The organism is Haliea sp. (assembly GCF_040222615.1).
In the GTDB taxonomy this organism is placed as follows: Bacteria; Pseudomonadota; Gammaproteobacteria; order Pseudomonadales; family Halieaceae; genus Haliea.
Map to the genome: position 1 here is coordinate 1 of NZ_JAVKCQ010000026.1, position 41,267 is coordinate 41,267.

General features: G+C 63.3%; 38 protein-coding genes. 17 read left to right on the forward strand and 21 right to left on the reverse strand.

Annotation, left to right across the window (positions count from 1 at the left end; translation table 11 throughout):
- The 6 genes from RJQ10_RS02630 to RJQ10_RS02655 all read left to right on the forward strand — a co-directional run.
- Nucleotides 1-2,110 (forward strand): bifunctional salicylyl-CoA 5-hydroxylase/oxidoreductase (locus tag RJQ10_RS02630; protein ID WP_350143354.1); only part of this gene is annotated, 2,110 nt, incomplete at its 5' end.
- Nucleotides 2,107-2,859: an SDR family NAD(P)-dependent oxidoreductase gene (locus RJQ10_RS02635; protein ID WP_350143356.1), complete on the forward strand. Its 753-nt coding sequence runs from the start codon at nt 2,107-2,109 to the stop codon at nt 2,857-2,859. The genes RJQ10_RS02630 and RJQ10_RS02635, both read left to right, overlap by 4 nt.
- 33 nt (nt 2,860-2,892) lie before the next feature.
- Nucleotides 2,893-3,705, forward strand: a complete 813-nt coding sequence (locus RJQ10_RS02640; protein ID WP_350143358.1) for an enoyl-CoA hydratase family protein — start codon at nt 2,893-2,895, stop codon at nt 3,703-3,705.
- An 11-nt stretch (nt 3,706-3,716) separates the two neighbouring features.
- Nucleotides 3,717-4,895: an acyl-CoA dehydrogenase family protein gene (locus tag RJQ10_RS02645; protein ID WP_350143360.1), complete on the forward strand. Its 1,179-nt coding sequence runs from the start codon at nt 3,717-3,719 to the stop codon at nt 4,893-4,895.
- Nucleotides 4,896-5,011: 116 nt separating this feature from the next.
- Nucleotides 5,012-5,473 (forward strand): MaoC/PaaZ C-terminal domain-containing protein, encoded by a 462-nt coding sequence (locus tag RJQ10_RS02650; RefSeq protein WP_350143362.1) that lies wholly within the window; start codon nt 5,012-5,014, stop codon nt 5,471-5,473.
- Complete coding sequence (locus RJQ10_RS02655; protein ID WP_350143364.1) at nt 5,463-5,960, forward strand: hotdog family protein; 498 nt, start codon at nt 5,463-5,465, stop codon at nt 5,958-5,960. The genes RJQ10_RS02650 and RJQ10_RS02655 overlap by 11 nt, the downstream gene beginning before the upstream one ends.
- A gap of 3 nt (nt 5,961-5,963) precedes the next feature.
- Here the strand turns inward: RJQ10_RS02655 and RJQ10_RS02660 are convergent, their stop codons facing one another.
- Genes RJQ10_RS02660 through RJQ10_RS02670 form a run of 3 tightly spaced genes read right to left on the reverse strand, consistent with a single transcriptional unit; the run spans nt 5,964 to nt 10,444 of the window.
- A complete protein-coding gene (locus RJQ10_RS02660) occupies nt 5,964-7,463 on the reverse strand; it encodes an indolepyruvate oxidoreductase subunit beta family protein (protein ID WP_350143366.1) in 1,500 nt (499 codons plus the stop codon).
- Nucleotides 7,460-9,646: a thiamine pyrophosphate-dependent enzyme gene (locus RJQ10_RS02665; protein WP_350143368.1), complete on the reverse strand. Its 2,187-nt coding sequence runs from the start codon at nt 9,644-9,646 to the stop codon at nt 7,460-7,462. The genes RJQ10_RS02660 and RJQ10_RS02665 overlap by 4 nt, the downstream gene beginning before the upstream one ends.
- Before the next feature lie 6 nt (nt 9,647-9,652).
- Entirely contained in the window at nt 9,653-10,444 is a 792-nt protein-coding gene (locus tag RJQ10_RS02670; RefSeq protein WP_350143370.1) for a cyclase family protein, read from the reverse strand.
- 127 nt (nt 10,445-10,571) lie between these two features.
- On the opposite strand from RJQ10_RS02670, the gene RJQ10_RS02675 reads away from it, so the two are divergent.
- The 7 genes from RJQ10_RS02675 to RJQ10_RS02705 are packed head-to-tail and all read left to right on the forward strand — an operon-like array spanning nt 10,572 to nt 16,893.
- Nucleotides 10,572-10,964, forward strand: a complete 393-nt coding sequence (locus RJQ10_RS02675; protein WP_350143372.1) for a RidA family protein — start codon at nt 10,572-10,574, stop codon at nt 10,962-10,964.
- 20 nt (nt 10,965-10,984) lie between these two features.
- On the forward strand, nt 10,985-12,607 hold the full coding sequence (locus tag RJQ10_RS02680) for an AMP-binding protein (protein WP_350143374.1): 1,623 nt from the start codon (nt 10,985-10,987) through the stop codon (nt 12,605-12,607).
- Nucleotides 12,604-13,788, forward strand: a complete 1,185-nt coding sequence (locus tag RJQ10_RS02685; protein WP_350143376.1) for a thiolase family protein — start codon at nt 12,604-12,606, stop codon at nt 13,786-13,788. Before RJQ10_RS02680 ends, RJQ10_RS02685 begins: the two co-directional genes overlap by 4 nt.
- Nucleotides 13,785-14,345 carry a Zn-ribbon domain-containing OB-fold protein gene (locus RJQ10_RS02690; protein WP_350143378.1) on the forward strand — a complete coding sequence of 187 codons (561 nt, stop codon included), beginning with the start codon at nt 13,785-13,787 and terminating at the stop codon, nt 14,343-14,345. Before RJQ10_RS02685 ends, RJQ10_RS02690 begins: the two co-directional genes overlap by 4 nt.
- Before the next feature lies 1 nt (nt 14,346).
- Nucleotides 14,347-15,081: an SDR family oxidoreductase gene (locus RJQ10_RS02695; RefSeq protein WP_350143380.1), complete on the forward strand. Its 735-nt coding sequence runs from the start codon at nt 14,347-14,349 to the stop codon at nt 15,079-15,081.
- Nucleotides 15,082-15,094: 13 nt separating this feature from the next.
- Entirely contained in the window at nt 15,095-16,417 is a 1,323-nt protein-coding gene (locus RJQ10_RS02700) for an aromatic ring-hydroxylating dioxygenase subunit alpha (protein WP_350143382.1), read from the forward strand.
- Nucleotides 16,414-16,893, forward strand: coding sequence for an aromatic-ring-hydroxylating dioxygenase subunit beta (locus tag RJQ10_RS02705; RefSeq protein WP_350143384.1), 480 nt, complete (start codon nt 16,414-16,416; stop codon nt 16,891-16,893). The genes RJQ10_RS02700 and RJQ10_RS02705 overlap by 4 nt, the downstream gene beginning before the upstream one ends.
- Before the next feature lie 49 nt (nt 16,894-16,942).
- Here RJQ10_RS02705 and RJQ10_RS02710 read toward each other — a convergent pair whose 3' ends face one another.
- The gene (locus tag RJQ10_RS02710) at nt 16,943-19,228 is read right to left on the reverse strand and encodes a TonB-dependent receptor (RefSeq protein WP_350143386.1); all 2,286 of its coding nucleotides are present in this window, start codon (nt 19,226-19,228) and stop codon (nt 16,943-16,945) included.
- Nucleotides 19,229-19,397: 169 nt separating this feature from the next.
- On the opposite strand from RJQ10_RS02710, the gene RJQ10_RS02715 reads away from it, so the two are divergent.
- Nucleotides 19,398-21,521 carry a PQQ-dependent dehydrogenase, methanol/ethanol family gene (locus RJQ10_RS02715; protein ID WP_350143388.1) on the forward strand — a complete coding sequence of 708 codons (2,124 nt, stop codon included), beginning with the start codon at nt 19,398-19,400 and terminating at the stop codon, nt 21,519-21,521.
- Nucleotides 21,522-21,543: 22 nt separating this feature from the next.
- Here the strand turns inward: RJQ10_RS02715 and RJQ10_RS02720 are convergent, their stop codons facing one another.
- From RJQ10_RS02720 to RJQ10_RS02730, 3 genes are read right to left on the reverse strand one after another with little or no spacing between them, the layout of a single operon-like run.
- Complete coding sequence (locus tag RJQ10_RS02720; RefSeq protein WP_350143390.1) at nt 21,544-22,884, reverse strand: cytochrome P450; 1,341 nt, start codon at nt 22,882-22,884, stop codon at nt 21,544-21,546.
- Entirely contained in the window at nt 22,881-23,351 is a 471-nt protein-coding gene (locus RJQ10_RS02725) for a MarR family winged helix-turn-helix transcriptional regulator (protein WP_350143392.1), read from the reverse strand. The genes RJQ10_RS02720 and RJQ10_RS02725 overlap by 4 nt, the downstream gene beginning before the upstream one ends.
- Nucleotides 23,352-23,374: 23 nt before the next feature.
- Entirely contained in the window at nt 23,375-24,337 is a 963-nt protein-coding gene (locus tag RJQ10_RS02730) for an MBL fold metallo-hydrolase (RefSeq protein WP_350143394.1), read from the reverse strand.
- 210 nt (nt 24,338-24,547) lie between these two features.
- On the opposite strand from RJQ10_RS02730, the gene RJQ10_RS02735 reads away from it, so the two are divergent.
- The 3 genes from RJQ10_RS02735 to hmgA are packed head-to-tail and all read left to right on the forward strand — an operon-like array spanning nt 24,548 to nt 27,751.
- Nucleotides 24,548-26,239: an FAD-dependent oxidoreductase gene (locus RJQ10_RS02735; RefSeq protein ID WP_350143396.1), complete on the forward strand. Its 1,692-nt coding sequence runs from the start codon at nt 24,548-24,550 to the stop codon at nt 26,237-26,239.
- Nucleotides 26,236-26,439 carry a DUF2783 domain-containing protein gene (locus tag RJQ10_RS02740; protein ID WP_350143398.1) on the forward strand — a complete coding sequence of 68 codons (204 nt, stop codon included), beginning with the start codon at nt 26,236-26,238 and terminating at the stop codon, nt 26,437-26,439. The genes RJQ10_RS02735 and RJQ10_RS02740 overlap by 4 nt, the downstream gene beginning before the upstream one ends.
- A 7-nt stretch (nt 26,440-26,446) precedes the next feature.
- Nucleotides 26,447-27,751, forward strand: coding sequence for a homogentisate 1,2-dioxygenase (gene hmgA, locus RJQ10_RS02745; RefSeq protein WP_350143400.1), 1,305 nt, complete (start codon nt 26,447-26,449; stop codon nt 27,749-27,751).
- Here hmgA and RJQ10_RS02750 read toward each other — a convergent pair.
- The 14 genes from RJQ10_RS02750 to RJQ10_RS02815 all read right to left on the reverse strand — a co-directional run.
- The gene (locus RJQ10_RS02750) at nt 27,741-27,923 is read right to left on the reverse strand and encodes a DUF2783 domain-containing protein (RefSeq protein WP_350143402.1); all 183 of its coding nucleotides are present in this window, start codon (nt 27,921-27,923) and stop codon (nt 27,741-27,743) included. The genes hmgA and RJQ10_RS02750 overlap by 11 nt on opposite strands.
- Entirely contained in the window at nt 27,907-29,622 is a 1,716-nt protein-coding gene (locus tag RJQ10_RS02755) for an FAD-dependent monooxygenase (RefSeq protein WP_350143404.1), read from the reverse strand. The genes RJQ10_RS02750 and RJQ10_RS02755 overlap by 17 nt, the downstream gene beginning before the upstream one ends.
- A gap of 19 nt (nt 29,623-29,641) precedes the next feature.
- Nucleotides 29,642-30,013, reverse strand: a complete 372-nt coding sequence (locus tag RJQ10_RS02760; RefSeq protein ID WP_350143406.1) for a nuclear transport factor 2 family protein — start codon at nt 30,011-30,013, stop codon at nt 29,642-29,644.
- A gap of 25 nt (nt 30,014-30,038) precedes the next feature.
- A complete protein-coding gene (locus tag RJQ10_RS02765; RefSeq protein WP_350143408.1) occupies nt 30,039-31,163 on the reverse strand; it encodes a histone deacetylase-like amidohydrolase in 1,125 nt (374 codons plus the stop codon).
- A 4-nt stretch (nt 31,164-31,167) separates the two neighbouring features.
- A complete protein-coding gene (locus RJQ10_RS02770) occupies nt 31,168-32,616 on the reverse strand; it encodes an amidase (protein ID WP_350143410.1) in 1,449 nt (482 codons plus the stop codon).
- A gap of 10 nt (nt 32,617-32,626) precedes the next feature.
- The gene (locus RJQ10_RS02775; protein WP_350143412.1) at nt 32,627-35,074 is read right to left on the reverse strand and encodes a TonB-dependent receptor; all 2,448 of its coding nucleotides are present in this window, start codon (nt 35,072-35,074) and stop codon (nt 32,627-32,629) included.
- A 54-nt stretch (nt 35,075-35,128) separates the two neighbouring features.
- A complete protein-coding gene (locus RJQ10_RS02780) occupies nt 35,129-36,880 on the reverse strand; it encodes an amidohydrolase (RefSeq protein ID WP_350143414.1) in 1,752 nt (583 codons plus the stop codon).
- 117 nt (nt 36,881-36,997) lie between these two features.
- Complete coding sequence (locus RJQ10_RS02785; RefSeq protein ID WP_350143416.1) at nt 36,998-38,071, reverse strand: AraC family transcriptional regulator; 1,074 nt, start codon at nt 38,069-38,071, stop codon at nt 36,998-37,000.
- Nucleotides 38,072-38,099: 28 nt separating this feature from the next.
- A complete protein-coding gene (locus RJQ10_RS02790) occupies nt 38,100-38,660 on the reverse strand; it encodes a c-type cytochrome (protein WP_350143417.1) in 561 nt (186 codons plus the stop codon).
- A 6-nt stretch (nt 38,661-38,666) separates the two neighbouring features.
- Nucleotides 38,667-39,092, reverse strand: coding sequence for a c-type cytochrome (locus RJQ10_RS02795; RefSeq protein ID WP_350143419.1), 426 nt, complete (start codon nt 39,090-39,092; stop codon nt 38,667-38,669).
- Nucleotides 39,092-39,610 (reverse strand): methylamine dehydrogenase light chain, encoded by a 519-nt coding sequence (locus RJQ10_RS02800; RefSeq protein ID WP_350143421.1) that lies wholly within the window; start codon nt 39,608-39,610, stop codon nt 39,092-39,094. Before RJQ10_RS02800 ends, RJQ10_RS02795 begins: the two co-directional genes overlap by 1 nt.
- Nucleotides 39,607-40,227 carry a redoxin domain-containing protein gene (locus RJQ10_RS02805; protein ID WP_350143423.1) on the reverse strand — a complete coding sequence of 207 codons (621 nt, stop codon included), beginning with the start codon at nt 40,225-40,227 and terminating at the stop codon, nt 39,607-39,609. Before RJQ10_RS02805 ends, RJQ10_RS02800 begins: the two co-directional genes overlap by 4 nt.
- Before the next feature lie 4 nt (nt 40,228-40,231).
- On the reverse strand, nt 40,232-40,771 hold the full coding sequence (locus RJQ10_RS02810) for a MauE/DoxX family redox-associated membrane protein (RefSeq protein WP_350143425.1): 540 nt from the start codon (nt 40,769-40,771) through the stop codon (nt 40,232-40,234).
- Between the two features lies 1 nt (nt 40,772).
- A partial coding sequence (locus RJQ10_RS02815) for an amine dehydrogenase large subunit (protein WP_350143427.1) occupies nt 40,773-41,267 on the reverse strand: 495 nt, incomplete at its 5' end.

Sequence of the window (41,267 nt, forward strand, 5' to 3'; positions counted from 1 at the left end):
CATGATCGACTGCTATTTCAAGGGCGAAGTCCAGCGCTCTGACGGCCACGGCTTCATCGGACTGGGCCGCAAGCGCATGCTGCAGATGCTGCACGAGCGCTGCCGTGAGCTCGGGGTGGAGCTGCACTTCGAAGCTGAATTTTCCCCCGAGGACGTCAACACCCGCTTCGCCGATGCAGACGTCATCGTTGCCGCCGACGGCCTGAACTCGAAAATTCGCAACAGTGACCTGGAGACATTCGAGTGCGAGATTGACATGCGCAGCAACAAGTTTGTCTGGCTGGGCACCAAGCAAACCTTCCGCGACGCGTTCACTTTTATTTTTGAAGAGACGGAGCACGGCTGGATCTGGGCCCACGCCTACCAGTTTGACCAGGACACCTCGACCTTTATTGTCGAATGCAACCCGGATGTCTACGACGCCTTTGGCTTCGAGCACATGAGCCATCAGGAGAGCGCAGAAACCTGCCGGCGTATTTTCGCCGCCTACCTGGACGGCCATGAGCTGCTGACCAATTCCGCCCATATTCGGGGCTCGGCGTGGATCAACTTTCCCGCGGTACTGTGCCGCAACTGGGTCAAGGATGACCGGATCGTACTGATCGGGGATGCCGCGCACACTGCCCACTTTTCGATTGGTTCGGGCACCAAGCTGGGGCTGGAGGACGCCATCTCGCTGGCGCAGCACCTGAACTCCGGCGTCTCCGTGCCGGAGGCCCTGCACGCCTATCAGGCGGAGCGCGAGGTCGACGCCCTGCGACTGCAGAGCAGTGCCCGCAATGCCATGGTGTGGTTTGAAAACGTGCCCCGCTACGCCCGCGCTTTCGAGCCCAGGCAGTTCTACTATTCCATGCTCACCCGCAGCCAGCGGGTCAGCCACGAAAACCTGCGCCTGCGTGACAAGGCATGGCTGGAGGGCATGGAAAAACACCTCGCCCGCCAGGTTCTGGGGGAACAGTGCGACGAGGCCGTTCCACCGATGTTCCTGCCCTGGAAGCTGCGCGACATGTCCCTGATCAACCGGGTGGTGGTATCGCCAATGTCCATGTACAGCGCTGTCGACGGCCTGCCCGACGACTGGCACCTCGTACACTACGGCAGCCTGGCCAAGGGCGGCGCCGGGCTTGTCTATACCGAGATGACCGATGTGTCCCCCGAGGGCCGCATCACCCCCGGATGCGCCGGTATCTGGAATGACGAGCAGGAAGCGGCCTGGACCCGGATTGTGGATTTCGTGCACCGGCATACCAAAGCCCGGTTTGCCTTGCAGCTGGGGCACGCCGGCGCCAAAGGCGCCACCAAGGAGCCCTGGAAATGGGATCCGGCCATCCTTGACGAACCGCTGCCAGCAGCGGAGCAGTGGCCGCTGCTGTCCGCCAGCGCCGTGCCCTACGACACCTACAGCCCGGTACCCCAGGCCATTACCCGGCAGCAAATGGATATGGTCAGGGACCAGTTTGTCGAGTCCACCCAGCGCGCCGCCCGCGCCGGATTCGACATGCTGGAACTGCACGCCGCCCACGGCTACCTGATCTCGGCGTTCATTACACCGGTCCAGAACAAGCGCACCGACGAGTACGGGGGCAGCCTGGAAAACCGCCTGCGCTATCCGCTGGAGGTGTTCCGCGCCATGCGCGAGGTGTGGCCCGCCGACCGGCCCATGTCCGTACGTATCTCCGCCCACGACTGGATGGGCGAAGACGGCAACACTGACGACGATGCCGTGGCCATTGCCCGGGCCTTCCGCGATGCCGGCGCAGACATTATCGACGTGTCCAGCGGCCAGGTCTCCCACGCCGCGAAACCCCTGCCCGGACGCATGTTCCAGACGCCGCTTTCCGACCGTATCCGCAACGAAGGTGGCATGGCCACCATGGCCGTGGGCAATATCTACGAGCTCGACCATGTCAACAGCATTATTGCCGCCGGCCGTGCCGACCTGGTCTGCCTCGCCCGGCCACACCTGGCAGACCCCAACTGGACCCTGCGCGCTGCGGCGGAAATGGGCTTCCGGGGCACCGGCGTCTCTGAACCCCACCAGTACTTCCTCGGCTACCGCCAGCTGCATCTCAATCTGGAGCGGGCCCGGGAAGCGGGCGCGCCTCTGTGAAACACGCACTGGTAACGGGCGCGGGCAGCGGCATCGGCGCCGCCATTGCCCGCAGCCTGCTGGACCAGGGCTTTCACGTCAGCCTCCTCGGCCGGCGCCTGGAAGCCCTGCAGGCAACGGTGGCGGAGCACACCGGAGGGCACCACTGCGCCAGCTGTGACGTCACCGATCCGGAGCAGGTCAGCGCGGCATTTGCCGGCGCCAGCGAGGCCCTCGGGCCCATCGACATCCTGGTCAACTGCGCCGGCGCCGCCCCCACCAGCCCCTTTCATAAAATGCCTGCCGGGCAATGGCAGCAGGTCATGGACGTCAACCTGAATGCGGTCTACCACTGCTGCGCCCAGGTGGTCGGGGACATGCGCAGCCGGGGCTGGGGGCGTATCATCAACATCGCCAGCACCGCCTCGCTGAAAGGCTACGCCTACGTCAGCGCCTACTGCGCCGCCAAACACGGCGTGCTCGGGCTGACCCGGGCCCTGGCGCTGGAACTGGCGAAGTCCGGGGTAACTGTAAATGCCATTTGCCCCGGGTACACCGATACCGACATCATTCGCACTGCCATCGCCGGGATAGTCGAGAAGACCGGTCGCACCGAAGCCGAGGCGCTGCGGACCTTTACCGACACCAACCCCCAGGGCCGCCTGATCGAACCCGGGGAAGTCGCCGCTACGGCACTCTGGCTGTGTACCGACTCGGCGCGTTCAATTACCGGCCAGGCGCTGTCCATCAGCGGTGGCGAAACCGGCTGAAGCCACAGACCCAATAACCAGACAGGAACCGACATGCAGACTTCGCAACTCGCTGACTACCAGGCCACCCATTTCCTGTGGCAGGCCGCCGACGGCGTCGCCACCATTACCCTCAACCGGCCGGAGCGCAAGAACCCGCTGACCTTCGACTCCTACGCCGAACTGCGCGACCTGTTCCGGGCCCTGGTCTACGCCGAGGACATCCACGCGGTGGTCATTCGCGGCGCCGGCGGCAATTTCTGCTCCGGCGGCGATGTCCACGAGATTATTGGCCCGCTGACAAAGATGAACATGCAACAGTTGCTGGCCTTTACCCGCATGACCGGGGACCTGGTCAAGGCGATGCGGGCCTGCCGGCAGCCGGTACTCAGCGCCATCGATGGCATCTGCGCCGGGGCCGGCGCCATCATCGCCATGAGCAGCGACCTGCGCTATGCGGCTCCCGACGCCAAGGTTGCCTTTCTGTTCAACCGCGTCGGCCTCGCGGGCTGCGACATGGGCGCCTGCGCTATCCTGCCGCGCATCATCGGCCAGGGCCGGGCCAGTGAACTGCTCTACTCCGGGCGCTCACTGAAAGCGGACGAGGGCGAGCGCTGGGGCTTTTTCAACAGCGTCAGCGACGACCCGTACGCCGCCGCCATGACCATGGCCCAGGCCATTACCCGCGGGCCGACCTTCGCCAACGGCATTACCAAGACCCAGCTGCAGCAGGAGTGGAACATGTCCGTGGACCAGGCCATTGAGGCGGAAGCCCAGGCCCAGGCCCTGTGCATGCAGACCGGCGACTTCGTTCGCGCCTACAACGCCTTTGTAGAGAAAAAGAGCCCGGTGTTCGAGGGCAACTGAGGAGGTTCCGCATGAGTGACAGCAGCTATCTGCAGTGGCCTTTCCTGGAGCCCGCGCACCGCGCGCTGGCAGCAGAGATTGACGCCTGGGCCAGCGCTCACGTTCCGGCGCTGGTAGCGCGAGAGCACGAGGATCTCGACGGGACCTGCATCGGTCTGGTGCGCGGCCTGGGCGAAGCGGGTTTCACCCGCTTCGCAGTGCCTGCCAGCGGCGGCGGCAACCTGGAGAAACTCGATGTTCGCAGCCTCTGCCTGATCCGCGAGACCCTCGGCCGCCATCACGCGCTGGCGGATTTCGCTTTCGCCATGCAGGGCCTGGGCAGCGGCCCCATATCCCTGTTCGGCACCCCGGACCAGCAACAGCGATTCCTGCAACCGGTGGCGGCTGGCCAGGCGCTGGCCGCCTTCGCCCTGTCCGAGGCGGAGGCAGGCTCCGATGTCGCGGCCATGAGCTGCAGCGCCCGTGAGGACGGCGACAGTTACGTCCTGAACGGCGAGAAAACCTGGATCTCCAACGGAGGCATAGCCGATTTCTATACGGTCTTTGCCCGCACCGGGGAGGCCCCCGGGGCCCGGGGCATCAGCTGTTTCGTGGTACCCGCGGACACGCCCGGATTCGAGGTGGTCGAGCGGATCGACCTGGTCGCCCCACACCCTCTCGCCACCCTGCGCTTCAGCGACTGCCGGGTGCCCGCGGAAAACAGGATAGGCGACCCGGGCCGCGGCTTCGGCATCGCCATGGCAACCCTGGATGTATTCCGCTCCACGGTGGCTGCCGCGGCCCTGGGCATGGCTCGCCGGGCCCTGGATGAGACCCTGGCCCATGTCACCAGCCGCAAACTGTTTGGCGGCACCCTGAGCGAGCTGCAACTGGTACAGGGCAAGCTGTCGGACATGGCGCTAGCCATCGACAGCAGCGCCCTGCTGGTCTACCGCTCGGCCTGGACCAAGGACTGCGTGGCCGACCGGGTGACCCGGGAAGCCGCCATGGCCAAGCTGCACGCTACCGAGTCCGCCCAGCTGGTGATCGACGCAGCGGTACAGCTGCACGGTGGCAAGGGCGTCACGCGGGGCAACATCGTCGAGTCGCTGTACCGGGACATACGCGCCCTGCGGATCTACGAGGGCGCCTCCGAAGTGCAACAGACCATCATCGCGCGCCAGGCACTGGCGGCGTTCATGGGTTCCTGAGCTGCCAGTAAGCGGATAATGGACGGCCGGCACAGGGATGGTTTAAGGTAGCGCCGCTGGTTCCTGCGCCGCGACCTCGCGGGACCCATCCCCGAGTCGCAGAGGAAGCCGCCGACATGACCCGATACTGGCAGGACATCCAGCCCGGTGAGCAGTTCGAAACCGGGCAGCTGAGCATCAGCAAGCAGGATATCCTGGAATTTGCCGCCGAGTTTGACCCCCAGCCCTACCACCTGGACAGCGATGCCGCGGCCGACTCGATTTTCGGCGGCCTGTGCGCCAGCGGCTGGCAGGTGGCGGCGTTGATGATGCGGCTGCTCACAGACTCCCTGCACCGGCAGGCACTACCGATAGCAGGCATATCCGCCGTGCCGGTGATGCGCTGGAAAATGCCGGTTTTCGCCGACGATACACTGTCTGCCCGGGTCACGGTCACCGGCCGCGAGGAAACATCGCGCCTGAGCGGCAGCGGCAGCCTGGATCTGGATGTGGTCGTTTTCAACCAGCACAGCAAAGCCGTCATCGAGCTCAGCGCCCGCCTGCTGGTTGCCATCGAGGAAACTGCCCATGCAGGCTAGGCCCTATATTCGCAGCCGCTGGTTCGAGGATATTCCCCTCGGTGAATTTCACGTTTTTGGTTCGCACACCTTCAGCGAACTGGAAATCATCGAGTTCGGGCGCAAATACAGTCCCGAGGCCTACCACACTGATCCGGAGGCCGCGCTGGAAACACCCTATCGCGGGCTGGTGGCCTCTGGCTGGCAGCTGACGGCCATGTGGATGAAGATGATGGTCGGCTATATGGAAAACTTTGCCCGCGGCGTCCAGGACGGACGGCGCAACGGTGCCGGCATGGGCCTGCAGGACCTGGAATGGTTCCTGCCGGTGCGGCCGGGGCACACCATCACCTTCACCTACGAGGTGATCGAGAAGCCGGACCGCGTGATTCGCGATCGCTGGGGTATCATCAAGAGCCGCAACGAAGCGTTCAACCAGTACAACGAGCGGGTGATGCGCTTTACGATCGATATCCTCGCAGAGCGCAACCCTGACAAGCTCAAGTAAGCGCTAGGCCGCCATGGCCTGGGCGAAGGCCCGCCCCTCATCATCCCCCAGCGCGGCTTCGCGCAGGGCCGCAATATCGCTGGCGGAGACATTGCCAGCGACAGCGCGAGCGAGGATAGCCTGCATTTGCGCGGTGGTCCGCGCCCGGGTGTCGCCGTAGCCCTTGACCAGCCGCCCGCACTCCACCAGCTCCAGCGCCAGGGCCCGATCGCTGCCCGCGGCAGCTCGCACCGCCTGCAGCCAGCTCTGGATCAGTGCATGCTCATGGCTGTAGCCCAGCGTCGACCGGCGCCAGCGGCGCAAACCCGCCAGGCCACGCAACAGCAGAAAGACGCTAATGGTGTTGGTGCGCAGGCGCTTGCCGCCGGTAAACCAGCCAAGAAACCGCCGGCAGCTTGGGGATGCCTGCACCCGGCGCCCCAGGGCAGCGGGCAACAGCGCACACATTTCCTCGACCCGGGGGCGGAAAAACTCGGTTACCGCGAACAGCTGCCCCGGCTCTGCCTGGACCTCGGTCCTGATTTTCGCCACGCGGTCGGGCCGGGTCTTGAGCTGGGCCACCCGTGGAATGTCCTCGTAGCACATCCACAGCGCCAGGTAGCGGCCACATTCCTTGACCAGGGCGTGGTGTTCAGCGCTGCCGGGATCGAGTGCGAGCAGGGCTTCAAGCTCTTCCAGGTACTGGTGGGCGTAGGGGTAGTCCTGGTAATCCACCAGCTTCTGCAAACCCAGATACAGTATCTCGTGACAGTCTTCGGGAAACGCCTGCAGGCGCTGCAGCAGGGCCTGCCCCTCGCTGGTGGTCGCAGTGGGCAGCTGGAACCCGACAGGCTCGAGTGCCGGCGCGGGCGGCTGGAACTGCTCCACGCCCCTTGCGCTGGCCCGTTCATAGCCGGCTTCGAAGGCGGCCAGATTGCTCGCCACCGCCTTGCCGGTGGCGCTGATGACCGCGCGATAACTGTCCTTGGCAAAAGGCAGCACACCGGCGCCGGCCAGGGCCCCGAGCAGCACCGACGAGATCACCGTGCCGTGTTCATTGGCCAGCGCCAGCATGTCGTAGTGGATATAGTTCCGGGCGTACTGGCTGGCCACGCTCTGCAGCACTGTTGCATCGACGATACCGTCGGCCAGATGCTCCTTTTCGGTGATCCCGTAGACCCGGTGGTCCGAGGCAATCAGGGTGGTGCGTTCGGGCGTGACGAAACCGCGCTGCACCATGCGCCCGGCCTCGGCGATCTCCGAGGCGATGGCAATGTCGATGTCGCCCTGGGCGGGAAACAGCGACATCACCGGCAGGGTATCACCCTGCAGGCGATCCCGCGGAAACAGCTCGAGATAGTAGATCGTGGCGCCGGTACGCTGGGCGACGCCCGCCAGAGAGGTGGACTGGCAGAGCCAGCCCTCGCGGTCGGCGACGTCGATGACCCAGTTGGTCAACACCCCGCCCCCTTCACCTCCAAGCGCCGCGAGGATCATGTTGATGGTTCCGGACGCGTTGGTCACAGCGCTGTCTCCTGTTGCCGGCGGGCGGTGCGGGCCTGCAGCCAGCCGATGACGGCGCCGCGCACCCTGGCCGCGAAGCGGTCGACCCGACCGGGGTTGTAGATGAGGTCGACCCGGGAAAATGACGGACAGAGGATTGCGGCGTGGGCGTTGCTGCCGCAAACGCCGCAGCCAACGCAGCTGTTGTCGACGTAGGACACGGGGTCCCGGCGCAGGGGGTCGGGATTGGGCTTTATGGTCAGCGAAGGACAACCGGAAATGCGGATGCAGGCATGGTCGCCGGTACAGGTGTCGCTGTCGACCATGAAACGTGCGCGCACTGTCCGCTTGCCACCACTGATAGCCTGCTTCATCAGCGGCTTGATCCGCCGCTGCCGGTTCAGCATGCACTCGCCTTCCGCCACGATCACCTTCAAGCCCGGCTCGCCGGTGGTCAGCGCTTCGCGCAGGGTGTCCATCATGGCGTCAATGCTGTAGGTGCTGACCGTGCGCAGCCAGCTCACCCCTGCGCCGCGGCAGGCCGCCTCGATGGACTGGGCATCCGTGCGGCTGGCGGAGGCGGCATCCAGGGTGGTGGCGATGATCTGGTTTGGCTCCACCATCGACGGGATATCCTGGCCACCGGTAGCCGCGGAGTAGCCGTTGTCGACAATCACCAGCACCCCATCGTGCTTGTTGAAGACTGCGCTGGTGACCCCGCTGGTCAGGCCGTTGTGCCAGAACCCGCCGTCACCCATGATGCTGATGGACTTGTGCGGCAGGCTGTGGCGAATGCCCGAGGAACTCGCCAGCGACAGGCCATAGCCCATGATGGTATTGCCCAGGTTGAAGGGCGCCAGGGTGGCAAAGGAGTGGCAACCGATATCAGAACTGATGTGGAACGGTCCAAGCTCTTTCTGCACCTGCTTGATGGCGGAAAACAGGGGCCGCTCGGGACAGCCGGTGCACAGTCCGGAGGGCCGCGGCGGCACATTGGCCAGCAGCGCCTGCTGGTCGTCCTCCGTCAGCGGATTGCGCAGCGCTTCCACCGCGGTTGCCGACAGGGCCAGGGTGATATCCGGCGCCGCCTGCTCAAGGAAACGGGTAATCCCCTCCAGAGTGACCTGGCCCGTGTACTCACCCGCCATGGGCATGATGTCCTTGCCACGTACCCGCGTGTCCACGTTTGCACGCCGCAACACGGTGTGGATGCCCTGCTCCACATACTCCGGCTGCCCTTCCTCCAGTACCAGCACCTGTTCGCGGTCGCGGCAGAACTCGACCAGTTCATCCGGCACCAGGGGATAGGCGACATTCATCACATAGAGCGGAATCTCGGTGTTGCCAAACGGGTCCGCGAGGCCCTGGCGCTGCAGGGCGCGGACGACCGTGTTGTAGACCCCGCCCTGGACAATGATCCCGACTTTGTCGTGCCGGCCGGGAAACACTTCATTGAGCTTGTGCTGCTGGATATAGGCCAGCGCAGCGGGCAGGCGCTGGCTGATTTTCTCCCGCTCCTGGGCGTAGACATGTGGTGGCAGGATGATTTTTTCCGGTTCCCGGTGGGGCTGTACCGGGTTGCGGTTGCTGAACCCGGGCGCGACATTGTCGCGGGCGACGAACTCCCCGGTCACGTGGCAACCGCGAATGCGCATCATGTAGAAGATCGGCGTGTTGCTGGCCTCCGACAGGCCAAAGCCCTGCTCCACCATGTCGACAATGCTGGGCAGGTTCGGCCGCGGGTCCAGCAGCCACATCTGCGCTTTCATGGCAAAAGCGTAGGTGCGCTCCTGCATGATGCTGGAGCCTTCACCGTAGTCCTCGCCGACGATCACCATGGCGCCGCCGGTGACGCCCGAGGAGGCAAGGTTGGACAGGGCGTCGGAGGCGACGTTGGTGCCCACCGTGGACTTCCAGGTGACCGCACCGCGCAGCGGATAATTGACCGACGCACTGAGCATGGCCGCAGCAGTGGCCTCGCTGCCGTTGGCCTCGAAGTGCACACCGAGCTCCCCGAGGATCTCGCGGGCATCGTTGAGCACATCCATCAGGTGGGAAATCGGTGAGCCCTGATAGCCGCCGACATAGGACACACCGGACTGCAGCAATGCCTTGGTGATGGCGAGTATGCCCTCCCCACGGAACACATCGCCGTCCCCGGCACGCAGCTTGAGGACTTCCTGGGCAAACGAACGCTCGGCCATCTGCTATCAGTTCCCGGGAACCAGAGCCAGCACCCGTACCGGACTGCCCGAACCCTCGCGGATCTTCAGTGGCGCGGCGATCAGGATTGCCCCTGTAGCCGGCAGCTGGTCCAGATTGCAGAGACTGGCCAGGCCACACTTGTTGGCCCCGTGCATCAGATTGTGGCAGGGAAACATGGGCTCCTGGGCCGAGGCCTGGCCGCAGTCGGTGCCGACCGTCTCCACTCCAACGCCGATGACATCGCGTTCTTCCGCCAGAAACGCCACGGTCGCGGGATCCCAGCCGGGCGTGTGGCAGCCGTCGCCGTGCTGGTTCAGGTAGCCTTCGGTTCCCACCTTTTTCGACCAGTCCGTCCGATAGAGTACCCAGGCGCCGGCGGGGATTTCGCCGTGACGTCCCTCCCACTCGCGGATGAAGTCGACGGTCATCAGGAAATCGGGATTCGCTTCCGCCTCGGCAACCGCGTCGATAACCACCGCCGGGGCGACAAAGCGCTCGGGAGGCAGGGTGTCGGTAGCGTGATTCTCGTGATCTTTCCCGGTAACCCAGTGGATCGGCGCGTCAAAGTGGGTACCGGTATGCTCCCCGCAGCGCAGGTTGTTCCAGTACCAGGCGGGCCCCTTCTCATCGTAGCGGGAGATGGTTTCCATGCTGAAAGGCCAGGACTCGCCCCAGCCAAATTCGGTGGGTAGCGGCAGTGTCGGGGTTTCAGGTGACAGTGTCGCGGTCAGGTCCACGATCTTTACGCCCCCGGTAAGCAATGCTGAAGCGAAATCCCTGAGCAGGTCTGCAGTCATACGTCTTCTCCCTGTTTCGACAGTGGTTGTGCACCAGCGGCAAAGATTCTTGCCCATGGCGCTGGATTATATTTTAGGCTTAAAATATAATCCAGCGCAACGTGGAATAAAATACGGAGCACCTGCCATGCACACCACCCTACTGCCCGAGGGCTGGCCAAGACCCAGCGGATACGCCAACGGTATACTCGCCAAGGGAACAGAAACAATCTATGTAGGGGGCCAGATCGGCTGGAACGCCCAGTGCGTTTTCGAAACCCGTGACTTTATCGCCCAGGTGAAGCAGACCCTGCAGAACGTCTGCGCTGTACTTCAGTCAGCGGGCGCTGGCCCGGAGCACATCACCCGCATGACCTGGTTCATCACCGACAAGCAGGCCTATGTGAGCCGTCTCGCCGAACTCGGCCCGGTATACCGCGAAGTGATTGGCAAGAATTTCCCGGCCATGAGCGTGGTCGAGGTCTCAGCCTTGATAGAGGACGAGGCAATGGTGGAGATCGAGGTGACCGCGGTCAAATGACTCGGGAACAGGAGCAGCCTGTGAACAGCGTCTATCAGATTTTTGCCGCAACCACCGCCAGGGCTGGTGAGAGACCTTTCCTGCATATCCCGCCGCAGGCCTCCAGAGCTTACGCCGATGGTCCCGTGGATCTCAGCTACCGGCAGGCGCTGGAGGCAATAGACCGCCTCGCGGCTTGCTACCGTGATGCCGGTTACGGTTTCCCGTTGCGGGTGGCAGTGATGCTCGACAACCGGGCCGACTTCTTCCTCCACTGGTTGGCACTCAACAGCCTTGGCTGCAGCGTCATTCCGGTGAGCAGGGAGATGCAGGACGATGAGATCGGCTACTTCCTCAGCCACGGCGAAGCCTGCCTGCTGGTGGCCCTGCCGGATCTGCTGCCGCGCCTGGAAAAACTCGGCGCTGGCCTTGCGACGCCGGTCCCCGTTGTCGACTGCAATCGACCCGAGTCGCTTCCCGCAGCCAGGGCCGCCGCCGACGCCGGCGAGGCGCCCGCTGATCCCGAGTGCGCCCTGCTGTATACCTCCGGCAGTACCGGCAAGCCCAAGGCCTGCATTCTCAACAACAGCTATTTCATCTATGCCGGCGAGTGGTACAACGCCCTCGACGGACTGGTATCCCTGCGCCAGGGCGAGGAGCGCCTGCTGACCCCGCTGCCCCTCACCCACATGAACGCGATGGCAGTGTCCAGCATGGCGATGATAATGAGCGCGGGCTGTATCGTTCAGCTGGATCGCTTTCATCCCCGGGAGTGGTGGCAGACCGTGCGCGACAGCCGCGCCACTATCCTGCACTACCTCGGGGTGCTGCCAGCCATTTTGCTGGAACTGCCACCCGGTCCCGATGATGACTGCCAGGGCCGTATTCGCTTCGGGTTTGGCGCCGGCGTCAATCCACGCCACCATGCGCTCTTCGAACAGCGCTTCGGCTTCCCCCTGCTGGAGGCCTGGGCGATGACCGAATCCGGCGTCGGCGGCAGCATTATTGCCAACCATGAGCCGCGCCACGTCGGCAGCTGCTGTTTTGGCCGCGCACCGGACAGCCTGGACTACCAGCTGGTGGACGAAAACAAGCACCCGGTTGGCACCGGCGAACCGGGCGAGTTGCGGGTGCGGGCCGCGGGCCCGGATCCGCGCCGGGGCTTCTTTGCCGGTTACCTGAAAAACCCCGAGGCCACCGCTGAAATCTGGCAGGACGGCTGGCTCAATACCGGCGATGTGGTGCGCGAGGGCCCCGACGGCAGCCTGCATTTCGTCGACCGGCGCAAGAACGTCATCCGGCGCTCCGGGGAAAACATCTCGGCGCTGGAAGTCGAAGCGGCCCTGCTATCGCACCCGTCGATCCAGCAGGTTGTGGCAACCGCGGTGCCCGATGATTTGCGCGGTGACGAGGTCGCAGCCGCAGTGGTCGTCACCGGGCAGGCCTCAGACGAGGAGTCACTCGCAGCGGATATTGTTCGCCACTGCCTGCAGCAGCTGGCCTACTACAAGGCACCCGGATACCTGCTGTTCTGCGACGACCTGCCGGTGACCGCCTCCAACAAACCGCGCCGGGGCGAGATCAAGACCCTGGTGCGTGAGCGGGTCGCCGCCGGCGACTGTATCGACACCCGCGCACTGAAGAAGCGCCAGGCGGCACCATGAAAGACTACGCCGGCATTGCACTCACCACACCGGTCAGTTTTGGCTACGCGAAACAGAGCCCGCACGGGGCAGCCTGGTTTATTGGCAGCACCCTGCGCCAGCTGCTGGCAGGGTCGGGGCTCGGCCCCGATGACATCGACGGCCTGGCAATCTCCAGCTTTTCCCTGGGTGCCGATTCCGCCATCACCCTGACCCAGCACTTCCAGCTGAGTCCGCGCTGGATCGAGCAACTACCCTACGGCGGTGCTTCCGGCATTCTCGCCCTGCGCCGCGCCGCACGCGCCATCCAGGCCGGCGATGCCGACATTATTGCCTGTATCGGCGGAGACGGTGCCACCCACCGGGCCTTCGAGTCCATCGCCGCCAATTTCAGCAATTTCACTATCGACTCGTCCTTTCCCTACGGCGGCGGCGGTCCCAACGCGGCTTTCGCCATGATCACCCAGCGCTATATGGACGAGTTCGATGCGCGCCGGGAGGATTTCGGCGCCATCTCGGTAGCCCAGCGCTACAACGCCAACCACTACCCTGGTGCACTGCTGAACCATAAAACGCTGTCACTTGAACAATATATGGCGGCGCGCCCCATCGCCTCTCCCCTGCACCTGCTGGACTGTGTGATGCCCTGTGCCGGCGGCGAAGGCTTCCTGGTGATGTCCGAGCAGCGGGCCAGATCGCTGGGACTGGACTGGTGCAGGATTCTGGCCGCGGATGAATTGCACAACGCCCATCGGGACGACGACATCCAGCTGCGCGGCGGCTGGACAGAGTACGCTGACCGACTCTGGAACCGGGCCGGATTGGGTCCGGGGGAAGTCGACATGCTACAGACCTACGATGACTACCCGGTCATCAGCATGTTGCAGATGGAAGACCTCGGCTTCTGCGCCAAGGGCGACGCGCCGGGCTGGGTGCGGGACACCGATCTGCGCTTTGATGGCAGTGGCCCGCAGGCGCGCAAGCTGCCGCACAATACCTCCGGCGGCCAGCTCTCGGTTGGCCAGGCGGGCGCCGCGGCAGGCTACCTCGGCGTGGTCGAGAGCATGCGCCAGTTGACCGGCAGTGCCGGCAATAACCAGGTCGAGCAGGCTCGCCACGCCATGGTCAGCGGCTTCGGCATGATCAACTACGACCGCGGGCTGTGTTCCGCCGCCGCCATTCTGGCAAGGAGTGAGCGATGAGCACTACGCCGACCATGCGCAGCCGGTTGAAGCAGAACCGGCCCTCCCTGCGCAAACTGGCGCGCCCGCCGAAGCAGCGCACCGCCCTGGGGAGCGCATTCAATGCTGCCAACCTGCCAGTGGCGCTGGCCCTGCAGCACTGCAGGGACTGCGGGACCGTGCAATATCCCCCGCGGGAGTTGTGCCGGCAGTGCCTCGGCGACGCCCTGGTGTGGCGCTCCACCTCCGGCAGCGGCCGCCTGGTGAGCAGCATCGAACTGCACCACAGCCTGTGGGAATATTTCAAGCGGCGGCTGGTGGAAAAACCCTGGCCGGTGGCCAGCGTCCGCCTGGACTGCGGCGTCATCGTCTTTGCCCATCTGGCAACGGAGACCTTTGGCGACCCGGCGCTTCCGGCGGGTACTGCAGTACAGGTATTCACCCACACCGACTGTTCACTGAATGCGGTCATGATCGCGGTAGCCGCGGACATCCCCGTCGACAGCCGGAGCCAGCGCCACGCCATCACCGCATCGCTTGGCCTGCTCGAACCCGCTATCAAACCGGAGGGCATCTGATATGCAGTCAGCGCACAAAACCATCGTCGTCACCGGCGGCAGTACCGGCATCGGCGCCTCCATCTGCCAGGCCTTTCTCGACGCCGGTCTGGAAGTGGTCAACCTGGCCCGCCGCCCACTGGCGCTTGACCACGCCGGTCTGCGCAACATCGAACTGGATCTCAGCGATCGCGATGCCACCGCAGAGATCGCCCGGCAGGTCGCGGCAGATCACGACGTCACCAGCTTCGTGCACAACGCCGGCCTGATCCGCCCGGACCTGTTGCCGGATGTGAAACTGGCTGACTACGACTACCTGTCCCAGGTGCATATCGGCGCGGCCATCACCCTGAGCCAGGCCTTCCTGCCGGGCATGCAGGCCCGCCAGTTCGGCCGCATCATACTGATTACCTCGCGCGCAGCCCTCGGCTTGCAGACCCGCACCAGCTATTCCGCCACCAAATCCGGAATGATGGGCATGGCGCGCACCTGGGCCCTGGAGCTGGGGGAGTACGGCATCACCGTCAATACCGTGGCGCCGGGCCCCATCAGCGCCACCGAGATGTTCCACGAAGTTGTCCCCGAGGACAGCCCGAAACTGGACAGCATGGCCCGCAGCATCCCGGTGCGGCGGCTGGGTCTGCCGGCAGATGTCGCCCGGGCCGTCAGCTTCTTCAATGATCCGGACAACGGTTTTGTCACCGGACAGACCCTGATGGTCTGCGGTGGCGCCAGCCTGGGTTCACTGTCCCTGTAAACGGAGGCATATCATGACAACAATAATCAGCAGCGAAGAAATCGCCGGTCTGGTGCAGCCGACCCGGCTGCACAAGCGCCTGTACCTGGACCCGGAGGTCTTTGAGCTGGAGATGCAGCGCATCTGGGGCCAGGCCTGGATTTTCATCGGCCACGAATCCCAGGTGCCCAACCCCGGGGACTTTTTCACCACCAACATCACCCACAAGATCCCGGTGGTCATGGTGCGCGACAAGGGCGGCAGCGTCCACGTGCTGCACAATCGCTGCGGCCACAAGGGCGCCAAACTGGTGGAGAGCCGCCAGGGCAACGTGCGTGGCGCCTTCCGCTGCCCCTATCACGGCTGGTCCTTCCGTCACGACGGCAGCCTGCTGAAAGTACCCAACGAAGGTGGTTACGACGGAACGGGGTTCGACAGCAGCGACCCCTGCTACAGCATGCAGTCCGTGGCCCAGGCCGAAAGCTACCGGGGCTTCGTCTTCGCCACCCTGTCCAGCGCCGCACCGGACCTCAAGACCTGGCTCGGCGGCGCCGTCGACTGCCTGGACAACCTCTGCGACCGCGCCCCGGAAGGCGAAGTGGAAGTGGCTGGCGGCGTGCTGCGCTACGAACACCAGTGCAACTGGAAGTTCATTCTGGAAAACCTGAACGACACCATGCATCCGATGGTCGTGCACCAGTCCGTGGTGCAGGCGGCAGAGGATTACATCGCCACCCTGCCAGAGTCAGCAGGCAAGCAGCGCAGCGAAGCGGAAATCATTCCACCCTTTGGGGCCTCCTATGAAAAATTCGAGGACTCGGGTATCACCGGGTTCCGCTACGGTCACCACTACGACGGCGGCAAGACCAGTATTCACGCTGACTATACCGTCCTACCCGCCTATCACGCGGCCATGGTCAAGGCCTACGGCGAGGAGCGTACCCGTGAAATCTACTCTTTCAATACCCACAACACCCTCTATTACCCCTCCCTGACGATCAAAAGCGCGGTACAGAACATCCGCGTCGTCCGCCCCATTGCGGTGGACCGCTTCGTGGTAGAAACCTGGTCTTTCCGCCTCAAGGGCGCGCCAGACGAGATGCTGCAGCGCACCCTGCTCTACTCCCGGCTGATCAATTCCTCCGCCGGCATGGTGGGCCCCGATGACCTGGAGGTCTATCGGCGGGCGCAGGAGGGCTTGCAGTCCAGTGCCAGCGAATGGGTCGAATTTCATCGCCAGTACGGCCGCGACCAGGAACTGGAGGACCGCGTTGTCGGTGGTGGCACCAGTGACCTCGACATGCGCACCCAGTACAAGGCCTGGCGCGAGTACATGACCGGGGAGGCATTCCAGTGAGCAACGCAGATATCAAGACCATCGAACAGTTTCTCTACCACGAAGCTTCCCTGCTGGACCGACCCGACCTGGACCGCTGGATGGAGCTGTTTACCGAGGACGGTACCTACTGGCTGCCCGCCAGCGAGGGGCAGACCGACCCGCTCAACCACATTTCCCACATCTATGATGACCGGGTCATGATGGAAATCCGTCGGCGCAACTTCGTCCATCCCCGAGCCGCGTCCAAGGACTGGCCGGTGCGCAGCTCACACCTGCTGGGCAATATCCAGCTGCGCGGCAACAACGACGCGGGAGACCTGGTGGTGACCTGCAACTTTCACGTGATCATGTGGTATCGGGAGGAGCAGCGCTGTTTCGCGGGAACCTGCGAACACCACCTGGTGAGCGCGGGTGACGACTTCCGCATACGCCACAAGCGGGTGGACCTGATCAACCCGGAGGCCCCGCAGCAGTCAATGATCATTTACCTGTAGGCGCCGACGGAGCTACTCCTTCCGCGCCCACAGGCTTTGTTGCCAGCGGCTAGAACCGGTAGCGGGCTTCCAGGCCAAAAGTGCGCGGGCGGGTAGTCACCAGCCGCTGCCGCCCGGGGGTTTCCGCAGCAATTGAGCGATTGTCCGCCAGGTTGGCCCGCTCGTCGTTGACATTGTTCGCAAACAACGTCACCTCCCAGTTGTCATTCATCACCCCTGCGCGCAGGTTCAACTGCTCCCAGGAGTCCCGCACCCGTGCGTCCGCCAGGGAGGTGGCATTGTTGGCACTGAAACTTTCGCCGTAATAGTTGCCGTCGGCCCGCACCAGTCCGTCCCAACCGCCACCTACGGCAAATATGTACTGTGCGGACGCTGTCGCCGTCCATTCGGGAATACCCTGGATCTTGTCGCCAACCCGGACGCCCGGCACACCGCCGTCATCCGTAATCTCGGCATCGGTGTAACCCACACCCAGACTCAACGTCAGCCCCTCTATCGGTGCCGCACTGACCTCTACCTCAAAACCCTGACTCTCCGCTTCACCGGCATTGGCGGTGAACTGGAAGCCACATGCCAGGCGATTGAGCTGCTGGATATCGGTCCAGTCGATGAAGTAGGCAGCGGCGTTCACCGAAATGCGGTTGTCGGCAAATGTTGACTTGAAGCCAAGCTCATAGCTCCACAGTTCGTCGGAGTCGAAGGTCGGTGTCTCAGAGGGATTGATATTCAGGTCCGCCAACTCATCGCCGCAGAGGCCCAATGGCAAATTACCGTTGACGCCCCCGATCCGGAAACCTTTCGCACCGCTGGCGTACATATTCACGTTGTCGTTGATGTCATATTCCACCAACAACTTGGGATTGAAGCCGGATTCATCCTGCTCGCCGCTTTCCTGACTGAAGCCATCGTTGGCAAAGCCGTCGGAAGTGGCAATGAATTCCGTTGCAGTATCGTAATAGCGACCGCCCGCCGTGACTGACAGCCGATCGTTGACACTGTAAGTCAACTCACCGAATACCGCCCACTCCCGCGTTTCAAACACTTCCAGTGTCTCGAAAATCAGGTCGCCCGGGACAATATCAATCGGGGCACCGACAAAATCATTGACGGCAGTATTGATCCCCGGAATCAGCGCTGGCGGATAAATGCGCCGGTACTCGGTATCCTGATAGAACACACCGCCGGAGAACTGCCAGGGACCATCAAACTCGCTGGTAAAACGGGTTTCATGCGCAACAAACTCGTATTCGGATTGGGTGTTGATCTGCCCGAACAGCGGGTCGATGGGAATCTCTATCACGTTGTTGAACAGCCAGTGAATGAAGGAGCCCTGTTCCTCATTTTCATCCGTGGTACGGTCAAACAGTGAGGTTGTTGACACGATGGTACCCGCGTCCAGCTCCCAGTTGATAGTGCCGCTGGCAATGTACCACTCATCGGAACCGTTCTCCGGCACATCGTAAAAGCGCAGCTCGGTGGTGTTCTCCGGGTCGATGTCCGCCAGCGGCAGACCGTCCGCGTCGATTTCCTGGTAGAGAAATTTCGGGATGAAAGACAGTCGCTCGGTGAGCATCCACTTGCCCACCAGTTGCACGCCCCAGTAGTCCTCGTCATCCACGTTTTCCCGGGTCGCAAAGGCGGCCCCGGGGTTCTGGCGCACCGCACCCGAACCCGCCTCGATCCAGGTCGGCTGGTATTCCCGGTCGAAAATTCCGGAATTGGCGCCGGCATAGGCCGCTAACCGCAGGGCAAAAACATCGGGAATAACCGGAATATTGACTGCACCATCCACTACATGATTGAGGTCGCCCTCCTTGACCGACGACAGACTGCTGTGGAAATTGCCATAGACTTCCTGCAGATCCGGCTGTTTGGTAATCATGCGGATAGTGCCACCCATGGAGCGCGCACCGTAGAGGGAGCCCTGTGGCCCGCGCAGGACCTCTACTCGCTCCACATCCAGCACCTTGGGCAGCACCGACGCATTGACCAGCGTGTCATCGATATAAAAACCAGTGGTATCCTGCCCGAAGATGCCGCGAATCGCCGGGGAGTTGGAGTCAAAACGCCCGTCCGCTTCAAAGGCAATCGCCAGGTTGGGTACCCGCACTGCGAAGTCGAGAAAGGATGTCGCTCCCATGCGCTCCAGTTCCACATCGCTGAGGGCGGTAATCGACATACCGGTTTCCTGCAGCGTCTGGGCGCGTTTGGATGCGGTAACCACGACTTCCTCCAGGCCCTTGAACTCCTGTGCCTGACCGTAGCCAGTCACGGCCAGTGTCGCCAGTGCAACCGCCTGGGCAATTCGCTTGCTGTTGTTGGAACTGGTATTCATATGACTTCCCCCGAAAACGCAAGCCGGCACAACCGTTGCCGGTCTCCGCATATCATCCAATCTGATTGTATGGTGTTTGTTGGGCAAAAACTTTAAGCTTGAGTCACCCTTGAGGTAATCACAAAAGTATTCAGGTGTCGATGAAAATCGGGGCCGGGGAATGTAAAAAATGCATACACAACCTGGTTTGGCCGCAGGCAATGGCGCAGTTTTCCGGCTTGTGCGCCTGCTCGGAATACTCGCACTGGCGGGGCTGACAGCCTGCGACAGCAAGCCCCCACAGGGTGTTGCGGATAGCCGTTCCGCGCCAAAGCCTGCACAGGTCGACGCGACCCGGGTCGCGAACGCGGACAGCGAACCCGGCAACTGGCTCGCTCATGGGCGCACCTACGACGAACAGCGCTATTCCCCACTGACCCAAATCAACCGCGACAACGTGTCCCGTCTGGGGCTGGCCTGGGAAGCGCCAATGGATTCCCGCCGCGGCCTGGAAGCCACACCCATTGTTGTCGATGGCGTCATCTACACCACCAGCACCTGGTCCCGAGTGCGCGCACTTGATGCGCGTTCGGGCCAGCTCTTGTGGGAACACGACCCTGGGGTAGATCGCGCGTGGGGCAAGAAGCTGTGCTGTGACGTCGTCAATCGCGGCGTCGCCGTGTGGCAGGGCAAGGTATTTGTCGGCACCCTGGACGGCTATCTGGTCGCACTCAATGCTGCCGATGGCAAACCGCTCTGGCGCGTCGACACGCTGGTTGATCGCGACAAGTTCTACTCCATCACCGGTGCGCCGCGCGTCGTCAAAGACAAAGTGATTATCGGCAATGGCGGCGCAGAATTTGAAGTCCGCGGCTATATCAGCGCCTACAACGTCGACAGCGGCGAACTGGACTGGCGCTTCTTTACCGTTCCCGGCAGCGCCAGCGGCCCCTTCGAACACCCGGAGCTGGAACAGGCGGCGACCACCTGGTCCCCCGACAGCAACTGGCAGGGCGGCGGCGGAACCGCATGGGACTCCATGGCCTACGACCCGGAGCTCGATTTGCTCTACGTCGGCACCGGCAATGGCGGCCCCTGGTCGCATTACGCCCGCAGCCCCGGCGGCGGCGACAATCTGTACCTCGCCTCAATTCTCGCCCTGCGGCCGGACAGCGGACGCCTGGCGTGGCACTACCAGACTACGCCCGGTGACTCCTGGGACTACACGGCCACCCAGCACATGATTCTGGCCGACCTGGAGATTGCCGGCCGGCAGCGCAAAGTGCTGCTGCAGGCACCCAAAAACGGCTTTTTCTATGTTCTGGATCGAACCAATGGGGAGCTGATCTCGGCCGAAAAATATGTCTTTGCCAACTGGGCCAGTCATGTCGACCTCGACTCGGGGCGCCCTGTTCTCACCGGTCTTGCGGATTACAGCGAGCAGGCCAAATATGTCTTCCCCTCAGCTGCAGGTGGCCACAACTGGCAGCCCATGTCCTACAGTCCCGCCACCGGGCTTGTGTACATACCGGCGCGCGAGGCTGGCTGGGTACACAACGAGGCAGGCGACAAGTGGTTTGAGTTTGGGGTCGACAACCTCGAGGAACTGGCCGAGGGCCAGGACATTCCTCCCACCCGCGGCTACCTCAAGGCCTGGGATCCAGTGGCACAGAAGCTGGCATGGCAGAAGGAAACCGCCAATATCTGGAATGGGGGAGCCCTCGCAACCGCGGGCGGCCTGGTTTTTCACGGTACCGCCACGGGCCACCTCTATGCACTGCACGACGAAAGCGGCGAAGTCCTGCTTGAGCTGCCCATTGGCACAGGCATGATCGCGCCCCCGATCAGCTACGCCATTGATGGCCGGCAATACATCGCGGTCATGGCCGGCTGGGGCGGCCCTGCCTTCAACACCCTGGGAGGCGACGAGGCGCTACTCGACTTTGATAACGCCGGCCGGTTGCTGGTATTTGAACTGGATGGGGCTCCAGTGCCACTCCCACCCCCCGTCCCGCCACGAGGGCCGATACCACCCCAGCCCGAGCTGGCGACAGATGCCGCCGCACTGGAGCGCGGACGATTGCTCTACGTCTACAACTGCGGGGGCTGTCATGGCATGTATGGCAGCACACCGATGTTGCCCGACCTGAGACGTATGACCCTGGAAAAACATGCGCTATTCCAGGACATCGTGCTGGGAGGCCTGCTGGAGAATGCCGGCATGTCGAGCTTTGCCGATACCCTGAACAAGGCGGAGACCGGGGCAATACAGGCCTACATCGTATCCCTGGCGAAGGCCAGCCGCGAACAATAGATGCGACCGGCGAAGGCTTGCGCTACGGCCTGGTTCGCCAGCGCACCGGCAGTGTCTTCACCCCGCGCTGGAAGTTGGAGCGCAGGAAGGTCGGTGTTCCCGCCAGCTCGAAGCGATCGAACCTGCGCCCGAGTTCGCTAAACAGCGCCCGCATCTGCGCCACTGCCAGCTGTGCGCCAATGCAGAAGTGGGGGCCGTGACCAAAGCTCAAGTGCGGGTTGGGATCGCGGCGGATGTCAAAAGCCGCGGGATTACTGAATACACTTTCGTCATGGTTGGCGGACAGGAAGGAGAGCAGCACTTTGTCGCCCGCGCGGATGTCCACGCCACCGAGGCTGGTGTTCTCAGCCGCGGTGCGCCGGAAGTTCATCACCGGCGTCCACCAGCGCAGCATTTCCTCCACCGCGCCCGGCATCAGGTCGGGAGTGTCCTGTAACTCGCGCCACGCAGCCGGGTGCTGCAGCAGCGCCAGCATGCCTCCCGGAATGGCGTTGCGCAGGGTCTCGTTGCCGGCCACCGCAAACAGCCAGAACATGTTCTCGAACTCGGCGATGGTGAGCTTGCCGCCCTCCTCGTCAATCTGCGCCAGCAGGATGGACATCACATCGTCCCCCGGGTGTTGGCGCTTGTACTCAGCCAGCAGGTGCGCATAGCAGTAGAGATCGTCCATGCCGTGCCGGGACCGCGGGTCGGGCATGCGACCCTGGGCATCGGGCCGCGGACGCCGTTTCAGGGCCTCCTTCGCCATCGGGGTACCGCGGGAAGCATCGAACCGCGCGGAGCCGGCATATTCCGGATCCTGGTAGCCGATCACCCGGTTCGCCCAGTCAAACATCAGGTAGCGGTCCTCGCTGGGCAGGCCGAAGATGTCCGCCAGGCACAACAGCGGCATGTCGGCAGCGATGTCCTTGACGAAGTCGCACTCGCCGGCCTGCGCACCGGCGGTGACCCGGTCGACAATGTCGGCGGCATGCTGACGAATCCGGTCCTCCAGCTGCCTGATCGCACGGGAGGTAAAGGCATTGATCAGCATGCGGCGCAGGCGGGTGTGGTCCGGCGGGTCCATGTTCAGCATCATTTGCTGCACGTAGGCGAGATCGTCCGCAGTCGCCGGATCCCGCAGCTGGGTGCCCCCCAGGTGGGAGGAGAAGACCTTGGCGCTTTTCAGCGCCTGCTGGCACTCGGCGTGCCGGGTAACCAGCCAGAAACCCTTGCCACCCGGCCACTGGGGCAATTGATGCTCTTCCACCCACAGCACCGGCCCCTGGGCACGCAAAGTCGCCAGCGCCTCGAAAGGTACACCCTGCTGGTAGACCAGGGGATCGTAGACAAACTGCAAACTCGACTGGTCCAGTGCCATCATGCGGGTGCCTCCTGTTGCATGCTTGCCGCCCGCTGCCGCAGCTTGCCCAATAGGTACATGAAATCGCGGTATTCGCTTACCGACAGGCAGTCCAGCAACTGCCCCTCCCAGGCCAGCGCGTGGGGCACGAGGTCCCCATACAGCGCCAGACCCGCCGCCGTCAGGGCGAGGTCCCGCGCCCGGTTGTCCTCCTCCTTGCGACGCTGGACCAGCAGACCCCGGGCAGCCAGAGTCTTCACCGCCCGGGAAACCTTGCTCTTTTCCATCCCGGTGGTCGTGACAATCTGCGTGGCATTGAGTACGCCGTGCTCAGCCAGATTGGCCAACACGCGCCACTCGGGGATGCTCAGCCCATACTCACCGGCGTAGATACGTGACAGCCCGGTACTGATCCGGTCCGCCAGATTGTTGACCAGGTAGGGCAGGAAGCTCTCGAGCTGCAGTTCCCGACGCGCTGGTTCGGCCACTTGCCGGCTCTCCATGGGCCACATCAATCCTGCAGCTGGTCCCAAACTTCCTGGTCGCGTTCTGCCGTCCAGATCCGCGGCCAGTCGACCCCTTCAAATTCGTCCCACAGGCGCTGCACGTCAAACGGCAGGCAGTGCTCGAAAATGGGCCAGCGTCCAAATTTTGGTTCGAGGTGAGTGTGGGTAGCCTCAAAGGCCTCCTTCAGGCTGCCGCCGGCCCGGTGCACTTCACCGACCTTGGTGATCATGCCCTCGAGGAAACCGCGCGTCTGCTCTATCGCTGCATCCACCGCCGCCCGCCCTTTTGCCGTCGCACCGCGCCCACCGATCAGGGTCTCGGCGCCAAAAGCCTTGACCTGGTCCAGGGTACCCGTGGACCAGTCGAAGTGGAATGCGTCACCGGTATACAGGGCGGCCTCGGCCTCCACCAGATCGCCGGCAAACAGGATCTTGTGCTTCGGCAACCAGGCGCAGATATCACCCGCCGTGTGGCCGCGCCCGCAGTACTGCAGCATCAGGTCGCCGCGATCACCGCCCAGTGGAATCTCCAGGCGGTCATTGAAGACGATATCCGGGCGCGTCAGGCCAGGGATACCCTCGGGCTCCCGGAACAGCCGCGGCATGCGCCCGAATTCACTGTCCCAGTCCTGCTTGCCGCGCTCGTCAATCAGGAACCGGGTCTGTTCGTGGGCGATGATCGACTCTGCCTCAAACGCGGAGGCGCCGAGCACCCGGACCGCATGGTAGTGGGACAGTATGAGGTATTTGACCGGCTTGTCGGTGTGCTCTCGCAGCTTGGCCAGCCAGTCACTGGCGGCGCGGGGTGTCGCCCGCGCCTCGAAGGCAACCACAAAATCCTCGCCTTCAATAGCACCGATATTGGGGTCGCCTTCCGCGGTCAGTGCGTAGACGCCGTCCGCGAGTATCTCCAGGGTTTCCACTTTTTCGCCGAGATCAGCGGAGGATGCAAACGGTTTCTTGGCCATGGATATGCTCGTCCTGTCAGTCAGATGATAGGGGCAACATACCACAGACTAGTTGCATAGCCAACTTTAATCAGGGCCACCGGAAAAACCTTATAGCCGTACAAACAGCTTTTTAAGTAGCCTGTACCTGTTGTAAGCGGCAGGCCTATCCGCTATATTTGTTCTCGCTTGCAACTATAAGCAAGGCCCAGCCCGCGGAGGAAGCGCAGCATGGCGAGCACCTACACCAACCCGGAGTATCCCTACCGCCGAAGCCCGGACCAGGATGCATCATCACCGGTGCACCACCCGGTGATTATCGTCGGCGGCGGCCCTGCGGGCCTGGCGGCGGCCATGGACCTCGCCCTGCAGGGCATCGACGCAGTAGTGCTGGATGACAACAACACCGTCAGCGTGGGCTCCCGGGCCATCTGCATCGCCAAGCGCACCCTGGAGATTTGCGATCGCTACGGCTGCGCCCGACCGATGATCGACAAGGGTGTGATCTGGAAGCATGGCCGGGTGTACTTCGGCGAAGAACAGATCTATGAGTTCGACCTGCTGCCCGAACAGCACCACAAGATCCCCGCTTTCATCAACCTGCAGCAGTACTACTTCGAGGAATACATGGTGGATCGCTGCCAGCAGATGCCGCGCATCGACCTGCGCTGGCTGCACAAGGTGACCGAGGTGCAGAGCACTGCCGAGCGGGCCGATATCGTGGTCGACACCCGCGACGGGCCTTATCGCCTCAGCTGTGACTACCTGCTGGTTGCCGATGGCGCCAACAGCCCGATCCGCGAATCCCTGGGCCTGGAGAGCAAGGGACAGGTGTTCGAGGATCGCTTCCTCATTGCCGACATCGTCATGGAGGCGGATTTTCCGGCGGAGCGCCGGTTCTGGTTTGATGCACCCTTCCATCCCGATCAGTCGACCCTGCTGCACAAGCAGGCAGACAACGTCTGGCGGATTGATTTCCAGCTGGGCTGGGACGCAGACCCGGAAGAGGAAAAGAAAATAGAGAACATCCGGCCGCGGGTCGAGGCCATGCTGGGCAAGGAGCGCAAGTGGGAGCTGGAGTGGGCCAGCGTATACACGTTCCGCTGCCGCAAGATGGACTCTTTCATGCACCAGCGGATTGTGTTCATGGGCGACGCCGCGCACCAGGTTTCCCCGTTCGGTGCCCGCGGCGCCAACGGTGCCCTGCAGGGCGTGGAAAATCTGTGCTGGAAGCTGGCGGCAGTTCTCCACGGGCGTGCGCCGGCATCGCTGCTCGCAACCTACGATATGGAACGCCAGCACGGAGCCCGGGAAAACATCCTGCACTCCACCCGGGCCACCGACTTCATGACGCCGAAAAATGCGGCCACCCGCCTGTTCCGGGACACTGTGCTGGACCTCGCCCGGGATTATTCCTTTGCCCGCAGCCTGGTGAACAGCGGGCGCCTGTCGACACCCTGCACCTACGACGATACGCCGCTCAGCACGGCTGATCAGGCAGATTTCAGCCCGCGCATGCGCCCGGGGTCGACCTGCCAGGATGCTCCCTTAACAGGTGCCGGGGGCCAGCAGGAGTGGCTGCTGGAGCGACTGGGCAATCGCTTTGTGCTAATGCTTTACGGCACATTACCGGCGAGTGCGCGAGAACAACTGGAAGTCTCCCTCGCCCGCCTTGAGCGGGAGGGGACCCGGACCGATGTCTTGTGGGTCCTTCCCCAGGGGCAGCAGGGCAGCAAGGACAATGAGGTCGTGGATAGCGAAGGCGTCCTGGCGCAGCGCTATGACCTGCAGCAGGGAAGCGCCTACCTGATACGTCCGGACCAGCATGTCTGCGCCCGCTGGCGCACGCTGGAGGCGGATGCCGTGGTTGCGGCCGCACACCGTGCGCTGGGGCAGCACCTGGCAGAGGAGCAGGCCGCATGAGCAAGCTTAAGACCGACACCAACTTCACCGATGCCGATGCGTTCTACGCCGCCCTGGCGGATGTCCACCGCGACCGCAGCGATGCCGAGAGCGCGGCCATCAATGCCCGGCTGATTCTGCTGCTGGCGAATCAGGTCGGCGACCAACACATCCTGGAACAGGCTTTGGCAATTGCCGGCCAGGTCAACATTGAAGAGTGATACTCCGATGACACCGAACACCCTGGAACTCAGCTATCTCAACGGTTTTGGCAATGAGCATGAGACCGAGGCCCTCGCCGGTGCCTTGCCCATCGGTCGCTTCAGCCCGCAACGGGTCAACCACGGTCTCTATGCGGAGCAGTTCAGCAGCACGGCCTTTACCGCGCCCCGCGCGGCCAACCGGCGCACCTGGCTCTACCGTATCCGCCCGTCCGTGGTACAGGGCGACTATGAACCCTGCACCGGTACGGGCCGGGGAATCTGCACGGGGCCACAGGCGGGCCCGACACCACCCAACATGTTGCGCTGGGACCCCCTGCCCCTGCCCGGGGCCGGAGTGGACCTGCTGGACGGTTTGACCACCATCGCTACCTGCGGCGATGCCCTGGCCCAGACCGGGCTGGGCATTCACCTCTACGCGGCCAGCGAGTCCATGGGCAAGCGCTACTTCTACTCCGCGGATGGCGAGTGGCTGTTCATCCCGCAACAGGGAGAGCTGCTGCTGCGCACCGAATGCGGGCGCCTGCACCTGCAGCCCGGCGACATCGCCGTGGTGCCCCGGGGCATGAAGTTCGCCGTCGACCTGCCGGCGGGCCCCGTCAGGGGCTACATCTGCGAGAACTACGGCGCCCCACTGATTCTGCCCGAGCGCGGCCCGGTCGGTGCCAACGGCTTCGCCAATGACCGTGATTTCCAGTATCCGGTCGCAGCCTACGAGGACCTCGAGGGCGACTTCGAGCTGCTGTGCAAGTTCGGCGGCCATATGTACCGCGCGGCCATCGGCCACTCGCCGCTGGACGTGGTCGCCTGGACCGGCAACTCGGCACCCTACAAGTACGCACTGTCGCGCTTCAACGTCATGGGATCGGTGAGCTACGACCACCCGGACCCCAGCATTTACACGGTGCTGACCTCGCCGTCGGATACTGCGGGAGTGGCCAATCTCGACTTTGTGATCTTCCCCTCGCGCTGGATGGTGGCGGAAGACACCTTCCGTCCGCCCTGGTACCACCGCAATATCATGAGCGAATACATGGGACTGATTGAAGGCGTGTACGATGCCAAGGAAGAGGGCTTCGTGCCCGGTGGCAGCAGCCTGCACAACTGCATGTCGCCACACGGCCCTGAGGCCGCAGTATTCGAGAAGGCCAGTACCGCGAAGCTGGCGCCGGAGCGCTACGACAACACGCTCGCCTTCATGCTGGAGTCGCGCTACCTGTACCAGCCCACGCCCTGGGCCCTGGATACCGAACTGCGGCAGCGGGACTACATCCGCTGCTGGGACGGGCTGCGGAAAGCGTTCAAGGCCTGAGCGCGGTCGCTATGGCCTCCCGGACGCAATCGACATCCGGGACCTGCCGGGCCAGCAGCAGCGCCAGCTTCGCCAGGAACACGGCCTCCTGTTCGTGCCCGGCCTCGTCAATGGCTTCCGCCAGCAGATCATAGACCTGCTCCAGCTCGGCAAAATCAAGTGTCTGCTTCATGCGACTCTCCCAGGGCCCGGTGCAGAGCAGCGGTAACGGTACTCTCGTCCGGGTACCGCCAGCGCCCGGCAACATGCCGGTCGGGCCGCACCAGGTAAAGGCTGCCAGGTTCTGCACCAAAACGATCTGCGAGATGACGCGACGGGTCCGACAGCCACTGGTCCCCCGCCACTCCCCCGGCGTTCTTCTCCTGCGTTGCCACCAGCACCCGCAGCCCGGGATCAACCGCCCGCAATGCAGGCATCCAGTCCTCGACCACGGTGTCGAGGTCATCTCCGCCGGCAAAATAGATCACCGTGAACCCCGGCCCGATATGGTCGAGCAGGTAGTCTCCCTCCCCCAGGCGCACGTTCTGCAGGGGCGCCCCCGGCGGCGGGCCGACCGGGAACAACTGTCCATGCCCTGTGGCACTGGTCAGCGGGCTTTGATCGTAGATCCAGGGCTGCACCTGCCGCGGATCGACAAAGGGCCTGGCGAAGTCCTCGGTCAGCGCCAGTTCCAGCACCGCCTTGCGCATAAGACCGTAGCCCCTGGTGGGGGGCGTCATGAATCGCGAACTCTTGCCGGCGTTGCGGAACACATCCACGGTCGCGCCGCGCCGCTCCGGCGTGAAACTGTCCAACAGTTTCGCGCCGGCCCGTCCCTGCAAGGTGTAGGCCAGCTTCCAGGCCGCATTGGCGGCGTCGGCAATGCCGTTGTTGAGTCCGCGAACGCCAAAGATGGGGACGATGTGGCCGGAGTCGCCGATAAACAGCACGCGACCGTGGCGATAGTCATCCAGGCACAGGGTATTGGCGGTATAGATGCTCCACCACTCCAGTTCCCAGTCGCCCTCGTGGCCGACCATGGCGAGGATCGCCGCCACCCTTGCCCGCACCGTGGCTTCGGCTACCGCATCCTCCAGGTCCGCCTCCGCGGGCACCTGCCAGTCTACCCGCCAGATGTTGTCCGGCTGCCGGTGAATGAGGATCGTGGCCTCGGGATTGGCGGAGGATTCAAAAAAAGAGCGGCGTTCGGTCGGAAAGTCGTGATCCATGCGGATATCCGCGATCACGTAGTTGCCCGGCAGATTGCGTCCGTTGAGACGCAGACCAAGCAGGTTGCGCACGGTGCTGCGAGCGCCATCGGCAGCGAGCAGGTAGTCTCCGCGCAGGCGATAGTTGCCCTCCGGGGTTGAGATGTCGAGCTCCACAGCTGCTTCGTCCTGCCTTACAGCCGCGACCTCTGACAGCCAGCGGATATCGATCAGATCCGGGTAGGTGGCGGCCGCATCGACAAGAAACTGTTCGATGTACTGCTGCTGGATGTTGTACATCGGCAGGAAGCGCTCGTCCTCCGAATGGGGCATGGAAAAGCGGTAGATGAGCTGGTCTCGGAAATAGCAGCGCCCGCTGGTCCAGCCCAGGCCCTTGGCCACAAAGGGCTCGACCACACCCAGCTGCTGCAGGGTCTCGAAACTGTAGCGGGAAACACAGATTGCCCGGCTGCCGTCATTGACGGTGTTTTTCTTTTCCAGCACTACCGAGGCCACACCCAGCCGCGCCAGCGCCAGCGCCGCGGTCAGGCCCACGGGGCCGGCCCCGGCGATAATGACAGGGTGGCAGGGGCTGGCACCACTGAGCTCGGCCGGAGCGCAAAAGGGATACTCGGTATAATCGAAGTACAGCGAATCCAGTTCGCCCCGGCCGGCGGGTCTCATGGCTGTGGCTATCTCCCCATTACGTTGACTCGAACAACTTCGCCACAATATGCCACTGCCCGTCGGCTTCCAGCAACTGGAAATGGTTGACGAAATCCATGCCCAGGTAACCGGTCTCGCGCAACACCGCGGTGGCAATGCGGCCATCAATGTGCACGGTATCAATGCGGGTGTCGTAGCGCAGACCCGACTCAACCGGCGCCGGGTTGGCACCTACCGCAGCGAAAAAAGGCTCGGGGCTGCCGGCAACGAGCTCACCAGCCAGATAACCGCTCAATATTGCCGAGGGGTGGAACAGGGCCCGCAGTGCCAGCACATCGCCGCGGGCGCAGGCATCAACATAGGATCGGATGACGGCCTGCACCGCCGCCAAAGGTTCTGCCCTGGTCATCGGAATCGCTCTGGCCATGGGAATGTCACGCACACTCTGGCAGCTTGTCCAGTAGCGCCTCCGCCAGGGCGATGGCCTCGGCCTGGTGTGGCTGCAGGTCCTGACCACCGAGCGCCGCATGCATTTCCAGGAAGGGATCGATGGTGCCGGTCACGGCGCCGCTGAGCTCCTCCAGGACTGCGAGCCCGAAGAACGGCACGGTCCAGGTGTTGTAACCGCCCTCGTGACACATCAGCAGACGCCCGTCGCAGTGGCGCTCGGCAGCCTGCCGGAGCTTGCGGGTGAGGCTGCGATAGCCATCACTGTGCATTTGCATGCGACCCAGGGGATCGTAGGCGCCGGCATCGAAGCCCGAAGGCACCACGATCAGCTGCGGCTTGAACCGGTCGAGTGCGGGGATCACTACCCGTTCCCAGGTCTCCTCGTAGGCACCCACGCCGGAGCCCGGGGGCAGCGGCACGTTGATATTGAAGCCGGTTCCCGCGCCGGCGCCATTCTCGTGGCGGTAACCGGAGTCGGGCGGAAAACAGTTGTCCTGGTGCACCGAGATGGTGAGCGCGCGCGGATCCTCGTAGAAGGCGCTCTGGGTGCCATTGCCGTGGTGTACATCCCAGTCGACAAAGGCAACACGCTCCAGACCGAAGCGTTCGAAGGCATGAAATCCCGCAATGGCCGCATTGCCGAACAGGCAGAAACCCATACCCATGTCCGCCAGCGCATGGTGGCCCGGCGGCCGCACCAGGGCATAGGCATTGTCGACCTCCCCCGCCATCAGGGACTCCAGCGCCGCAAGTACGCCTCCCGCGGAGAGCATGGCAATCTCGTAACTGCCGCGCCCCATGGGGGTGAAGGGGCCGGCATCGCCTCCCACCGCCGCGCTCAGTTCCCGGACTTTCTCCAGGTGCTCGCGGGTGTGAAAGCGCAGGATTTCCTCTTCTGTGGCCTCCCTGGGCGCGATGGTGTGCAACTGCGGCGTCAGGCCCGCGACCTCCAGTAAATTGCGGAAGCGACGCTTGGTTTCCGGGTTTTCCGCGTGGGTGTCCGGCTGCACCGGGTTGCCGTAGGGCATCGGCCCGGCATAGTTACCCGTGTTGTGCCACATATAGAGTTCATGGGCGACGAAGCCCGTTTTTCGACTGGCGGCCTGCATGGTGTTAACTCCGTATCCGGGATTGAAATTCGAGTTGATCCGCGATCTGCGGCCAGGGCTGTATCTGTTCCAGGCGCGCCGCCAGTGCCAGCAACAGGTCTTCCCGACCGTGGCTGGCAGCGAACTGGATACCAAACGGCAGGCCGCTCTCGCTGCGCCCCAAAGGCAGGGAGATGGCCGGCTGTCCGGTGACATTGAACACGGCAGTAAACGGGACATCGCCAAAAACGTGGTCGGTCCAGCTGCGGGCCGTGTAAGCGCCGCCGGTGGACGCGTGCTCGCCAATCGCCCACGGCAACTGGGCCACCGTCGGCGTCATCAGGATATCGTGGCGGGTAAAGAAGTGGCCGAAGTCGCGACTGACCAGGTTGAAAAAATCCTCCGCGTGCAGCAGGTCTACCGCGGACAGGCGCAAGCCGTGCTCGTAAATCGCCAGTGTTGCCTGCTCCAGGCTGCTGCTGTCGGCGCTGCGGCCGGTGGCAGCGCAAATGTCCACTACCCAGTGCGCTATGTGGGCGGACCACAGATCCGTGTTGGCCTGGGCAAAACGTTCCGCATCAAGTGCCGGCGCTACCTGCTCCACCTGATACCCCAGGCTGGCGAGCAGCCTTGCCGTGGCCTCCAGGGCAGCGCGAATCTCGGGGTCAACCGCCACGCCCGACCAGGGCTCGGCGGTATAGGCGATACGCAGCCCACTGGGTATCGGCAGGGACTCCCCATACGGTCGCTCCGGCGGCGCGATAACGTAGGGGTCGCCAATGCCGGCACCCTGAACTGCGTCCAGCATGGCGGCGCAATCGCGCACCGTGCGGGTGAGCACGAATTCAATACCCAGACCGCCGAGTCCGTCGGCAGCGCCCGGGCCGATGGGAACCCGGCCGCGACCCGGCTTGAGCCCCACCAGACCGCAGCAGGATGCTGGAATACGGATGGAACCGCCACCGTCATTGGCATGGGCGACCGGTACGATACCGGCGGCCACTGCCGCGGCGCTGCCGCCACTGGAGCCGCCGGGGCTGCGCGACAGGTCCCAGGGATTGCGGGTCGCACCACAGGCCACGGTCTCGGTGGCGCAGTTGTAACCCATCTCCGGCACTGTCGTCCGCCCCAGGGTCACCAGCCCCGCCTGCCGAAACCGGACCATCAGATCGGAGTCGGCTGGCGCCACCAGGCCTTCACCCAGCCGGGAGCCCATTTCAGAGCTTCGCCCCCCGGCCTGCAGCACCAGATCCTTGATCAGAAACGGTACGCCGGCGAAGCTGGCGTCGGCCGCGGCGGGCTCGCCGTCCAGGTCGACATCCTCGAAGATCTCCACCAGGGCGTTGATCCGGGGGTTCCACACCCCCGCCAGGGCGAGCGCGCAGTCCGCCAGCTCCGCCGCGGTGACCTCACCCTGGCGCACCAGCTGCGCCAGCCCCAGTCCGTCGTGCTGCAGATACTCCGCTACATCCATGCTCCGCGCCCTACTCACCGAAGTTGTAGTTGACCGTCACACCATAGGTCCGGGGCATGCCATAGCTGCGCACGAAAGGACCATTGCCGCCGGTGTAGGCCGCGGGGTAGTAGTCCTCATCGGCAAGGTTGCGGACCCACAGCAGGGTGCGCCACTGACCGTCAGCGGAACCGACACCCAGCCGGGCATTGAGCAGAGTGTAGTCCTCGGTCGCGTTTTCCGGGGAAACGCCGCCAGAGGTTTCATCGGTGAAACTGACGTCGCCAGCCACTTCCATTACCAGGCCGTTTGCCAGCGGCCACTCGTAGCTGACCAGCCCCGCATAGGACCACTCTGGTGCCTGCGCCAGATCGATACCCGAAACATCCCGCCGCACGGTGACCGGCCAGCTGCTCTGTACCGGATCAACCGCGTTCCACTTGGTCACTTCCGTATCCAGCCAGGCGACCCCCAGATTGACGTTGAGTCCGGTTAGCGGCTGCCACTTGAGATCAATCTCGGCACCGGTGATTTCCGACTCGGGCACATTGGTCAGGCCCGAGATATTGCCGACGAAAGTCACGGCAATATCCTGTTCCTGCTTGTCCTCGTAATCGTAGAAGAACGTGGCGGCATTGAGCTGCATCCGGCCGTCCAGCATTGTGGCCTTCATCCCCAGCTCATAGGAGGTCAGTTTTTCCTCGTCGTAGGCGATCAGCTGCTGGGTCGTGTTGGAGTTGGCGCCGTTGAAGCCGCCGGATTTAAAGCCCACCGATACCATGCCGTAGAGCAGGACATCCTCAGTCACCGCGTAATCCAGCCCCAGCTTGCCCATCCAGCGGTCGGTGCTGATGGTGTCTTCGTAAACCTGGAACGCGTTGTTGACGTCGGGCGTACCAATAACCGAAAAGATAAAGTTCGGCGAAGAAGGATCATCATTGATGGTCCCGCAGTCTCCCGGACTCAGGTTGGCACCGAAGTTTGCGTTGAGGAAGTTACCCAGGCTGCCGTCCTCGGCGACAAAGGTACAGCCGGCCCAATCCCGGTCTTCCTCGGTGTAGCGAGCGCCTACGGTCAGGCGCCAGGCGTCGGTGAACTGCCACTCCACGTGGCCAAAGACAGCAAGGGATTCGGTTTCCTGGCTGTATTTGGTATCCAGCTCCCGGATCGGCGTCGCCGCAAACAGGTCCACGCCCCAGGGGATCGAGCCCAAACCGAACACCGAGTCGGACATGAAATAATGGTAGTACTCATCCATTTCATCCTTGGAATAGTACAGTCCCGCAATCCAGTTCAGGGCGCCGACATCGCCCGCCAGGCGCAGCTCCTGGGAGAACACTTCCAGGTCAGTGGTGTTGATGTTGCTGGAGTCGTTGTAGAAGCCGCCGTCCCAGTCATTGGCTTCAACCCGTTCAAACTCGTTGTAGCCGGTGACCGAGGTCAGGGTCATGCCGGCGATGTCCCACTCGAGGCGGGCCGTGATGCCGGTCAGCTCGTTGTCCCGCTGGGGCCTGATATCGAAGGTCTTGCCGGTGATCGGGCTGGTGTAGCTGTTGGTCCAGTCTGCGGCTTCACTGTCACCGGTGGAATACCAGGGCGGGGTCTCGCCGAAATTGCTGCCGGTCGGCAGCAGGTACTGATCGAGGGGAGTATAGGGATTGGTAAACTCGCCCAGCCCGAACGGCGTGCCGCTGTAGGCGGTGTTCGCCTTGTTCTCCGACTCATCCTTGACATAGTGTGCACCCAGCGTCAGACGCAGTGAATCGCTTAGGTCGAAATTGACGATTCCGCGCAGCGCGGTGGCGTCTTTCTCGCCCAGCTCATCGTTCCGGGTCAGGCTTTTCTGCCAGCCTTCACTGGACTGGATAGTCTTGAAGGCCAGGCGCCCCTGGACAACGTCGCTGCCGCCGGTGACAAAGCCTTCCAGATCGAAGGTGGAGTAGCTGCCGTAACTCGCGGTGACACCCGCTCCAAACTCCCGGGTGGGCTTGTTGCTGATGAAATTGATCTGGCCGGCAGTCGTGTTGCGGCCATAGAGATCACCCTGGGGGCCCTTCAGGACCTCAACCCGCTCGGTATCAAACACCAGACCACGGGTCATCACGGTATAGGGCATGGCGACTTCGTCGAAATAAATGCCGACCGTGGAGGATGCCGCCGTGGAGTAATCCTGAAAACCGACGCCGCGAATCGTGTACAGAGGCACGCCGGTCGCTGCGGTTTCATTGACCGTCAGGCCCGGAGTAAGTACGGCGATGTCTTCCGCCGTCAGCACCCCGAAATCACGCAGCTGGTCGCCGGTGAAGGCATTGATGGTAATGCCCACGTCATTGGCGCTCTGGGCACGCTTCTGGGCGGTCACAATAACTTCTTCAATCTGGGCGTTGGCAACCGTGCCGACGGTGGTCAGCGTTGCCAGCAGTACCGCGGCGCCGAGCTTGCGGCGTTGATATCCCGTAACCTGATGTCCATCGTTCATGATAATTCCCCTAAAAAGACAGTGGTTGAATACGTTCCTGCATTGCAGCGGGGGTTATTCCTCCTCGCCGCTTGTTATGTAGACGGTGTTGCCTGCGAACAGGGTGCGCAGCACCCTGACCTCGCTGATTTGCTGTGGCTCAATGGCGAACAGGTCTCGGTCCAGCACGATCATGTCCGCGGACTTCCCCACCTCGATAGAGCCGGTGGTCTGCTCCAGGCGCATGGCCCGGGCCCCGCCCAGGGTCATGATCTGCAGCGCATCACCCAGACTGATGCCCTGTTCGGGCCAGAAACTGCCGGGGAAATTCCCGCGCGGGTCCTGCCGGGTCACCAGGGCCTCGATACCCAACCAGGGGTCGATGGTTTCCACCGCGGCGGGCCAGTCGGAGCCCGCCAGGATCGGCGCCTTGGCCTCGAGCAGGCTCCTCACCGGAAAGTACTGCTCGCCCCGTGGAGAGCCCACGGCGGCGACAACGGAATCAATGATCGGCGAGGGATGCCAGAGGTAGGGAGAGAGATCCGCCACCGCGTCCAGTTGCGCAAACCGCGGCAGATCCTCTGGATCGATATACCCGGCGTGCGCCAGTTCGTGGCGGAGACCCGAATTGCCGTTGGCCTCACGAGCGGCCGCGATGGCATCGAGCGCAACCCTGACCGAGCGATCGCCGGCGGTATGGATCTTGACGGTGTAGCCGCGTTTGTCCAGCTCAATGACATCCCGTGTCAGCACGTCCGGATCGAGGTGCAGCATGCCGCGATTCGGTTCGGCGTGGGCGTGTTCCGACGTATAAGGCGCCAGCATCGCAGCGGTGCGCGACGCCGTGGGCACGCCATCCATGAACACTTTCACAAAGGCGGTGTGCAAGCCGTCACTTGCGTACCGGTCACGCTGCTGGTCTATCGCAGCGTAGTCCAGCGGACCAGTGCGGTGGCCGTAGGGCGTCTGGATACCCAGTGCCAGGTGTGCAGTGAGCGCGTCCGCAGCCTCCAGCGTCTGGAACGCTGCCATCGCGTGAGGCTCGGAGTAGGCCTCCTTCAGTCCGGTGATACCGAAGCTGTTGGCAATCCGCAGGGCTTCCCGGGCGCCGGCCTGCAGTTCCGCCTGGCTCCACTCGGGCAGTTGATCCGAGACGCGCTGCTCCGCCCCTTCCAGCAGTAAACCGTTGGGCTCACCGGTCACCGGGTCACGAACGATGGTACCGTCGGACGGGTCCGGGGTGTCCCGGTCGATGCCGGCCAAAGCCAGCGCGCGGCTGTTGACCCAGCCGTTGTGGTTGCTGTCATCGTTGAGCAATACGGCCTTGTCGCCGGAGACGGCATCCAGAAACGCCCGCGGCGACTCGATATCGTGAGTATCGAAGAAGCCGCTGTCCCATTGGCCGCCGCGGATCCACAGCAAGTCGGGGTTTTCCGCCACACACTCAGCTACCCGCCGGGCGATCTGTTCCGGTGTGGAGGAGAACGGGAAATTGCATTCGTAGAGGCTTTTCACCCCGCCACGCTGGGCGTGCACGTGGGCATCATTGATCCCGGGCATGACCATGCTGCCCTGCAGGTCGACCACTATGGTAGCCGGCCCGCGATAGGTCTCGGCGCCGGCGCGATCGCCAACATGCACAAAGTGCCCGCCCCTGATTGCGACGGCCTCGGCCCAGGGCTGATCGGGGTTTACCGTATAGATGCGCGCATTGAGGTAAATCGTGTCCGCGGCAGCGGGGGCGGAGTCAGCGAAGGAGAGTTGCGCGGCAAGCGCCAGCAGGCCAGCCACAAACGCTTTCGCGCAGATTCCTGTCGAACGTTTCATATCAGGCTCCGGGAACGTTTTCGGAGCAACTGATGTTAGTGCCAGCTGTTTGCCCGGGGATTGACAGATGTGGACAAAAGCTTGACCAAAGGCCACATCGAGCTGCAAAGGAGTGGTTTATTCGCCGGTCTGCGAACCTCCCTGCTCGCGATAGGCCTGCGGCGCCTGCCCCACCCAGGAGCGAAAGGCGCGGCTGAAGGCGCTGAGTTCGGAGAAACCCAGCTCATAGGCGATTTCGGCGATAGGCATCGAGGTGCGCCGCAGATAGTATTTGGCGCGCTTGGCCCGCGCCAGATTCTTGACCTCCTGGAAACTGCTACCCTCGCTGGACAGCCTGCGCCGCAGGGTGCGCGGAGAAATGGCCAGCCGCTCGGCGATGTTTTCCAGGGTTGCTGACTCGTCAGCACCGCAACGGATGATTTCACGACAGAGAATATCGACAAAACCGTTGCACGACTGCTCCGTGACGAAGTAGGTTTTCATCGCATTGACCAGAATCTCATGCAGCAGGGCGTGGCTGGTATGGAAGCGTTCCTGCAGGTAACTGCGATCGAAAAACAGACGGTTGCCCGCGCAGGAAAACTTCACCGGGGCCTGGAAAAAATCCTGCAACTCTTCCGCGTTCTGGTTGTTGTCGTGACTGAAGCAGACCTGCTTGACGGGCACCGGTATTCTGGTCGCGGTATTTAGAGCCTGGACCAGGAAAACCTGCAGGTATTCGTTCAGCTGGTTGACCGCAACGCCTTCGGGAACGATGACGCGGAAGCCGAACTCGGCCAGCGACTGGCCGAAATCGAAATCGATGGCAATCGCGGTATCCACGTAACGGTCATAGTGGCAGAGGCAGCGAATGCCATCCCCTACTGAGGGTGCGGCGAGCATGGCCAGGATCAGCAGGCTGGCGGACTCATAGTGATAGCGCCGGGCCATGTGCAGGCCCATGCAGGGATTGTCACTGCATTGCGCCGCCAGCTCCAGCAGGCTCGCAATCTGAATAGCGGGTACCGCTGCGTCCAGTTCCTCGCTGCGGCTGGAATCAATGCCACACTGGCGAAACACGGGCTCCGGATCGATGCCGTGATCCAGCAGATAGTCGCGCACATAGGCGACAAAACGGGGGGACAGAGATGGCTCAAGTTCACGCTGCGCCGGCTGGCGCAGCGCTTCCAGTGCAGCGGCGTCAGCCCGCAAGGGGTCCACTGTCAGCCAATGTCTTCACTCAGCGCTGCAGCTGGCTGAAATAGGCAGCCAGGGCGCCGAATTCCTTCTCGGGCAGCTTTGCCACCGCCGCCTGCATCAGGGGGTGGACACGCTCGCCCTTCTTGTAGGCCATCAGCTGGTTTTGCAGGTAGGTGGCGTGCTGGCCGGCAAGTATCGGCCACTCATCGGCAACCGGCTTGCCGGCGAAGCCATGACAGGCGGAACAGGCGCCCGCGAGCTGCCCTCCGCGCTCCACCAGCCCCGTGTCACCATTGGCGGCGATGGCGGGTTGCTGCTTCGCATACCAGGCCGCGAGAACCTGAATATCCTCGTCACTCAGGTTTTGCACGAAGGGCGCCATCAGGGCATTGCCACGGGCGCCGGAACGGAAAGCGGTAATCTGCTGCGCAAGGTAGGTCTCGTGCTGCCCCGCCAGGTTGGGCCATTCCGGGTTGCCGGAAACACCATTTGCGCCGTGGCAAGCCACGCAGGCCCGTACCTGTGCTGGCGCCTCGGCCTGCGCCGCCCCGGCCCCAAGAACCGCCAGCAGCGCGGCAGCGACAATCAAATGCTTTTTCATAAGGTTCTACTCTCTCGCATCGGCGCCAGCGATAGCGCGTAACAGACGTTCCCGATAGGCATCCACTTCGTTCAGCGGTTTCTCGCGTAACGGGGCGACCTCAGCAGCGGTATAGGGTGCAAACGGCAATTGCAGGCTGTCGCCGGCAAATTCATACATTATCCAGTTCAGCACCGCCGCCAGGCGCTCGTCACTGAGTGCCGAGGTCGCCGAACCGGGCACGCGCACCAGGTACTCGCGCCCTTCCTGGCTTTGCAGAAACACGCCGACATGTCCCTTCATGGTCGGCACGCTGCCGGCACCGGCACCATCCGGCGTATGACAACCCTGGCAGTTCATCTGGTAATCGAACACCACCCTGCCGCTGTCGTCGACCGCCCCCAGCACCAGGGCTGACCAGAAGAAAACCGGTAACAGGATCAGGCGGGCCATCAGTCGTCGAATGCCACGCCGACCACGATGGCCGTGGAACAGTGGTAGGACGCACTGGACGTCCCCAGGCACCAGTTGATGTCGTTGGTCTTGTCCGGTCGGTAGACCGGTCGATCGCCCTCATCCCGCATGCACAGGCAGGCGCCGCAGGAAGACTTGCCGCAGCAATCGTTGTAGGAAATCACGTAGTTGCGGCCGTCCGCCGGATTGTGGCAGGTGCCGATCCAGGTCACCGGCGACATTTCGGTGCCGGGCGGACAGGTGTTGGCACTGCCGCCGCAGCAATCGCAGAGAAAACCGTCAATGGCACAGTAGCGCCAGTAGTCGCAGCTGCTGGGATCACCCTCCTCCAGCGGTCGCCCCGGGCTTTCATTACCTGCGGCACGAGCCACCGGCAACAGCGGGATACTGGCCCCACCGACCAGCAAGGCGCCAAGCCCCTTCAGCAGGCCGCGACGGGAACTGCGCTGGGCGAGCTGTCTGCTACGCTGCTCAAATACCTTGTCAAAGAAATTCATGCCTTGTCTGCCTCCACGTAGTGCACAGCTTCGCGCTTGCTCATATAGTCCTGTATCGATGCGACCTTCCGCTCCTTGGCCTCAAACAGGCTATCCAGGTGTTCGCGGGAATTGATGATACCCATGGAGGCGATCGTACCGTGCTCGTCGATCAATACACCATAGGGGAGTTTGGACACTCCGAACGCCTTGCCCGCGACTTCCGATACTGCGTAGGGAAAACCCGCCAGCTCCTTGCGTTTCACATAGCCCGCGTGATCCTGCTCCTCGCCGTCGCTGACCAGCAACAGCTCCACCCAGTCTGACTCGGCGCGGGCGGCGGACTTCAGGGCGGGCGTGAGTTCGTTGCAGATCGGACAGTCCGGTGACAGGAAAAACAGTAACTGGGACCTGCCCCGCCCGGCGCCACCGACCTTGGCCTGGTGCCCGTCAAGGGTCGCGAGGGCCAGTTCAGGTGCAGGGGCTCCCACTTTCAGCTTCTGGTTCAGCATCAGCGCTCCCGCAGGTGCCACCCGCTCATAGAGAACGCCGATCTGGCGGGCAAGCGCCAGGTTCACCAGAACCATGGCGACGAAACCGATCCAGAGGACGATATTCGAGACTACCAACCATTCCATACTCTTACCTGCTCTTTACCATGTGCTGGCTGTTGCTTATCAATTGTTCGGCAGCGAGATACAGACCGATGAGAAATCCGGCCATGCACAGTGCCAGCAGAATGCCCGATGCAGATACTGCAAATGGGCCCGCGGGCAGTGCCAGCAACAGTGTGAGCGCCGCAGTCAGCAGATTGCGCAGCACCAGCGCCGGGCTCACCAGAACGTCCGATGCCGGGCCGGCGCAGCCGCAGCGCAGATCGCGGCGCCCCTGCGCCAGCTGCCAGGCCATCATCAGGGCGTAGCCCGTCAACAGTGTCGCCGCCAGCAGCGCTGCAGCTGCGCGCGTCTGCGGTAGCAACAGGGCCAGCGCGATTGCAACTTCCAGGATTCCGACCGGGGATACCAGCTGGTCCCGCCAGAGTGGCCGCAGAGGCTGCGGCAGGTATTGGGCCGCAAGCTCGCTGAACTGGGCCGGGTGCCGCAGCTTGTGCACGCCGGCTGTCGCCAGCAGCCAGGCCAGGAACCCGGCCAGGGCAATGCCCACCACGTCCGGCAACATCATGCTAGCGGGCACCAGACAGCATCAGTAGCGTATTCTGGCCAAGACCGGTGATGGTCTTGATAAATTCACCGCTCACGGCGTCGTACAGTTCCAGACTCATGTCCACGGGATTGGTGACCAGCAGCCTCGGCTCTGGACCACGACTGACCGCCAGCGACAGGCCCCACTCACGCAGCGCGATGCGCGCAACCCGGGACTGCTGGGCCGGATCGTAGACCCAGACCTCGGCACCACCCTCGTTGTGGCTGCCGTCCTTCGCGTCGGGGTGCATCAGGACGTAGAAACGGCCGAGGTCGTCCTCCGCGGTTATGCCAATACCGCCGGGGGCCCAGTTCTGCGCCCTCTCGGCTTCAGGAACAAGGTGCCAGGCAGCTCCCACTTTAGCGACCTTGCCACTGACATCGACGGGAATCACCTCACCGGAGAAGCTGGGGAAATAGGCCATGTTGCCGATATAGGCCGGGCGCTCGAAGATCGGAGAGTCATCGGAATCGAA

Coding starts and splice junctions, on each gene's coding strand:
- RJQ10_RS02655 (WP_350143364.1), top strand. CDS start 5,463: ATGCAGGCTAGGCCCTATATTCGCAGCCGCTGGTTCGAGGATATTCCC.
- RJQ10_RS02810 (WP_350143425.1), bottom strand. CDS start 40,771: ATGATGTTGCCGGACGTGGTGGGCATTGCCCTGGCCGGGTTCCTGGCC.
- RJQ10_RS02645 (WP_350143360.1), top strand. CDS start 3,717: ATGAGTGACAGCAGCTATCTGCAGTGGCCTTTCCTGGAGCCCGCGCAC.
- RJQ10_RS02805 (WP_350143423.1), bottom strand. CDS start 40,227: ATGGAATGGTTGGTAGTCTCGAATATCGTCCTCTGGATCGGTTTCGTC.
- RJQ10_RS02795 (WP_350143419.1), bottom strand. CDS start 39,092: ATGGCCCGCCTGATCCTGTTACCGGTTTTCTTCTGGTCAGCCCTGGTG.
- RJQ10_RS02700 (WP_350143382.1), top strand. CDS start 15,095: ATGACAACAATAATCAGCAGCGAAGAAATCGCCGGTCTGGTGCAGCCG.
- RJQ10_RS02800 (WP_350143421.1), bottom strand. CDS start 39,610: ATGAATTTCTTTGACAAGGTATTTGAGCAGCGTAGCAGACAGCTCGCC.
- RJQ10_RS02735 (WP_350143396.1), top strand. CDS start 24,548: ATGGCGAGCACCTACACCAACCCGGAGTATCCCTACCGCCGAAGCCCG.
- RJQ10_RS02650 (WP_350143362.1), top strand. CDS start 5,012: ATGACCCGATACTGGCAGGACATCCAGCCCGGTGAGCAGTTCGAAACC.
- RJQ10_RS02740 (WP_350143398.1), top strand. CDS start 26,236: ATGAGCAAGCTTAAGACCGACACCAACTTCACCGATGCCGATGCGTTC.
- RJQ10_RS02755 (WP_350143404.1), bottom strand. CDS start 29,622: ATGAGACCCGCCGGCCGGGGCGAACTGGATTCGCTGTACTTCGATTAT.
- RJQ10_RS02685 (WP_350143376.1), top strand. CDS start 12,604: ATGAAAGACTACGCCGGCATTGCACTCACCACACCGGTCAGTTTTGGC.
- RJQ10_RS02715 (WP_350143388.1), top strand. CDS start 19,398: ATGCATACACAACCTGGTTTGGCCGCAGGCAATGGCGCAGTTTTCCGG.
- RJQ10_RS02640 (WP_350143358.1), top strand. CDS start 2,893: ATGCAGACTTCGCAACTCGCTGACTACCAGGCCACCCATTTCCTGTGG.
- RJQ10_RS02695 (WP_350143380.1), top strand. CDS start 14,347: ATGCAGTCAGCGCACAAAACCATCGTCGTCACCGGCGGCAGTACCGGC.
- RJQ10_RS02710 (WP_350143386.1), bottom strand. CDS start 19,228: ATGAATACCAGTTCCAACAACAGCAAGCGAATTGCCCAGGCGGTTGCA.
- RJQ10_RS02670 (WP_350143370.1), bottom strand. CDS start 10,444: ATGACTGCAGACCTGCTCAGGGATTTCGCTTCAGCATTGCTTACCGGG.
- RJQ10_RS02770 (WP_350143410.1), bottom strand. CDS start 32,616: ATGGATGTAGCGGAGTATCTGCAGCACGACGGACTGGGGCTGGCGCAG.
- RJQ10_RS02790 (WP_350143417.1), bottom strand. CDS start 38,660: ATGAAAAAGCATTTGATTGTCGCTGCCGCGCTGCTGGCGGTTCTTGGG.
- RJQ10_RS02675 (WP_350143372.1), top strand. CDS start 10,572: ATGCACACCACCCTACTGCCCGAGGGCTGGCCAAGACCCAGCGGATAC.
- RJQ10_RS02665 (WP_350143368.1), bottom strand. CDS start 9,646: ATGGCCGAGCGTTCGTTTGCCCAGGAAGTCCTCAAGCTGCGTGCCGGG.
- RJQ10_RS02720 (WP_350143390.1), bottom strand. CDS start 22,884: ATGATGGCACTGGACCAGTCGAGTTTGCAGTTTGTCTACGATCCCCTG.
- RJQ10_RS02690 (WP_350143378.1), top strand. CDS start 13,785: ATGAGCACTACGCCGACCATGCGCAGCCGGTTGAAGCAGAACCGGCCC.
- hmgA (WP_350143400.1), top strand. CDS start 26,447: ATGACACCGAACACCCTGGAACTCAGCTATCTCAACGGTTTTGGCAAT.
- RJQ10_RS02775 (WP_350143412.1), bottom strand. CDS start 35,074: ATGAACGATGGACATCAGGTTACGGGATATCAACGCCGCAAGCTCGGC.
- RJQ10_RS02765 (WP_350143408.1), bottom strand. CDS start 31,163: ATGCAGGCCGCCAGTCGAAAAACGGGCTTCGTCGCCCATGAACTCTAT.
- RJQ10_RS02780 (WP_350143414.1), bottom strand. CDS start 36,880: ATGAAACGTTCGACAGGAATCTGCGCGAAAGCGTTTGTGGCTGGCCTG.
- RJQ10_RS02730 (WP_350143394.1), bottom strand. CDS start 24,337: ATGGCCAAGAAACCGTTTGCATCCTCCGCTGATCTCGGCGAAAAAGTG.
- RJQ10_RS02750 (WP_350143402.1), bottom strand. CDS start 27,923: ATGAAGCAGACACTTGATTTTGCCGAGCTGGAGCAGGTCTATGATCTG.
- RJQ10_RS02760 (WP_350143406.1), bottom strand. CDS start 30,013: ATGACCAGGGCAGAACCTTTGGCGGCGGTGCAGGCCGTCATCCGATCC.